Origin of the sequence: Mesorhizobium sp. M0478 (genome assembly GCF_040321305.1) — a bacterium.
Lineage (GTDB): Bacteria > Pseudomonadota > Alphaproteobacteria > Rhizobiales > Rhizobiaceae > Mesorhizobium.
The window spans coordinates 1-57,671 of sequence record NZ_JAMYRH010000017.1 but is presented as its reverse complement, the minus strand read 5'-3'; the positions used below and the strand labels follow the sequence as shown (position 1 = coordinate 57,671).

44 protein-coding genes and 4 pseudogenes (1 of these 48 running past the window's edge) are annotated in these 57,671 nt (G+C 60.8%); 34 read left to right on the top strand and 14 right to left on the bottom strand.

Going from position 1 to position 57,671, the window contains the following annotated elements:
- On the top strand, positions 1 to 476 hold the 3' portion of the coding sequence (queE, locus tag NKI64_RS28665; protein ID WP_023708064.1) for a 7-carboxy-7-deazaguanine synthase QueE. The gene continues 259 nt to the left of window position 1, outside the view; the window shows 476 of its 735 coding nt (coding positions 260–735); its start codon lies off the left edge, out of view; it ends in the stop codon at positions 474 to 476.
- A 236-nt stretch (positions 477 to 712) separates the two neighbouring features.
- Here queE and hemN read toward each other — a convergent pair whose 3' ends face one another.
- Positions 713 to 2,062: an oxygen-independent coproporphyrinogen III oxidase gene (gene hemN / locus NKI64_RS28660; RefSeq protein WP_352671548.1), complete on the bottom strand. Its 1,350-nt coding sequence runs from the start codon at positions 2,060 to 2,062 to the stop codon at positions 713 to 715.
- A gap of 152 nt (positions 2,063 to 2,214) precedes the next feature.
- Between hemN and NKI64_RS28655 the strand changes: the two genes are divergently transcribed.
- The 13 genes from NKI64_RS28655 to NKI64_RS28595 all read left to right on the top strand — a co-directional run bounded on the left by NKI64_RS28655 (position 2,215) and on the right by NKI64_RS28595 (position 16,381).
- Positions 2,215 to 2,961 carry a Crp/Fnr family transcriptional regulator gene (locus NKI64_RS28655; protein WP_031204915.1) on the top strand — a complete coding sequence of 249 codons (747 nt, stop codon included), beginning with the start codon at positions 2,215 to 2,217 and terminating at the stop codon, positions 2,959 to 2,961.
- A gap of 553 nt (positions 2,962 to 3,514) precedes the next feature.
- Positions 3,515 to 5,125, top strand: a complete 1,611-nt coding sequence (gene ccoN / locus NKI64_RS28650) for a cytochrome-c oxidase, cbb3-type subunit I (RefSeq protein WP_352671511.1) — start codon at positions 3,515 to 3,517, stop codon at positions 5,123 to 5,125.
- A gap of 11 nt (positions 5,126 to 5,136) precedes the next feature.
- Complete coding sequence (gene ccoO / locus NKI64_RS28645) at positions 5,137 to 5,868, top strand: cytochrome-c oxidase, cbb3-type subunit II (protein ID WP_352671508.1); 732 nt, start codon at positions 5,137 to 5,139, stop codon at positions 5,866 to 5,868.
- A gap of 11 nt (positions 5,869 to 5,879) precedes the next feature.
- Positions 5,880 to 6,029 (top strand): CcoQ/FixQ family Cbb3-type cytochrome c oxidase assembly chaperone, encoded by a 150-nt coding sequence (locus tag NKI64_RS28640; protein WP_023690689.1) that lies wholly within the window; start codon positions 5,880 to 5,882, stop codon positions 6,027 to 6,029.
- Between the two features lie 2 nt (positions 6,030 to 6,031).
- Entirely contained in the window at positions 6,032 to 6,895 is an 864-nt protein-coding gene (gene ccoP / locus NKI64_RS28635) for a cytochrome-c oxidase, cbb3-type subunit III (RefSeq protein ID WP_352671505.1), read from the top strand.
- Positions 6,896 to 7,023: 128 nt separating this feature from the next.
- Positions 7,024 to 8,583: a cytochrome c oxidase accessory protein CcoG gene (gene ccoG, locus NKI64_RS28630; RefSeq protein ID WP_352671502.1), complete on the top strand. Its 1,560-nt coding sequence runs from the start codon at positions 7,024 to 7,026 to the stop codon at positions 8,581 to 8,583.
- The gene (locus tag NKI64_RS28625; protein WP_023685548.1) at positions 8,580 to 9,077 is read left to right on the top strand and encodes a FixH family protein; all 498 of its coding nucleotides are present in this window, start codon (positions 8,580 to 8,582) and stop codon (positions 9,075 to 9,077) included. Before ccoG ends, NKI64_RS28625 begins: the two co-directional genes overlap by 4 nt.
- Positions 9,074 to 11,362, top strand: coding sequence for a cation-translocating P-type ATPase (locus NKI64_RS28620; protein ID WP_352671498.1), 2,289 nt, complete (start codon positions 9,074 to 9,076; stop codon positions 11,360 to 11,362). Before NKI64_RS28625 ends, NKI64_RS28620 begins: the two co-directional genes overlap by 4 nt.
- Positions 11,359 to 11,529 carry a cbb3-type cytochrome oxidase assembly protein CcoS gene (ccoS, locus tag NKI64_RS28615; RefSeq protein WP_023818738.1) on the top strand — a complete coding sequence of 57 codons (171 nt, stop codon included), beginning with the start codon at positions 11,359 to 11,361 and terminating at the stop codon, positions 11,527 to 11,529. Before NKI64_RS28620 ends, ccoS (NKI64_RS28615) begins: the two co-directional genes overlap by 4 nt.
- Before the next feature lie 66 nt (positions 11,530 to 11,595).
- Complete coding sequence (locus NKI64_RS28610) at positions 11,596 to 12,363, top strand: CBS domain-containing protein (protein WP_352671496.1); 768 nt, start codon at positions 11,596 to 11,598, stop codon at positions 12,361 to 12,363.
- A gap of 84 nt (positions 12,364 to 12,447) precedes the next feature.
- On the top strand, positions 12,448 to 12,579 hold the full coding sequence (ccoS, locus tag NKI64_RS28605; RefSeq protein ID WP_081732297.1) for a cbb3-type cytochrome oxidase assembly protein CcoS: 132 nt from the start codon (positions 12,448 to 12,450) through the stop codon (positions 12,577 to 12,579).
- Between the two features lie 416 nt (positions 12,580 to 12,995).
- Positions 12,996 to 14,177 carry a 5-demethoxyubiquinol-8 5-hydroxylase UbiM gene (ubiM, locus tag NKI64_RS28600; RefSeq protein WP_023746201.1) on the top strand — a complete coding sequence of 394 codons (1,182 nt, stop codon included), beginning with the start codon at positions 12,996 to 12,998 and terminating at the stop codon, positions 14,175 to 14,177.
- Positions 14,178 to 14,470: 293 nt separating this feature from the next.
- A complete protein-coding gene (locus NKI64_RS28595; protein ID WP_023746202.1) occupies positions 14,471 to 16,381 on the top strand; it encodes a putative bifunctional diguanylate cyclase/phosphodiesterase in 1,911 nt (636 codons plus the stop codon).
- 94 nt (positions 16,382 to 16,475) lie between these two features.
- Here the strand turns inward: NKI64_RS28595 and NKI64_RS28590 are convergent, their stop codons facing one another.
- Positions 16,476 to 16,757, bottom strand: coding sequence for a DNA -binding domain-containing protein (locus tag NKI64_RS28590; protein ID WP_081731646.1), 282 nt, complete (start codon positions 16,755 to 16,757; stop codon positions 16,476 to 16,478).
- A gap of 104 nt (positions 16,758 to 16,861) precedes the next feature.
- Here NKI64_RS28590 and NKI64_RS28585 point away from each other — a divergent pair, with 104 nt between their 5' ends.
- From NKI64_RS28585 to NKI64_RS28530, 11 genes and pseudogenes are all read left to right on the top strand, one after another.
- Complete coding sequence (locus NKI64_RS28585; protein ID WP_023708050.1) at positions 16,862 to 17,095, top strand: helix-turn-helix domain-containing protein; 234 nt, start codon at positions 16,862 to 16,864, stop codon at positions 17,093 to 17,095.
- 539 nt (positions 17,096 to 17,634) lie between these two features.
- Positions 17,635 to 18,597, top strand: a complete 963-nt coding sequence (locus tag NKI64_RS28580) for an ArdC family protein (RefSeq protein ID WP_023697813.1) — start codon at positions 17,635 to 17,637, stop codon at positions 18,595 to 18,597.
- Positions 18,598 to 18,844: 247 nt separating this feature from the next.
- Positions 18,845 to 19,265, top strand: a pseudogene (locus tag NKI64_RS28575) (DUF2958 domain-containing protein).
- A 211-nt stretch (positions 19,266 to 19,476) separates the two neighbouring features.
- On the top strand, positions 19,477 to 20,304 hold the full coding sequence (locus tag NKI64_RS28570; RefSeq protein ID WP_023697816.1) for a hypothetical protein: 828 nt from the start codon (positions 19,477 to 19,479) through the stop codon (positions 20,302 to 20,304).
- On the top strand, positions 20,211 to 21,413 hold the full coding sequence (locus tag NKI64_RS28565; protein WP_245265627.1) for a hypothetical protein: 1,203 nt from the start codon (positions 20,211 to 20,213) through the stop codon (positions 21,411 to 21,413). Before NKI64_RS28570 ends, NKI64_RS28565 begins: the two co-directional genes overlap by 94 nt.
- On the top strand, positions 21,410 to 21,733 hold the full coding sequence (locus tag NKI64_RS28560; RefSeq protein WP_023672372.1) for a DUF736 domain-containing protein: 324 nt from the start codon (positions 21,410 to 21,412) through the stop codon (positions 21,731 to 21,733). The genes NKI64_RS28565 and NKI64_RS28560 overlap by 4 nt, the downstream gene beginning before the upstream one ends.
- Positions 21,734 to 21,904: 171 nt before the next feature.
- Positions 21,905 to 22,171, top strand: a complete 267-nt coding sequence (locus tag NKI64_RS28555; protein WP_023697818.1) for a helix-turn-helix transcriptional regulator — start codon at positions 21,905 to 21,907, stop codon at positions 22,169 to 22,171.
- The gene (locus NKI64_RS28550; RefSeq protein ID WP_023697819.1) at positions 22,171 to 22,719 is read left to right on the top strand and encodes a S26 family signal peptidase; all 549 of its coding nucleotides are present in this window, start codon (positions 22,171 to 22,173) and stop codon (positions 22,717 to 22,719) included. Before NKI64_RS28555 ends, NKI64_RS28550 begins: the two co-directional genes overlap by 1 nt.
- Positions 22,707 to 23,393, top strand: a complete 687-nt coding sequence (locus NKI64_RS28545; RefSeq protein ID WP_023704126.1) for a lytic transglycosylase domain-containing protein — start codon at positions 22,707 to 22,709, stop codon at positions 23,391 to 23,393. The genes NKI64_RS28550 and NKI64_RS28545 overlap by 13 nt, the downstream gene beginning before the upstream one ends.
- 186 nt (positions 23,394 to 23,579) lie before the next feature.
- Positions 23,580 to 25,547, top strand: a complete 1,968-nt coding sequence (rlxS, locus tag NKI64_RS28540; protein WP_023697821.1) for a relaxase/mobilization nuclease RlxS — start codon at positions 23,580 to 23,582, stop codon at positions 25,545 to 25,547.
- Between the two features lie 1,289 nt (positions 25,548 to 26,836).
- Positions 26,837 to 27,226 (top strand): annotated as a pseudogene (locus tag NKI64_RS28530) (nodulation factor fucose acetyltransferase NolL); the annotation flags it as partial.
- Positions 27,227 to 27,634: 408 nt separating this feature from the next.
- Here the strand turns inward: NKI64_RS28530 and NKI64_RS28525 are convergent.
- Positions 27,635 to 29,281 carry an MFS transporter gene (locus NKI64_RS28525; protein WP_023704122.1) on the bottom strand — a complete coding sequence of 549 codons (1,647 nt, stop codon included), beginning with the start codon at positions 29,279 to 29,281 and terminating at the stop codon, positions 27,635 to 27,637.
- Positions 29,282 to 29,829: 548 nt separating this feature from the next.
- Positions 29,830 to 30,975 carry a trans-sulfuration enzyme family protein gene (locus NKI64_RS28520; protein ID WP_023685532.1) on the bottom strand — a complete coding sequence of 382 codons (1,146 nt, stop codon included), beginning with the start codon at positions 30,973 to 30,975 and terminating at the stop codon, positions 29,830 to 29,832.
- Between the two features lie 88 nt (positions 30,976 to 31,063).
- Here NKI64_RS28520 and NKI64_RS28515 point away from each other — a divergent pair, with 88 nt between their 5' ends.
- Complete coding sequence (locus tag NKI64_RS28515) at positions 31,064 to 31,708, top strand: helix-turn-helix domain-containing protein (RefSeq protein WP_032934626.1); 645 nt, start codon at positions 31,064 to 31,066, stop codon at positions 31,706 to 31,708.
- Between the two features lie 49 nt (positions 31,709 to 31,757).
- A complete protein-coding gene (locus NKI64_RS28510) occupies positions 31,758 to 32,396 on the top strand; it encodes an FMN-binding negative transcriptional regulator (RefSeq protein ID WP_023672382.1) in 639 nt (212 codons plus the stop codon).
- 644 nt (positions 32,397 to 33,040) lie between these two features.
- Here NKI64_RS28510 and NKI64_RS28505 read toward each other — a convergent pair.
- The 5 genes from NKI64_RS28505 to NKI64_RS28485 all read right to left on the bottom strand — a co-directional run bounded on the left by NKI64_RS28505 (position 33,041) and on the right by NKI64_RS28485 (position 42,267).
- Positions 33,041 to 35,104 carry a carbamoyltransferase family protein gene (locus tag NKI64_RS28505; protein ID WP_023697826.1) on the bottom strand — a complete coding sequence of 688 codons (2,064 nt, stop codon included), beginning with the start codon at positions 35,102 to 35,104 and terminating at the stop codon, positions 33,041 to 33,043.
- A gap of 1,139 nt (positions 35,105 to 36,243) precedes the next feature.
- Positions 36,244 to 38,454 (bottom strand): xanthine dehydrogenase family protein molybdopterin-binding subunit, encoded by a 2,211-nt coding sequence (locus tag NKI64_RS28500; protein WP_352671489.1) that lies wholly within the window; start codon positions 38,452 to 38,454, stop codon positions 36,244 to 36,246.
- Positions 38,455 to 38,457: 3 nt separating this feature from the next.
- Entirely contained in the window at positions 38,458 to 38,916 is a 459-nt protein-coding gene (locus NKI64_RS28495) for a (2Fe-2S)-binding protein (protein WP_023689394.1), read from the bottom strand.
- 1,163 nt (positions 38,917 to 40,079) lie between these two features.
- Complete coding sequence (locus NKI64_RS28490) at positions 40,080 to 40,982, bottom strand: dihydrodipicolinate synthase family protein (protein ID WP_023685525.1); 903 nt, start codon at positions 40,980 to 40,982, stop codon at positions 40,080 to 40,082.
- Positions 40,983 to 41,034: 52 nt separating this feature from the next.
- Positions 41,035 to 42,267 (bottom strand): trans-sulfuration enzyme family protein, encoded by a 1,233-nt coding sequence (locus tag NKI64_RS28485; protein WP_023697828.1) that lies wholly within the window; start codon positions 42,265 to 42,267, stop codon positions 41,035 to 41,037.
- 74 nt (positions 42,268 to 42,341) lie between these two features.
- Between NKI64_RS28485 and pdxR the strand changes: the two genes are divergently transcribed.
- From pdxR to NKI64_RS28465, 4 genes are all read left to right on the top strand, one after another.
- Complete coding sequence (pdxR, locus tag NKI64_RS28480; protein WP_023697829.1) at positions 42,342 to 43,847, top strand: MocR-like pyridoxine biosynthesis transcription factor PdxR; 1,506 nt, start codon at positions 42,342 to 42,344, stop codon at positions 43,845 to 43,847.
- Between the two features lie 158 nt (positions 43,848 to 44,005).
- On the top strand, positions 44,006 to 44,497 hold the full coding sequence (locus NKI64_RS28475; RefSeq protein WP_023704114.1) for an MOSC domain-containing protein: 492 nt from the start codon (positions 44,006 to 44,008) through the stop codon (positions 44,495 to 44,497).
- Positions 44,498 to 44,503: 6 nt separating this feature from the next.
- Positions 44,504 to 45,454, top strand: coding sequence for a PDR/VanB family oxidoreductase (locus NKI64_RS28470; RefSeq protein WP_023697831.1), 951 nt, complete (start codon positions 44,504 to 44,506; stop codon positions 45,452 to 45,454).
- A gap of 51 nt (positions 45,455 to 45,505) precedes the next feature.
- A complete protein-coding gene (locus NKI64_RS28465; protein WP_023697832.1) occupies positions 45,506 to 47,902 on the top strand; it encodes a transketolase in 2,397 nt (798 codons plus the stop codon).
- A gap of 169 nt (positions 47,903 to 48,071) precedes the next feature.
- Here NKI64_RS28465 and NKI64_RS28460 read toward each other — a convergent pair whose 3' ends face one another.
- From NKI64_RS28460 to gmd, 3 genes are all read right to left on the bottom strand, one after another.
- A complete protein-coding gene (locus NKI64_RS28460; RefSeq protein WP_352671485.1) occupies positions 48,072 to 49,493 on the bottom strand; it encodes a phosphomannomutase in 1,422 nt (473 codons plus the stop codon).
- Between the two features lie 350 nt (positions 49,494 to 49,843).
- Complete coding sequence (gene fcl, locus NKI64_RS28455; RefSeq protein ID WP_023697834.1) at positions 49,844 to 50,788, bottom strand: GDP-L-fucose synthase; 945 nt, start codon at positions 50,786 to 50,788, stop codon at positions 49,844 to 49,846.
- Positions 50,788 to 51,858, bottom strand: a complete 1,071-nt coding sequence (gene gmd, locus NKI64_RS28450; protein ID WP_023672397.1) for a GDP-mannose 4,6-dehydratase — start codon at positions 51,856 to 51,858, stop codon at positions 50,788 to 50,790. Before gmd ends, fcl begins: the two co-directional genes overlap by 1 nt.
- Before the next feature lie 997 nt (positions 51,859 to 52,855).
- On the opposite strand from gmd, the gene NKI64_RS28445 reads away from it, so the two are divergent.
- Both NKI64_RS28445 and NKI64_RS28440 read left to right on the top strand, forming a co-directional pair.
- Positions 52,856 to 53,842 (top strand): nodulation protein NodZ, encoded by a 987-nt coding sequence (locus tag NKI64_RS28445; RefSeq protein ID WP_031355618.1) that lies wholly within the window; start codon positions 52,856 to 52,858, stop codon positions 53,840 to 53,842.
- A 240-nt stretch (positions 53,843 to 54,082) separates the two neighbouring features.
- Complete coding sequence (locus NKI64_RS28440; protein ID WP_023697836.1) at positions 54,083 to 55,498, top strand: mannose-1-phosphate guanylyltransferase/mannose-6-phosphate isomerase; 1,416 nt, start codon at positions 54,083 to 54,085, stop codon at positions 55,496 to 55,498.
- A 315-nt stretch (positions 55,499 to 55,813) separates the two neighbouring features.
- Here NKI64_RS28440 and NKI64_RS28435 read toward each other — a convergent pair whose 3' ends face one another.
- Positions 55,814 to 56,845 (bottom strand): ThiF family adenylyltransferase, encoded by a 1,032-nt coding sequence (locus NKI64_RS28435; protein ID WP_352671544.1) that lies wholly within the window; start codon positions 56,843 to 56,845, stop codon positions 55,814 to 55,816.
- Positions 56,819 to 57,255: pseudogene (locus tag NKI64_RS28430) on the bottom strand (E2 ligase fold family C protein); the annotation flags it as partial. The gene NKI64_RS28435 and the pseudogene NKI64_RS28430, both read right to left, overlap by 27 nt.
- 84 nt (positions 57,256 to 57,339) lie before the next feature.
- On the opposite strand from NKI64_RS28430, the pseudogene NKI64_RS28425 reads away from it, so the two are divergent.
- Positions 57,340 to 57,671, top strand: a pseudogene (locus NKI64_RS28425) (transposase); the annotation flags it as partial.

The window sequence follows — 57,671 nt, the reverse complement described above, 5'->3', positions numbered from 1 at the left end:
ATCCGGCCATCCAGCCGCTCGGCGCGCTCATCGACCGGGGCCATGGTGACGGTTACCGTTTTGCGCTGGAAACCCAAGGGTCGCTTGCCAGGGACTGGTTTGCGCAGCTTGACGTGCTGATCCTCAGCCCAAAGCCGCCGTCAAGCCGAATGACGACAGATTGGGCCGCTGTCGAGGCGTGCCTCCAGGCGGCACAAGGCAAGCCCCAAGTCGTGCTCAAGCTCATTGTTTTCGACGAAAGGGACTACACCTACGCGAAAGACGCCGCTGCGCAATTTCCGCAACTTCCGATCTATCTGCAGCCCGGCAATCACACGCCGCCACACCCCACAAATGATGACGCGCCTGTCGACCTTGACGGAATATTGAAGCGCATGGAGTGGCTGGTTGACAGCGTGACCCGCGACAGATGGTTCGAGGCCCGCGTGCTGCCGCAGCTGCACGTTGTGCTCTGGGGTAACAAGAGAGCCGTCTAGCCCAGGCCCTTTCCACTGGAACTGCGCCGGCAGAATTCGGGTGAACGGGTGGTTCAGGTCGAAGGGAGCTGTCGCCGACAACCATGATCCGACAGGCAGGGCTCGAGCGGACGATATCGTCGCTGCGCCAAGACGCGTCTGGTCCGCTCAGAATCTTGTCTCGATAGACGGTCGCCGATGAACAAACGTACCGCGGTCCATGATCGACTGAGAGGCATGACCGTTCCTCTGAGTGCTCAGACTGCCGCCGAGTGCCTGGCCGTTCCAGCTTCGAAATATTTGTCGAACCTGGCCGCGATGCTTCGGACGAAAGGGCGACTTTCAGCCGGCACAACGAATCTGTCGCCATCAAGTTCAAGCAATCGAACCGGATCGTGGAGGGCCATGGAACTTGACTGAAGGAGGAGCCTCTGGCCGGCCTCGCCGAAGCGTTCCACCAGATCGATGGCCGAGAAGGCGAAGTCGCACATCAAACGTTCGATGATCCAGCCGCGAACGCGGTCGTCGTTGGAAAGTGCGATACCCCGAACAGCGGCCAGCCCGCCGTCATCAACCATGCGTCTATATTCGCTAGTTGAAGGCATGTTCTGCGCATAGCCTTGCCGAAACTGGCTAATGGATGACGGGCCGAGCCCGATCAAGATTTCGCAGCAATCGTCCGTGTAGCCCTGAAAGTTCCGGTGCAAAGTCCCGGTGTGTGCCGCAATCGCCAGCGCATCGCCTGGTTTGGCGAAATGGTCGAGCCCGATTGCCTCGTATCCATTGTCTACAATCGCCTGTGCAGCCAGTTGCGACTGGGCAAAGCGCTCCGCGGGACCCGGCAACCAGGCCTCGTCGATCATCGTCTGATGTTTCTTGAACCACGGTACATGCGCGTAGCCAAACAGTGCGATCCGATCCGGTTCCAGGGTCAGTGCCTGCGTGACCGTAGAAGCGACGCTTTCCCTGGTCTGGTGCGGCAGACCATAGAGCAGGTCCAGATTGACGGATTCGACGCCGCGCGAACGAACGCCGTCGACGACCGTCTTGGTCTGCAGGAAGCTCTGCTCGCGGTCGATCGCCTTTTGCACCTTCGGATCGAAATCCTGAACGCCGAGGCTCGCACGGGTCATGCCGATTTCGGCAAGCGCATCGAGGCGGGCATCGTCCATATCGTTGGGTTCGATTTCAACGCTGATCGTGGCGCCGGGAAGAAAGCCGAAGCTGTTGCGCAGGGCGGTTCCCAGCGCCACCATATCTTCGGGCTTGAGCATGGTCGGCGAACCACCGCCGAAATGGACGGCACGCACACGACCTTTGCCTCCAACAAGACCGGCGACGGTAGCGATCTCGGCATGCAGTGAGCGGAGATAGATCGTCACCGGTTCGTAATGGCGTGTCTGCTTGGTATGGCAGGCACAAAACCAGCAAAGCTTGTCGCAGTATGGGATGTGCAGATAGAGCGAGATTTCGTCGCCCTCATCGAGCCGCTGTAGCCAGCCACGACAAACGGTAGCGTCAACGCTTGCATTGAAATGCGGCGCGGTCGGGTAGCTCGTGTAGCGCGGGACGTTCTCGCCAAATCTGGCAACTAGCTTTTGTCGCATGTCGTGGTCCACCGTGTTTGCCTCGCCCGAACTGTGGATGCTTGGATGAGCCTAAGCCCTGATTTCGATCAACCTTCAGCACGGACAAACTGCCGCAAGGATTTTTCTACCGTGGATGCTATCCTGCGCGCACGGAGCGGTAGAGCGATCGAATGACATTACGGCAGGATATTCACAGTTCCGGCATCCCCGTTCTTTGCCTGTCTTGCGAGGCACGGCGCCGCGGTGTCTGTGGCGCGCTAGAGCCAGACCATTTGGCTCAGCTCGCCAAGACGTCGTCGCGGCACAAAATCGAGCCGGGGGTCGAACTGATCGGCGACGCCGAGGCGGTCGACTGTTATTCGAACGTGCTTTCAGGCGTGGTGAAGCTCACGAAGAGCCTGTCAGATGGACGCCAACAGATTGTCGGCCTGCAGTTCGCCCCGGATTTTCTGGGTCGGCCCTTCAAGATGAAAAGTGCGATTAATGCGGAAGCGGCAACAGCTGTCTCGCTATGCTCGTTTCCCAGAGCGGCCATCGAACGGATGATGAAGCAGTCACCCGAATTTGTGCATCGCCTGCTCAAGCAGGCGCTGAACGAACTTGACGAGGCACGCGAATGGATGGTGACTCTGGGGCGCAAGACCGCACCAGAGAAGGTGGCGAGCTTTCTCCTCATGATTGCCCGGAACATCGACTCCAATGTTGACCCGACGGCTAGCTCGACGTGCTTCGAGCTGCCGATGACGCGTGCCGACATTTCTGATTTCCTTGGAATCACAAACGAGACCGTGAGCCGTCAGCTGACCAGCCTGAGAATGGACGGCGTGATTCGGATCGAGAACAACCGCCGCGTCACCGTGGACAGCATGAGCCGGCTGGAACGGCGCTGCGGCGGCCGAGGCGCTACAGCCGTTTGAATGACGCAGAGCTGCATGGCCCCCGTCACTTACTTCATTCGGGGCAGGGCATGCTCGCGTTGGGCTCAGAAGAAGTCGCGTAGCGACAGCCCGTTCTCCATCCGATCGTATGCGCCAGTTGCCTTTCGGCTCGTCGGCGAAGCATCCACACTTGGCCGAAGTCAATACGCCTCATCCGCAGGGGAAAATCGCCGTCTCCCCAAGCCATGAATGTCACGACGGCAGCGTAACGCTGGCGCTCGCTGTTCCAAGGCATTGAACGCGGGGTTCGGTAAGGCGTCGACCTGCTTTCCAGCGTCGCAGAAGGTGCGCTCCCCCACACGCCCGCGGTCGCCTCCGCACCCGGGGCCCGACCGGGGACGCCAGGCCCCATCCATAAACGGGCGGCCGTTGGTGCGCTTCCACATTCGATCGTCGCAGTCTGATCGCACCGAACTCGATGCTGCTCGAGCAAAATGGTGCGGCTCTGACATGGATCAGGGCGAGCAGGCGACGGCTGCGCAATAAGGCACCGCGGTTTGGCATCCGCCGGAATTGGAAATCGGGGCTTGCGATGAAATTCGGCAAAGAAATCGTGCTTCTAAGCCTGTTCGCATTCGCGGCTTTGGTGGCGGCTGGCGCTGGGGTGGATGAACCCTTTCGCCAGCATATGTGGGTCTTGTTCTTCGCCTTGGCTGGCTTCACTGCGATCCTACTGCGTAACACTGAGTTCAAGCCTGCCGCTCCGATCGACCCGTCCGCTTACATGGACGGGCCAATCCGCTACGGCGCCATCGCCACCATGTTCTGGGGTGTGGTTGGCATGGTGGTCGGGGTGGTCATCGCGCTGCAGCTTGCCTATCCCGATCTCAACATCCAGCCCTGGTTCAACTTCGGCCGCTTGCGGCCTCTGCACACCTCGGGCGTCGTCTTCGCCTTCGGCGGCAATGCGTTGCTTTGCACGTCTCTCTATGTCGTCCAACGCACATGCCGCGCTCGGCTGTTCGGTGGCGATCTCGCCTGGTTCGTGTTCTGGGGCTACCAGCTCTTCATCGTCATGGCCGCGACAGGTTATCTGCTCGGCATCACCGAGAGCCGCGAATATGCGGAACCCGAATGGTATGTCGACATCTGGCTGACCATCGTCTGGGTCGGCTACCTGATCCTGTTTCTGGGCACCATCCTGAAGCGCAAGGAACCGCACATCTACGTCGCCAACTGGTTCTATCTTTCCTTCATCGTGACCATCGCGATGCTGCATGTGATCAACAACCTGTCGATGCCGGCCTCCTTTCTCGGCTCCAAGAGCTATTCCGCATTTTCCGGAGTCCAGGACGCCCTGACGCAGTGGTGGTACGGCCACAATGCCGTCGGGTTCTTCCTCACCGCCGGCTTCCTCGGCATGATGTACTATTTCGTGCCCAAGCAGGCCAACCGGCCGGTCTATTCCTACCGCCTGTCGATCGTCCATTTCTGGGCAATCATCTTCCTCTACATCTGGGCCGGGCCGCATCACCTGCACTACACCGCTTTGCCCGATTGGGCGCAGACGCTCGGCATGGTGTTCTCGATCATGCTGTGGATGCCGTCATGGGGCGGCATGATCAACGGCCTGATGACGCTGTCGGGCGCCTGGGACAAGCTGCGCACCGATCCCATCATCCGCATGATGGTGATGGCCATCGCCTTCTACGGCATGTCGACCTTCGAAGGCCCGATGATGTCGATCAAGACGGTCAATTCTCTGTCGCATTATACCGACTGGACCATTGGCCACGTTCACTCCGGCGCGCTCGGCTGGGTCGGCATGATCTCGTTTGGCGCAATCTACTTCATGGTGCCGAGACTCTGGAACCGTGAACGGCTCTATTCGCTCAGGCTCGTTACCTGGCACTTCTGGCTGGCGACGCTTGGCATCGTTGTCTACGCCGCTGTCATGTGGGTGTCCGGCATCATGCAGGGCCTGATGTGGCGCGAATACGACGAGCAGGGCTTCCTGGTCTACTCCTTCGCCGAAACCGTGGCCGCTATGCACCCTTATTACATCATGCGCGCCATCGGTGGGGCCATGTACCTCTCCGGCACCCTGATCATGGCCTGGAACATCGCCATGACCATCCTCGGCTACCGGCGCGAGCAGGATCCGATGCCGCGCTCCACCCCCGCCCTCCAGCTTGCGCGATGATGAGACAGAAAATGAGGTTGATGAACAGACACGCGGTCATCGAGAAGAACGCTACACTTCTCCTCCTCGGGTCGCTGCTGGTCGTGACAATCGGCGGCATCGTCGAGATCGCGCCGCTCTTCTATCTCGACAACACGATCGAGAAGGTGGAGGGCATGCGGCCTTACTCGCCGCTCGAACTTGCTGGTCGAAACATCTATGTCCGCGAGGGCTGCTACCTCTGCCACAGCCAGATGATCCGCCCGTTCCGCGACGAGGTCGAGCGCTACGGCCACTACAGCCTGGCGGCCGAGTCGATATACGACCACCCCTTCCAGTGGGGATCGAAGCGCACCGGACCGGATCTCGCCCGCGTTGGCGACCGGTATTCCAACCTGTGGCACGTGGATCACCTGACAGATCCACGGTCCGTGGTACCGGAATCGATCATGCCGAGCTATGCCTTCCTTAAGGACAAGCCGATCGCGGTGAAGGACTTCTCGACGCATCTGGTCGCCAACAGGCGCGTCGGCGTCCCTTACTCCGACGACATGATCGCCAACGCCAATGCCGATTTGATGGCGCAGGCTGATCCCAACGCCGACACATCCGGCCTCGAGGCCCGCTACCCCAAGGCCAAGATCGGCGACTTCGACGGCAACCCGCAGCAAGTCACCGAAATGGACGCGCTGGTTTCTTATCTCCAGATGCTGGGCACGCTGGTCGATTTCAAGAACTACGGTGAGACCGCCGGCTACCGCTGAGGACAATGGCCATGACGTACAATTTCATGCGGGAGTTTGCCGACAGCTGGGGCCTACTTGCCATGGCTCTTTTCTTCATCGGATCTGTTGCCTTTGCAGTTCGTCCCGGAAGCCGCAGGCAAGCCGGCGAAGCAGCTCAAATTCCTCTGAAGGAGGACTGATCATGAGCAGCGATCACATCGACGAGGTTTCCGGCATCTCAACCACCGGTCATGAGTGGGACGGCATTCGGGAGCTCAACAACCCGCTTCCGCGCTGGTGGGTCTGGACGTTCTACATCACCATAGTCTGGGCGATCGGGTACACGATCGCCTATCCGGCATGGCCTCTGCTGCACACGGCAACCAAGGGGGTGCTCGGCTACTCCAGCCGCAACGATGTCGGGAACGAGTTGTCCGCGGCTGAAGCGGCCAAGGGCAAATATGTCGCCGCGATAGAAGCGAAAAGTGTTTCGGAGATCGCGGCGGACGACACGCTGCGCGAATTCGCCGTCGCCGCCGGCGGTGCCGCGTTCAAGCTCAATTGCGTGCAGTGCCATGGTTCCGGCGCCCAGGGCTCCAAGGGCTTCCCCAACCTTAACGACGACGACTGGCTGTGGGGCGGCAAGGCGGACCAGATTCAGCAGACGATCACCCATGGCATTCGCTTCGCCTCCGATCCGGATACGCGCCTGTCGGAAATGCCCGCCTTTGCCGACATCATCACCGCCGACCAGATCAAACAGGTCAGCGCCTACGTCGCCAGTCTGTCGGGGGCCGTCGTCAATCAAGCATTGGTCGCGCCGGGCGCAAAGGTCTTTGCCGAAAACTGCGTGGCCTGTCACGGCGACAATGCAAAAGGCAACAAGGAACTCGGCGCTCCAGATCTGACCGACGCCATCTGGCTCTACGGGTCAGGCGAAGCGGCCATCGCCGCCCAGGTCACCGCGCCGAAACAGGGCGTGATGCCGGCCTGGGGCGCGCGCCTCGGCGAGACCAAGGTCAAGGAACTGGCGGTCTACATCCATTCGCTTGGCGGCGGAGAATAGCAAAGCAGCCTATTCTCGTCCTCCCCCTCCCGCCAAGCGACGAGGCCCGGCGCAAGCCGGGCCTCGGCATCATCCAGAACCGATGAGTCGGCTTCCGGCGAAATCGTCGCTGGTGACTGGAGCTTCTCGTGCTCGATAACACGCAAATAGAAAGGATCGAACCCACGCCGGTCAACTCCGCCAAGGTGCGTCAGCCAATGTATGCCGCGCGCAGGAAGATCTTCCCGAAGCGGGCCTCGGGCAGCTTTCGCCGATTTAAATGGATCGTGATGGCGATCACGCTGGGCATCTACTATCTGACGCCATGGCTGCGCTGGGATCGGGGTCCGTTTGCCCCCGACCAGGCGGTGCTGCTTGATGTCGCCAACCGGCGCTTCTATTTCTTCTTCATCGAGATATGGCCCCAGGAATTCTACTATGTCGCCGGCCTTCTGGTCATGGCCGGCGTCGGTCTTTTCCTGATCACGTCGACTGTTGGCCGTGCCTGGTGTGGCTACACATGCCCACAGACCGTATGGGTCGATCTGTTCCTGGTCGTCGAGCGCGCGATCGAGGGCGACCGCAACGCACGCATCAAGCTCGATGCCGGTCCCTGGACCACTCGTAAGCTTGTGCTGCGGGCATCGAAACACGTCATCTGGCTGGTCATAGCCGCAGCGACTGGTGGCGCATGGATCTTCTATTTCGCCGATGCGCCGACGCTGCTCGGCGAACTCTCCACCGGCACGGCAGCGCCTGTCGCCTACATCACCGTCGCGGTCCTGACGGCGACGACCTACACGTTTGGCGGGCTGATGCGCGAACAGGTCTGCACCTATATGTGCCCATGGCCGCGCATCCAGGCAGCCATGCTCGACGAGAGCTCGCTCACCGTCACCTACAATGACTGGCGCGGCGAACCGCGCACGCGTCACGCCAAGAAGGTTCTTGCCGCAGGGCATCCCGTCGGCGATTGCGTCGACTGCAATGCCTGTGTCGCCGTCTGTCCGATGGGGATCGACATACGCGACGGTCAGCAACTCGAATGCATCACCTGCGCGCTCTGCATCGATGCCTGTGACGGCGTCATGGACAAGCTCGGCAAAGCGCGAGGACTGATCTCCTACGCGACGCTCTCCGACTACAACGCCAACATGATGCTGGCTACCGCAGGCGGCGCCAGCTCGGTCGATCCATCACTGGTCAGGACGGATGACGGCGTGTTTTCGGACAGGGTGGCGCATTTCCATATCCACAAGATCTTTCGGCCACGAACCTATGTCTACATGGCCATGTGGTCGCTGATCGGGCTGGGCCTGCTCTTTTCGCTGCTGACGCGCGACCGGCTCGAAATCAATGTCCTGCACGACCGCAACCCGCAATTCGTGACGCTCTCGGACGGCTCGATCCGCAATGGCTATACCGTCAAGCTCTTGAACATGATCCCCGAACCGAGAACGATTATCGTCACCCTCGGGGGTTTGCCAGGCGCGGAGATGAGCATCGTTGGCGTCGATCTCCCCGCCGATCGCTCCTTTGCAGTACAGGTCGAACCCGACCGGCTGAAGATGTTGAAGGTTTTCGTGCGCCTGCCCGCCGACCAGATTCATGGCCAGGCGCAGACCTTCACATTCCGGGTCGAAGACAAGGTCAGCTTCGAGTCCAATGAATACACCGCCACTTTCAACGCGCCGGAGATCGCCAGATGAACGCCACCACGCGAAAACCCCGCGAGTTCACCGGCAGGCACATGTTGGCCACCGTCCTTGCCTTTTTCGGCGTGGTCATCGCGGTCAATCTGACGATGGCGACGCTTGCCAACACAAGCTGGACCGGCCTTGTCGTCGAAAATACCTATGTGGCGAGCCAGCAATTCAACAAGAAGGCCGAGGAAGGCCGTGCGCAGGCAGCGCTTGGCTGGACCGGCCAGTTGACCATCGCATGGGGCGAAGTCCGCTATCGCATCATCGACGCCGCGGGCAAACCGGTTTCCCTGCATGGCGTGAAGGTGCTGTTTCGCCATCCGGCTTACGAGAAAGAGGATGAGTCCGTCACGCTCGCCCTGGTCTCTGGCCAGGAGTTTGCAGCACAACACGTGCCAAGGGATGGTGTCTGGATCATCGAAATAGACGCCGATGCCGGCCTGGCAAAACCTTATCGCGACGTGCGCAGGGTCATGATTTCCCAAGGGGTGCTGAAATGAGCTGCTGCGCGCCGGGCGCTGAAATGGCGCTGGATCTGGTCAGCCCCGCTTCGGTCCTGCCGTCAAGCCAGGAGGTCAGGCTGGCGAGCCGGTCGCTGGGCGATGACCTTCATCAGACCGACCTGTCGGTACCGACGGTTCACTGCGGCGCCTGCATCCAGATGATCGAGACCGCGTTGGGAAAGCTCAATCACGTCCAGGCCGCCCGCGTCAACCTTTCAACGAAGCGGGTCTCGGTCCAGTGGCGCGGCGATGAGGTTCCACCATTGGTCGCAGTGCTCGGGCGCCTGGGCTACCAGGCACATCTGTTCGAAGCCGACACCGATGCGAAGGACAGGACGTTATCGGAGCTCATCCGCGCCGTCGCCGTTGCCGGCTTTGCGGCGGGCAACATCATGCTGCTCTCGGTATCGGTCTGGTCCGGCGCCGAAGGCGCCACGCGCGATTTGTTCCACTGGGTCTCGGCGCTCATCGCCATTCCCGCCCTCGCCTTTGCCGGCGGGATCTTCTTCAAATCGGCGTGGACTGCGCTGCGCCACGGCCGCATGAACATGGACGTGCCGATCGCCGTCGGCGTGTCGCTGGCCTACGCCATGAGCCTCTATGAGACGATCACCCATGGCGACCACGCCTATTTCGACGCGTCGGTATCGCTGCTGTTCTTCCTGTTGATCGGCCGCACGCTCGATCACGTGATGCGCGAACGCGCGCGGACCGCGGTAAAGAACCTGTCACAGTTGGCTGCGCGTGGCGCCATGGTGCTGCGCGGCGATGGCGCACGGGACTATTTGCCGGTTGGCGAAATCGAACCAGGGATGCAACTGCTCATTGCAGCCGGCGAGAGAATCCCCGTCGACAGCACGATCGTTCATGGAGCGTCGGATCTTGACTGCTCACTGGTCACTGGCGAGAGCACGCCGCGAAACGTCGCGCCAGGGGAGATTGTGCAGGCCGGTGTCCTCAACCTCACCGGTCCGCTGACGATTGAGGCGACAGCGGCCGCCAAGGATTCGTTCCTGGCGGAAATGGTTCGGTTGATAGAGGCCGCCGAAGGTGGTCGCGCCCGGTATCGCCGTATCGCCGACCGCGTGTCGGCACTCTACGCGCCCGTGGTTCATCTCACCGCCTTGGCAACCTTCCTGGGCTGGATGGCGGTGACTGGCGACTGGCACCGGGCGATGACGATCGCAATCGCTGTTCTCATCATCACATGCCCGTGCGCGCTTGGCCTCGCCGTTCCAATCGTTCAGGTGGTGGCCGCGCGGCGCCTGTTCGAAAACGGCATCATGGTCAAGGACGGCTCGGCAATGGAGCGCCTGGCGACGATCAATACAGCCGTGTTCGACAAGACCGGGACGCTCACGCTTGGGAAGCCACGGCTCGTCAACGCAGCTTCGATTGATCCCGCCATGCTGGCAATCGCTGCCGACTTGGCCGCGCATTCGCGTCATCCATATTCAAAGGCCATTGCCAGCTTTTCCGTCAGCAGCAGCCAGCACAAATTCGACGCGGTGACCGAGCACCCGGGTTCCGGGATCGAAGCCACAGCCGCCGGTAGCATCTGGCGGCTGGGTAGACGCGGATGGGCTGGCTGGAAGGCTCGAACCGGCGGCGAAGGCAGACATGGCTACGGCGGAACAGTCCTGACGAAAAACGGCATGATTGTCACATCCTTCGTTTTCGAGGATGCGCTGCGCCTCGACACCAGGGCAGCGATCGATCAACTACGCAACGCTGGTATGTGCGTGGAAATGCTGTCGGGCGATACCGCGAAAGGCTGCGCCGAGGTTGCGGACGTGCTTGGTGTCGACGACTTCGTTCCCTGCCTGCTGCCGTCCGGCAAGGTTGAACGCATCGAGAGCCTGGCGAGAGACGGGCACAAGGTTCTGATGGTTGGCGACGGCCTCAATGACACGCCGGCGCTGAGCGCCGCGCATGTCTCGATCGCACCCGCCACCGCCGCCGACATTGGCCGCAATGCAGCCGACTTCGTTTTTCTGCGCGAAAGCCTCTTGGCGATCCCGCTGGCGCTGGACGTGTCGCGCAAGGCGGGAAGCCTGATCCGACAGAACATAACAATTGCAATCGTTTACAATGCTGTGGCCGTGCCGATCGCCATTCTGGGCCATGTTACGCCTCTCATCGCGGCGGTCGCGATGTCTGCCTCGTCATTGCTTGTGATTGGAAACGCAATGCGTCTGCAAGGCTTCGCAACGGGTGCGTCGTCCGAAACTGCGCGGCAGGACAGGCCCGCGCGGGCCGGCACCTTGGCCCGATCCTCATGACGACGCTCGCCTATCTCATTCCGGTGGCGTTGTTCCTTGGCGCACTCGGCCTGTCCGGCTTCCTGTGGGCGTTGAGAAGCGGCCAATACGATGATCTCGATGGCGCTGCGGAGCGCATTCTAATCGACCGCGACGACGGCGCGGAGAATCCTCCTTGTTCCAAGTGACTCAGATCAACGCGCCGCGGGTCGGGATGTCCTATCGTCGTCCGACGAAAGATCAGGAGGGTGAGGATGCAAGCCCAATCCATAATGACAAAGCCAGTCATCACGACGGATGCGAACGCGACGATCGCGCAAGCGGTCGAGCTCATGCTTTCAAACAAGGTCAGCTGCCTGCCGGTAGCAGACAGCGACGGCACCCTGATTGGTATTGTAAGCAAAAGCGACTTCTTGCGCCGAGAAGAACTTGGGACCCAGCGTGTGCGTCCGCGCTGGCTGGAGTTTGATCTTGGCCCGGGCACAGTCGCCAATGACTATGCGCGCTCGAACGGACGGATCATCCATCAGGTGATGACCACACCCGTCATCTCGGCGCCTCCTAGCGCCTCGATTGCAGATATTGTCGACCTGATGATGCAACATCGCATCAACAATCTTCCGATTGTCGATCGGGACAGGGTCATCGGCATCATCACGCGAACTGATTTGCTGCTTGTCCTGATCCGCGCCATGCCGAAACAGGGAACCACGCCACCCGATGACGACCTGATCCGCAAGGCTATCCTTGCCGAACTGCAGTCACAAACCTGGAGCGGTGGTGACTTGATCGATGTGAGGGTCAGCGACGGCCTTGTCGAACTGAAGGGGGCGATTGTCGACGAGCGTCAGCGGAAGGCAGCGATCGTTGCGGCTGAGAAGGTTGCCGGCGTCGGGCAAGTCAAGGACGGCCTCCTCCTCAGTACGGATCCGTTCGGTGAAGGTTTCATAGCTGCGGAAAAGGCGGGGACGCGGAGCAGAGTCCCTTTGGTTCTGCTCCCTTCCCACATCACTTGGACATGAGGCTGTCGGCGAGTTCCTTCGGCGTCTAGCGCCCGTCATGGGCGGAGAGCACGCTGTCGGCAGCAAGATGCCCGTCCTGACGGAATGCGATGGCCGCTGCCTGTTTTGGTGGGGCTTGGACCGGCGCTTCCTGTGGATATGAAGAGCGGCCAATACGAAGATCTCGACGGCTCCGCCCAGCGGATCCTTATCGATCGGGAAGAGCCGCGAGGCTGAACCGGTTGGCGGCGCCCAACGACTGTGCGGATGCTGGTCGTCAGTCGACCGAGTCTTTGCTGGATTGCCTCGTCATGATGATATCGGCGCGCGTGCGAAGAACGGATCAGCCACAATACGTTGCCGAACCTTTGGCCAGTAGGGGCCCGCGATTGGGAAGCCGACCATTCAGAATGCCTAGACATGCAAACGTTTTCACGGCAATCGACCACTCGACCGTGAACCCGCCGTTGCCGGGTTATCGAGCCTGGTTGATCCAGATCAGCGTTATCTCTTCGTCGGCGTGGTTTCATTGACCAGGCTTCCAACGGAGAACGCATGTCTATCGACGATGGGGAGATGAGCGGCAAACCGTGGGTGATTGCGATGCTTCAAGAGCGCTTCGTATCGCAGATAGCCGCTATGGCGGCACGCTGATGGCCGGCTCTGTCGACACATTCGACATCATTGTCGTCGGAGCTGGGCCGGTCGGACTTGCCTTCGCAGCATCGCTCGCCCTGAGCCGACTCAAGGTGGCAGTGGTTGAACGGCAGTCGATCGACAGCCTGGCGAATCCGGCTTTCGACGGTCGCGAGATCGCGCTGACGCACGCATCGGTGAGAATCCTTCGCGAGCTCGGCGCCTGGGACGCCATGCCCGCATCTGACAAATCACCGCTTCATGGCGCGCGCGTGCTCAACGGATCGAGCCCTTTCGCCCTGTGCTTCGATACTCGCAGCGGATCTGGGGAACCACTCGGATTTCTGGTCCCAAATTGTCGGATCCGCGATGCCCTGTTCAAAATTGTCTACTTCCAGGATCATGCCCGGCTGCTGTGCGGCAACTCGGTCGTGAATGCAACAACCAGCGACGACGAGGCGGTCATAACGCTTTCTGATGGCAGGCAATTGGCCGCTCGGCTGCTCGTAGCAGCGGATTCGCGTTTGTCCGCGATGCGCGACCTGCTCGGCATTGGCGCCAACATCCATCCGCTTGGCCACTCCATGCTGATTTGCCGAGTGAGGCACGAGCGCTTCCATCACCAGATCGCGGTCGAATGGTTCGACCACCATCAGACCATAGCGATGTTGCCGCTCATGGAAGGCGTGTCGTCGCTGCTTCTGACTTTGCGCTCAATCGAGGCCGATAGACTGTCTGTTCTCGATGACGAATTGTTCCTCATGGAATTGATGAACCGGTGTCGAGGACGCCTCGGGCAGATGACCCTGGCAAGCACCCGCCATGCCTATCCGCTGGTCACGACCTGGGCGCACAAGTTCTCGGCACCGAGTGCGGCACTTATAGGAGACGCTGCCATCGGCATGCACCCGGTGACCGCGCATGGCTTCAACATCGGCCTCAGCGGCCAGAAGCAACTCGCTCATAAAATACTGACAGCATGTCGCGCCCGCCGCGACATTGCCGATCCCGACATGCTCGGCAGATACGAAAGCCGGCTGCGGCTGTCGGCGGCGCCGCTCTATCATGCCACCAACATGCTTGTCGGTCTTTACTCAAGCGAGCACCCGGCGGCACGGCTTGCAAGACATGCTGGGCTCCGCTTTGCCCAACATCTTCCCTTTGTCCGCCATGGCATTTCGGCCATGCTCAGGCGGTGAGTCGCACAGAGCGCTACCGCTCTGGAGCGCTGTCTCGGCGCGGCTTCTTTGTCTTGCTGGCTCGCAGCGTCGCGGGCAAGGCTGCTTCCTGGTGACGTTGCCGATCATGGCATGATTCGGATCAAGGCACGCGCGCGGGCGAAACCTTGATGATTCGGCAATGCTAAGCCAAAGGTGTGACCCGAAGCATGGTGAGCGCACTGGTTACCCTCGCTGGGTAGTTAACCCGTCCTTCAGTGGGCTTGCATAGGTTTGGTCCTCGCGAACAATGACGGAAGCAAGCTGGTCCATTCATGGCACCCCTAAAGAAAGAAGAATCGCTGGAGGCCAAAATCCGTCAGGATCAGCTTGCTGACCTGAGGGCCGGGCTCTTCGTGTCGATGCCGATAAGCGCGATCCTGTCAGGCCTGATTTGCGGGGTGCAGGCCCTTTCTGGCGGCGGCTTTGCCGCTGCAAGCTGGTTCCTGGTCGTCAATGCGCTAAATGCCGCCCGGCTTGCACTCGCCCGTTTTCAGCTAAAGGAAACGGGGCGCCATCAGGATTTGCTTGGCGTTTTGCCGCGCCTTCGCATGTTTGGCGTCCTTGCCCTTCTGGCAGGGTTTGCCTGGTCCTTCCCGGCCGTGCTGACTGTTGGATACACAACACCTCAAGCACCGATGCATCTGGTCATACTGGCGGGCATTTCAGCTGGTGCGGTTACATATGGCAGTTCGTATGCCGCGGCGGCGACCAGCTTCATCACACCTCCACTCCTCATCACGGTGGCGTGCCTTTTGGCGAAAGGCAATTTTGAACGCTACATTCTGGCTTTCACCGTTCTGCTCTTCATGGGCGGCTTGGTCCGAGCTTCGTTTGTTGGGCAGGCGCGCTTCCGCGAAGCAAGCCGCCTGAGACATGAGGCAGAGCGACTTGCGTCGGAAATGGAGCGCAACTCCAGGGAGGACCATTTGACCGCCCTTCTCAACAGGCGGGGCCTTGAACACGCCATCGGTCGGTTCAAGACCGCGGATGGCCCCTTCGTGGCAATGCTGATTGATCTGGACGGCTTTAAATCTGTCAACGACACCTACGGTCACAGGACCGGTGATGAACTGCTTGTCATGATCGCCCGCCGCATAGAGCAGGAAGCACCGGAAGGCTCAACGCTAGCTCGTATCGGCGGCGATGAATTCGTGCTGGTTTTTCCCTCAACGAGAGCTTCGCTTTCTGCCAGTGATCTCGCCTCCAATATCATAGCCAAAATTGCTCGCCCCTATGTCGGGGTCGCGTCCGTGCGCGTCGGGGCATCGATAGGGATATACTTGGCGCAGACGTCGAGCCTGACTGAAATGCTGTTGCGGGCCGATATCGCCCTTTATACGGCCAAGCGCCATGGCAGGAACGAATTTTGCCTGTTCGATGCCGAACTCGACCGGGAACTCCAACGCCGCCAGTCCATCGAACGGGACCTTCATTCGGCGATAAAGACGGGAAGATTGCAACCTTGGTTCCAGCCGATCGTGAAACTCGACACCGAGGCCGTGGTCGGTTTTGAAGCCTTGCTGAGATGGTCCCATCCGACACATGGTGCCATCTCTCCACCCGAAATCATCACAGCCGCACGCGAAACCGGAATGCTTCAGCTGCTGACGCAAACCGTATTCGCCGACTGTTGTGCTTTTATCGACGGCTTGGTGAAAGCTGACTGTCGTAACATTCGTGTGGCGATGAATGTTTCCCCGCGCGAACTGGAAGCCGGCGATATCGACGACATGGTTCTGGATGGTCTGGCCGCAAGAGGCCTGCCTGCGACGATGTTCGAAATCGAGATTACCGAAGAATCGCCGGTGGATCCGGACAGAGTGGATGAAAAGCTCGGACGGCTTTCGCATGCCGGTATTTCCATCGCGCTCGACGACTTCGGCACCGGCTTTTCTACCTTGGCATCTCTCAAGGACCGTCGGATACGCAAGGTGAAAATAGACCAAGGCTTCATTCGCGGCTTGGCCAAGTCCCGAGAGGACCGACTGCTTGTCAAATCCGTCATCGAACTCGGTGACATGCTCGGGATCGAGGTCATGGCCGAGGGCGTCGAAACAGAGGCGGATCGGCAAACCCTGCACAAGCTTGGTTGCCGAACCGCCCAAGGCTTCCTCTTCTCCAAGGCTGTGCCTTTGATGCAAGCACTGGAAATGGCAGTCAAACAGTACGCGAACCAGTTGTGACCGCTCCCGCAGCGCCCGCTGTCGCGGCCGTGCGCTGCCGAATTTGGCTACAGAGACTTGCCTACTCGAAACACGTGGCATTGGGCGCTGTGCATCAGCCGGCGAACAGTTCCTTGTAGCCGGTCGTCACCATCCAGTTCGCACGGTCGATATGGCTGCGAAGAGCTTTGCGGGCGCGAACCGGGTCAATGGACGGGTCGATGCCGAGGATGCGCTCGGCCATCTCCTTTTCGCTGGCATTCTCGGCGCAGGCATCCAGGATCCGCAGGTAGATCGTGAAATGCTCCCTGTCGTAGCTCGTGAGGTTCTCCGACCAGGGGACTTCATCGCTCAAACTTGAGCTTCGAGTCTCATCTGTTCCCATTGGTCCATTCATGCCTGCGAACCTCGCCTGTGAGCGCAGGCAGTATATCCCAAAATGGGATAATCCGAAACCGGGATTAGTCGCTGATCCGGTCTTTACCCGACCGGTTCGCCTCCATGCCCAAATCCCTTCGATCGCCCCGCCACCAGCGGTTCCTGGCCCGGCTGGTTTTGCTGCGCAAGGCCAAAGGCCTGACCCAGAAGCAGCTGGCTGACAAGCTTGGTCGTCCCCAATCCTTCGTGGCCAAGTACGAGGGCGCAGAGCGGCGTCTCGATGTCATCGAGTTTCTCGACATAACTGCGGCCCTTGACGCTGATCCGTGCGAGATTCTCTCCAGCCTCCGGTCCTAGCGGGCGCGCCGCATCTATCATGATCACGGACAGGAATATTGAGTGGGACAACGCCTCAATTTGTTGAAAGGCGAGCGCTGGTTTTCGGAGGAAGCCGCGCGCACGGCGCCGATGCCTTTTGGTTCTCGACGTAACTGCGGCGCCTGACCATGTGCGAAAAAACTTGGCGGGCGCCCGCGCGCCTGACGACGCGCACCAGGTGCTCGTGAACCGAGCCCGCTTTTCTTCGGCAAGCTCAGGCGGTCTCGGCCATTCGGCTTCGCCCCTTGGCGTGGGCAGCCCTTCGGGCTGTGACGGCCGCCGCCCTTGCGGGCGGCGCGGTTTGTCTGTTGGCCTTTCCCGGTGGCGCGGGGCGGGCGGCACTCCCTTCTAGACCCGCCGCGGCAGCCCGCAACCCTTCGCGTGCCGCTCAGGGTCCTCCTCTTCGTTCCGGTCCTTCGGATGCGGTCCGCCTACCACGGCGGGCCTTTCCGGTCGCGACTCGCCGCCCACCCCGCTTCCGGGGAAAGGCGCGGCGATTGGCGAGCGGAGGATAACACATGCGTGCAAACAGCAAGCGTACCACCAGCGGAGAGGCTGGCGCAGGCAAGGGCAGGCGCCCAGGCGCAAGCCTCTATCAGGAGATCACCGACCGCATCATTGCCGAGCTGGAGCGCGGCACCGTGCCATGGGTCAAGCCATGGGGCAGCGCAAAAGCAGGCCTCGGCCTGCCGAGGAATGCGTCCACGGGGCGCACCTATTCCGGCATCAATATCCTCATCCTGTGGGGCGCCGTCATCGAGCGCAGCTATCCCAGCCAGAATTGGCTGACCTTCCGGCAGGCGCTTGCCCTGGGCGGCAATGTCAGGAAGGGCGAGCGCGGCACGACGATCGTGCATGCCGACCGCTTTGTCCCAAAGAACGAGAAGGAGCGCGCACGCCACGAGGGCGATGCACCACAGGCCGTGCCTTTTCTGAAGCGCTTTACCGTCTTCAATGTCGCGCAATGCGACAATCTTCCGGAACACCTCCATGCCCCTGCCGAGCCGCTGCCACAGTGCGAGATCGTGCCGCAGGCCGAGACGCTCATTCTCGCCAGCGGTGCGGATTTCAGGGTCGGCGGCGATCGCGCTTTCTACATGCCGTGCAGCGACCACATTCAGGTGCCGCCGCAGCCAGCGTTCCATCAGCAGATCGACTATTACCGGACCTGCTTTCACGAGCTAGGCCACTGGACCGGCCACCCGACGCGGCTTGCTCGCGACCTCTCCGGCTCGTTCGGCTCCAAGGCCTACGCGCGTGAAGAATTGGTCGCCGAAATCACTGCCGCCTTCGTCTGCAGCAATCTCGGCATCGAGCCGACCGTGCGTCACGCCGATTACATCGGCTCATGGCTGAAGGTGCTGCGCGAGGACAACCGCGCTATATTCCGTGCCGCCAGCCTAGCTTCGAAGGCCGCTGATTTCCTGTTTGGCCTTCCGGCCGATGCGGAAGGCGAGGCGCAAGAAGGGATTGCGGCATGACGATGCGCGATCCTCAACTGACCGCGACCGAGCCGACGCCGCAAAGGAGCAGACGCTCATTCCCGGCGTCCAGCCGATCACCACGCGGGCAAACCCTCCTGATGGACGCGCCGATGTGTCCGCGCGCGGCGCAAAGCTGCTCAAGGTCGGTCTCTAATGGGGAGGCGGATCAGAGGAAGGTCCGGTGAACCTTTCTCCCGCCGGACGCAAGAAGTCAACGCGACCCGTTCTGACAAGGAGTCTTTCCATGATCCTGATCACCAATCCACAGCGCGCACGACTGCTCGCCCATGGCGCCGCCGGCGCCGACATCGACCATTTTCCCGTTGTGAAACTGTTTGATCCGACAGGTGCCCCGACCTCGCTTCTGAGCGAACTCGACGCCGATGGCGACACGCTGTTCGGTCTTTGCGATCTCGGCTTCGGCTTCCCCGAACTTGGCAGCGTCAGTCTGGCCGAGCTTGCATCCGTAAAAGGGCCGCTTGGCCTCGGCATAGAGCGCGACCTGCATTTCCAGGCGCGCTTTCCGATCTCCGTCCATGCCGAAGCCGCCCGCATTTTGCGGCCACGTCACCGAGGCCGAGCGACTGTTGCGGCAGGCAGCAGACGCCCTATCAAAGCCCCATTCCGAGCTTCCGCCCGACACGGCGGAACAGCAGCGCCGATAGGCGCAAAAACCGTCCCGCCGCGTCGGCCTTCGGCCTCCGCGGCGGGGACAACCCGGCAGGCGGCGCTATTTCGCCGCGAAATCGCTTGCCGACGAGCGCGGTGAAGGCGATCCCTTGCCCTGCGCCATCATAGAGGACGGTGACGACGCCGATGCGCTCGAAGCTTCCTGATCGAAAACCTCGCCCGCCTCGATCCTGACGAAGTATGGCAATGGGAGACGTTTCGCGGCTTGTCAGGCAAGGCCGCACCGTTCTCGACATCGCTGTGACCTTCGGCATCACTGATCTCAAGGTCAAACGCATTCTGGCGCTTGGCGACCTCTTGCCCAAAATCCGCGAAGCCTATCGGCGCGAGGAGATCGACACCGAGCCGGTGCGCCATCTCACAATGTCTTCCAAGGCGCAGCAGAAGGACTGGCTGGCACTCTGTGCCGATCCCGATCAATACGCGCCGCGTGGCTATCAATTGAAGCAATGGCTGTTCGGCGGCCAGTCGATTTCCACCAAGGTGGCACTGTTTGCCATCGAGGAGTATCCCGGCCTGATCACCTCGGACCTGTTCGGCGAGGACAGCTATTTCGCCGATGCCGACCTGTTCTGGCAAAAGCAGAACGAAGCGATTGCCACCAAACGCGACACCTATCTCAACGAGGGCTGGAGCGAGGTTGTGCGCTGGAACCGGGCCAGTATTTCCACGCATGGGACCACGAGAAGACCCCGAAGAAGAAGGGCGGCAAGATCGTCATCACTGTCTCGCATCGCGGCGAGGTCGAGTGTCACGAGGGCTGGCTGTCACGCAAGGAAGCCCGCCGCGCCCGCGAGGGCGGCGAGCAAGAAGAAACAGCCGCCAAGCTGCCGCGCCCCGAAGTCACCGGCCCGATGCACAACTATATCGATCTGCATCGCCATGCCGCCGTGCGCGCGGCCATGCTCGACCATCCCGCCGTGGCGCTGCGCCTCGTGGTGGCGCACGCCATCACCGGTTCGGGCCTGTGGCAGGTGCGGCCTGAGCCGCAGCGCGCAGCCAACGAGACGGTGACTGCCAGCCTTGCCGGCTGCAAGGCTGAAGCCGCATTCGGCAAAAAGCGGCGCGAGGTATTGGCCCTGCTCGGATCACCGGATGAGGATAGCTTGGTCGCCGGCGGCAATGGCGACGCCGTTGCTATCGCCGGCGTGTTCGCGCGCCTCTTGGCGCTCTGCGACGACGATGTCATGCGCGTTCTCACCCTTGTCATGGCCGAGACGCTTGCAGCCGGCAGCGCCGTCGTCGAGGCGCTCGGCAACCACCTGAACGTCGACATGGGCATATGGTGGCAACCGGACGATGCCTTCTTCGACCTCTTGCGCGACAAGGAAATCGCCAATTCGATGCTGGCCGACGTCGGCGGCAAGCTGGTCGCGGACGGCAATGTCGCCGAGAAGGTCAAGACGCAAAAGAACATCATCCGCGACTTCCTGGCGGGCGAGAATGGCCGCCCCTGGGTCGAGACCTGGCTGCCGCGCTGGATGAAATTCCCGGCCGAAAGCTACACCAGCCGCAGCGGCTCCGCACCGCCGATCAGTGGACACAAGTGCAGCCGCTGTTCGTGCGCGAATAGTCGATCAGGGCCCGAGCGGCGGTTCTCTCGATTACCGCCGCTCAGGTCGCGCGCGCCGCTACGGGCCACGCCGGCTGCCGATTGGGCGTCTTGTCGAGCCAGTGCCGCGCGCGAGAAATTCCGACGCCAGTTCGCCCCATTTCGGCAGCCCCGCACCGCGCCGGGTTGCTTGCTGAGGCGCCAAAGGCCCATGGGGCCAATTGTCCGATCCGGTTGCCGACAGAGCCCGCGCAGCCGGCGCTCTGCATTGCGGCCGGCTTCTTGTGTCACCGATCGCGCCACCTGTCTCCATTGTGTCTCGGGGACCATTCCCTGCGGCTGGCTTGTCGACCTATGGGCGGATCAGGCCCGCCCGAAACCCTCGCCGGCAGCTTTTTTCCCCGCCGCCTGCGGCGGCTTCCTCGCGCCGCTTCGCTTCAAAAAAGCTGCCCGCGCGGGTCCTCCGCTATCGCTGCGGCCGTCCCGGTTCCGGCGGTCCGGACGCGCCCATCACGGTCCGCCATCGCAGGGGAATGGTCCCTTGCGAGCACCAAGAGGAGACTGGAAATGACCGCGATCGGATACGTCACCAAACAGGAAAACGGCGGCTACAAGGGCCAGCTCAAGACGCTCAGCGTCCGCGCCGACATCGATATCGTGCCCAATCAGGCAAAGAGCGCCGACACCCATCCCGACTTCCGGGTGCTGACGCAAGGGGTCGAAGTGGGTGCGGGCTGGATCCGCACCGGCGAGACCTCCGGCAAGGACTATGTGAGCCTGTCGATTGCCGCCCCCGAGTTTGGCCCCCGCAAGCTCTACGCCAATCTCGGCCGCGCCGCCGGCCAGGATGACGACGACACTTACGCCATCATCTGGAACCCGGTCGACTAACCGGCCGATCCGGAAAGCCCCGCGCCGCCACCGGCGCGGGGTCCTCTCTCAGGACCCGTGAGGCCGCCGAAGGGGGCGGCGAAAACTCGCCCCCCACTCTTCGCCCGTCCCCAAAACGATCTCGCTCGCCGATCCTCGCCTTCGCTTGTCCGTAGCGAAACGAGGATCATCATGGACGACGAAAACGAACGCGCAGCCCGCGCCAAGAAGGGCAGTCCGTTTCTCAATACCGCGCAGGCGGCCTTCTATATCGGGCTGTCCCAGCGCACGCTGGAGAAGATGCGCCTCAAAGGCGGCGGCCCGCAATTCCGCAAGCACGGCCGCTATGTCCGCTATCACATCGACGAACTCGACGATTGGTCGAAGGGGCACGCGCAGGAGACCGGGCCCGAGGACGGCGGGCACGATTCCGGCTCGGCCGGCGAGGGAGGCCGCTGATGAGCCGGCGTCCCACCATCCATCTGATCGGCAGCCATCTGCGGCGCATTCGGGCGCGCAAGACGATCGCCATGGCCACGATGGGCCTTGCCCTGATCGGCTTCGCCGCCTTCGGCAAACCATCGCCCTGGCTGGTCTGGAACGCCTCGGCGAGTGCGCCGGTCGGCCTCTATCGCGTCGCGTCCGGATCGCCGGCTCTTGGTGATCTCGTACTCGTCCGCCCGCCAAAACCGGTCGTCTATCTGGCCGCCGAACGCTTCTATCTGCCCAGCAACGTGCCGCTGGTCAAGCACCTTGCCGCGCTGGCTGGCGAGCATGTCTGCGCCTTCGGCGACGCCATCATCATCGGCGGCGAGATTGTCGCGCGCCGGCTTGCAACCGACACGCAGCACCGTCCGCTGCCTTGGTGGAATGCCTGCCGAAAGCTCGCCGCTGCCGAGGTTTTCCTACTCGGCAGCGACAAAAATCGCTCGTTCGACAGCCGCTATTTCGGGCCGGTGCCGACCGAAAATATCATCGGGAGGCTCGTGCCGCTATGGACCGAGTGACCCTCCTGATGCTGGGCATGGTGTCTCTCGCACCATGCTCCTGTTCCGCGGCGACCAACACGAAGCCGGTCGTCATCTCCCATAGTCCGCAGCTTGCAAGATGGCAGCCCTTCGTAGCCGAAGCAAGCCGGCGTTTCAGCATTCCACAGACTTGGATTTATGCCGTCATGGATGCCGAAAGCCGGGGGCAGACAAGGCTCAATGGACGGCCGGTCACGTCGAGCGCCGGTGCCATTGGCCTGATGCAGGTGATGCCAGGCACCTACGAGGAGTTGCGCGCAGAGCTTGGCCTGGGAGCCGCCCCGCACGACCCTCGCGACAACATTCTGGCAGGCACTGCCTATCTGCGCGCCATGTATGACCGCTTCGGATTTCCAGGCCTGTTTGCAGCCTATAACGCCGGGCCGGAGCGCTACGAACAGCATTTGCAGCGTGGGCGGCCACTGCCCAGCGAGACGGTTTCGTATCTGGAAGAGGTCAAGGCGGCGGGCATTTCGGCCGCCGATATGGACGCGCTCACCGACAAATCCCGTTCCAAAAGCGCGCCGGGAATCCCTTCCGGGCAGTCGCTGTTTTTCCTCCGAAACGGTGTTTCCGTGACCGGCCCGAATGGCCACCTCCTGGTGCCGCTCGGATCGGAGCGAGCAAGGTCAGGCCGGCCGGATCGCAGGTGAGGGCAGCGGCTACCGCGGTTCGGGCGGGGGGCAGGGAGGCAGGTCCGCGGAAGGCAAGATAAAGGCATCGCCTCCTGAGGCGGCGAAGTGTTTGTCTGCACATCGTTTTCCCGGGAGGTTGCCTGCGGGTCCAGGAGGGTCTGGCGCGCAAGCCTCTGATTTTGCTGCTGGTTCATCGGAGGCCGCATGCAGGATGACGAATTCACGCCGAGGCTCGGCAAAATTGGCTCGCGCGGCTCGAAGGCGGTCAAACGCTACGCTGGCCAGGTCCAGGCCGCGGTCAACCGAGCAGGCGGCAGGAGCGGACGCGGCAGCCGCTTCATCGGAAGCCGGGTGGGGCGCGGCGGGGCTGCTGCCGCCGTTCTTAGAGCACGCGACCGCCACGCGGCGTTTCGGCAGCGGCGCGCAGTCGTCAAGGCACGCATCGTCAAGCTGGCCGGCAAGGGAGTCGACGGAGCTCGTGCGCACCTCCGCTACCTCCAGCGCGACGGCGTCACCCGGGAAGGCGAGCGTGGCGAGCTCTACGCTGCCGACAAAGACCACGCGGACGGCAGGGCCTTTCTCGATCGCGCGAACGGTGACCGTCATCAGTTCCGCTTCATCGTCGCCCCTGAAGACGGTATCGAGTATGATGACCTGAAGCTGCTCACCCGGCGCCTCATGGCGCAAATGGAAGAAGACCTCGGCACCAGGCTAGACTGGGTGGCCGTCGACCATTTCAACACCGGCCATCCTCACACCCACATCATCGTGCGCGGCAGGGACGATCACGGCGAAAACCTCGTCATCGCGCGGGACTACATCTCCTCTGGCCTGCGCGAGCGCGCAGCCGAACTGGTTAGCCTCGACCTTGGCCCGCGCACCGACCGCGAGATCGAGCAGCGCTTGCGCCAGGAGATGGAGCAGGAACGCTTCACCAGCATCGACCGGCAGCTGATGCGCATGCGCGACGAGGGGCATGTCTCACCAGCCAGCCGAGACACCTTTCGCCAGACGCTGCACCAGGGCCGCCTGCGCAAGCTCGAGCGGATGGGCCTCGCCGAGGAGATGCCTTCGGGTCGCTGGCGCCTGGAGGATGATCTCGAAGCCACGCTACGCCGCATCGGCGAGCGCGGCGACATTGTCAAGACCATCCATCGCGAGCTGACCGGCAAGGGGCTCGTCCGCAGTGCCGCCGACTATCTTATCCACGATCGATCCGACGGGTCGGCCCAAACCGTGGTCGGACGTGTCGTCGGGCGCGGGCTGGCCGACGAAATCACTGACCGCCATTACCTCGTCGTCGACGGCGTGGACGGCAAAAGCCACTATTTTGATATCGGCAAAGGCGAGGCCACCCAACCGACACAAGAAGGCTGCATAGTGCGGATCAGGCCGAGGGACACCGGGCCAAGAAAAGTCGACCGCACAATTGCCGGCATCGCCACGGTCAACGACGGGCGCTACAGCATCGATATCCATCTCAAGCATGACCCCTCGGCCACCGAACGCTTTGCCGAAACGCACGTGCGGCGACTGGAGGCGATCCGCCGTGCGACCGGTGGCGTCGAGCGCGAGCCGGACGGCACATGGACAGTCGCGCCCGACCATCTCAACCGCGTCGCGGATTACGAGCGTCAACGAGCGAGGGCCCAGCCTGTTGTCGTCGACAAGCTCTCATCAATGCCGCTGGAGAGCCAAGTAGGCTTTGACGGCGCCACCTGGATCGACCAGGAGCTGGTATCAGCCCACCCTGAGTCCTTGCGCGACTCTGGCTTCGGTCGAGAAGTACGTCAGGTCCAGGCCCGCCGACAGCAGTGGCTGATCGCGCAAGGTCTTGCCCATGATGCGCAGGATCGGGTCATCTATCGCGCCAACATGCTTTCAATGCTGCGCCAACGAGAGCTGAACCGTGTTGCCAGTCAGCTCTCGGACGAACTCGGGCTCTCGTATTCTGAAGCGCAGCATGGCAATCCAATAGACGGTACGCTGCGCCGCTGCGTCGAGCTCGCCGGCGGAAAATACGCTGTCATCGAGAAATCGCGCGAGTTCACGCTGGTGCCCTGGCGGCCGGTGCTTGAGCATCATATCGGCAAGGAGGTGTCTGGCGTGGTGCGCGCCGAGGGGATTTCCTGGACGATCGGACGGCAGAGGAGCGGGCCTGGCGTTTCGTGAACTGGCTACAATTTATTTGTTCACGTTGAAACAGGTACTCAGCCCAGACGGAGTTCCTCCGCCTGCTGCTTGCTCGCAGCATTCATTTGGCGGAGAGTCAGTGTTCTGCATTTTGTAGTTCGCTCTGTCAAAAAGCGCTGGGAATATGCATCATGTTCTGCGTTGACACGGAAGCCGGGCCGACAGGTGCCGCCCTGTGGTTGCGGATCGGCTCCCGATGGCTGCCAGCTAGAAAGGTGGGCTGACTCGTGATAGCGCAAGGGGCTATGGCGGCCGCGGTACGGCGAAGCGAGCTCTGGCATCGAGGATGAAGCCGCACTTCCCGATCTTATTCTACTCGCAGGACCGGCAGACGCGGCGGTCGCCCCTGCGGGTGCTGTTGGCCCTGGCGTGAACTGGCAGTCCGTCCCGCGGGGACTTTGTAACGGAGAAAAGTCGCTGCGATGGCCCGGGTGACGATGCGGTCAGCGACCATGCCAGACGAGATCGGCAGCTTTCTGCCGCGGCACGGCGCCGGAGCCATCAGGCCGCCGCGACATCGGGTCTGGCGCACCTTCGGATGTTGGCTGGCCGCGGTTTACTTCGAGCAGCGCCGGGTGGGTCATGCGGTGCCGCTACTGGGCACCGAGGCAGCTTTGGGCATGAGACCCGTTCAATCGCGCCGGCCACGTCGGTCATCGCGACATCTGGAGTCGAGGCCAGGTCAGACCGGGAGAAAAACCTGCTCGTCGCGCGGGAGCCCCGGGTTGCGCCGTCGATCCTTCCGCCCAACTCAGCGCCGCGCGACCAGCAATAGCCCCTTGCCCCGAAACTGACGCCAAGCCGACGGACCCGCTCTGCGCATACCGATGCCGTCCGCGCCGTCGTCGGCGGAAACCAGCGAGCCGTGGACCTCACACAATCTGAGCCGCTGGTGACGATGTGCATCGCCTACTTCCATCCGCACTCCTATCGACGAACTCGCCCGCTGCCCGCGGTGATGCGAACCCGTGGATGAATATTTCGCCGAAGCCGCAGTGGGGGCTCAGCCTCGACGATTTTTTTGCCTTGCCCCGGCGGGCGGCGCAACCGAGCATCGAGACAAAAAACGGGAAAGGGAGGGCACCAGCCCGTTAGAGCCGTGGCCATGATGATGTGGGGACGATCTCCTGGAAGAAATGTGGAGATCGACGCTCTCCTGACGCGCTCATCGAAGATTTTAGGCCGCGCCGACGTGGCTGCTTGAGCGATAACACTCACTCCGGAGGCCCCAGTGCGGCTCCTTGGCCAAGCTGCTCGGCACGCCGTGAGTGTGCTTTCTTGTTTGGGGAAGGGAGACTTACGTCTACAACAATCTCGTTTCGATCTACGACGGAGAGTCGGCGAGACAAGTGTTGCTGATGTTCATTGGCTCCGTAGCAACTTCTGCAGTCACAATTTATGTTCCTATGCTGGAGAGTTGGCCATTCAACTCGCGTAGCTCGCTTTGTTGCGGTGGAGCTTGGTCAGAGCACACTGCTGCTTTACCTGCTTCAGGGCGCCGTGTTTCGCTTCATGGATCTAATAGGGTTCGGAGAGCTTTGGGATCTCCCGAGCAGAATCGGGTTCGCCACTTTGCTTGGTGCCGCGATCGTTGTCTCCGCTTGACAATTCGCAGGATTGCGCGTGACCACGGATGGTTGTCGCGCGGCTACGCTTAATATGTGACGACGCTTGCGCCTTGTAGGCAATTGTTGCGGCCGCCCACGGCCGACATGAACGTGCTTGGCCGCACGTTTTCTAAGTGAGGCGGAAAGAGGCGCGCGACCCCTCTCCCCAGCAACCCGCCTTGCGGATTCCTCCTCTGCCCGCTTCGCAGACGGGGATACCCTCCGCCCCCTTGCTATTCGTTGCCCGCCGCTATGCAAAGGACGGGCGACCTGAATCCGTGCTCAAGCCGATCTGGCGGCAGAGGGGGGGCGGGCTGAACATGGGACCCGTGATTGACATAATTGCCGCGCGAATTCTCATGCTCGCCTAACCGGCCGGAACGATTTGCAATCCGGGCAGGCTCGACAAATCAAGGAGTAGCTCGTTCCGTGTCCAAGCCCAGACAAGTCTTGGTTATCTCACGGGCGCGATACAAAAGGCACAGGCTGGACTTGGCTGCCGGGGGCGGGGCTTGTCGACCGCTCGATTGAAAGTGAGATGCGAGGCGGAGAATCACCCATGTGCAGAGCGGCAAGGCGCTCGCCTACCTCCCTGTCATTCACCGTCAGCCGATGGTTTAGACGAAGATAGTCCGTCCATGTCGGCGTGCGGAATGTCTCGGTCCAAAGCGTCGACTTCTGAAGGTCGCGCTGGAGGGTCCAGTCCCGCGCACCGGCGCGGCTCTGAACGCGCCGCCTTTCGCGCATGCAGCTCAGAAATTCATCGATACTCTCCTCGGGTATCGAGTACTCCACCTTGATCACGATCGGACCGCTCCTGGGTTTCAAAGGGAGGGCCAGTTCTGGTGGCCTGAAGTCGACGGCCGCTTGATCCGATTCCTCCCATAGCCGCACTGGCAATAGCTTTCCCACAGCCGCGACCAGCAACAGTGCCGCGGCAGCACCTTCCAAAGCCCACGTCAGCGAATAGTACTGCGCGACAGCACCCCAGATCCAGCTGCCCGCTGCCATGCCGCCGTAGGTCAGGGCGTAATAGATGGACAGGGTCCGACCAACGACCCACCTTGGGCTTGCCAACTGCACACACACGTCGGTTCCGGTCCAGGTGACAACCCAGCCAGCGCCACCGATTGCAAGCGCGATCGCCGCCACAGCCACCGACGATGTGAGGGCCATCAAAAGGCAACACGTTGCGCAAGCAACGGATGCGAGCGTGATCAATCGGTTCTGGGACGTAATGCGTCTCAAGTAGCTGCTGCCAATGCCGGCTATGAAGGCGCCTGTGCCGAAGCCAGCCAATAGCACCCCGTAAACAATTGGCCCTCCCGCCAGCTGGTCGCGAACCAGGAGGGGGAGCAGAGCAAGGATCGAGATGCTTGACAGCCCGAATAGGGTTGCACGCACAATCGCCACTCTGATCTCTGAGGATATTGCCGTGAATCGCATGCCATCATGAATGGCCGTAGTCATCCGCTCGCGCGGAAGAGGCGAAAAGCGAACTTGCCACTTTGAGCGCAGAACAGCGCTCAACGGGACCAAGTCACTCAGCGCAGCGAGGGCGAAAGCCGTAAGGGGGCCTAGCAAAGCTAAGATTACACCGCCCAGCGCCGGTCCTATGCTCCGAACCACGTTGTAGCCCACCGACATCAGCGTCACTGCGGCGGGTATGTCGCGCTTTTCCAGGATATCGCCTACCGACGCGTGCCATGCTGGATCGTTCAAGGCAAAGCCGCATCCGGCCAAGAAACTCAGTCCCAGGATCAGCCATGGACTAACAAAGCCCAGTCCCACAGCGAGTGCCAGCGCCGTGGATGCCAGTGCGATAAGGCAGTGTCCGGCAAGCATCACGCCGCGGCGGCTGAAGCTGTCTGCAATGGCTCCAGCAAGGATCGACAAGAAGAACGCGGGCAGTGTCGATGCAGCCTGTACGAGCGCAACCATTAGATCGGAGGCTGAAATCGTCGCCATGAGCCAGCTTATAGCCACGCTCTGCACCAGCCAGCCAAGGCTGGATATCTGCGTGGCTGTCCAGATAGAACGAAAGACCGGGTTGTGAAGAGGGATCAGTGTGTTTGCCGCAAAGCGCGGAGGATCTTGACGCCGCATCACTTCTCTCCTCCACTGGGTGTCGTTCGTCCGCTCATTTGCTTACAGCGGTGCGCTCTGTGCACAGACTGCGTCACAACGAAGTTCCGAAATCGCGCTCGCAACAAGGACAATGTGACATCCATGGTGCTGATGCGCCTTGAGGTACCAACCTGGCCGTTAGCTGATGGGTCCCGCAGCCCGCTGGGTGCGGTCAGTTCTGCCCTGCGACTCTTGGCTTTGGACGGTGCTAGCGCCCCGATGGCCGGCTTGTCAAACTGCCGTAGTGCCAGCACATCCATCCCATCTGTTGACCGCGATCTCCGACGAGGTCGAGCAGCAGTAGGTCAACGGCAAATCTGGGTATTTCCGCTATCCGGTCGAGCGCGTGGCCATCGTCCGGAAACCCGAAGACGTTCATCACCCAGGCGACCACCACGCCCGAGACAATGCGACACGGCGGTAGCGGTTCACCAGAGGACGTGCGTTCTACTCAGCAGGAACATTGTTCTGCCGATCGTCGGCTGCGCCAGCCGTCACGTAAAGCGGCGCCAGAGTTCTTGCACCCGTCATTGGACTCCCGCTTTGCAGGTTTCGCCTAGGGCCTGCATCAGGTCATCTATAATGTCCTGAGGATGTTCAAGCCCTACAGAAATTCGCAGCAATCCGCCTGGCGCTTTGGACTTCGCACCTTCAACGGATGCGCGATGCTCTATCAGAGAATGCGTCCCGCCAAGGCTTGTCGCCCGGACAACAATCTTCAGGCGGCCGGCCACGGCCATTGCAGCATCGGCTCCGCCCTCGACGATAAAGGATAGCATCGCTCCGTAATGGCTCATTTGCCGCGTAGCAAGATCGTGTCCCGGATCAGTTTGCAAACCAGGAAAGAGCACTTTTTCGACGCGCGGATGAGACGCCAGGGCCTCGGCCACTTTCTGGGCGCCTTCGCAATGGGCGCGCATGCGGACCGGCAATGTCTGCAGGCCCCGCAACGCCAGCCAACAGTCGAAGGGCGCTGCGACGCTGCCCTTGTGTTTCTGGACCATCCGCAATGGGCGACCGAGGGGTGACGCGTTTGGGACAATGACGACACCGGCCATCAAATCCGAGTGGCCGCCAATGTACTTTGTCGCCGAGTGCATCACCGCGTCTGCCCCGATTTCGAGTGGCAGTTGAAGCACTGGGGTGGCCCACGTATTGTCCACCACCGCCAAGGCGTCTGCCTCGTGCGCGATTGCGCAGATGGCCGCAATGTCGACAACGCGGATCATCGGGTTTGACGGCGTCTCGACCCAGACGAGGCCAGTCCGCTTCGATGTCACCGCGGCGCGCAAAGCGTCCAAATCGCGCATGTCGACGGGGGCAAAGTCGAAGCGAGACCCAATGTCGGTCTCTTCGATCAGCGAACGAATGCCGAAATACATGTCATCCGGCAGAACGATCCGACCCGCCGACGGATGGCTCTCGAAAACTGCAGCGATTGCGGCCATGCCCGAAGCGAAGGCGATGCCGTCTCCCCCTCCCTCAAGCGTCGCCATGGCCGCCTCGAACGCATTGCGTGTCGGATTTCCATCCCTTGTGTATTCGAAGCCGGACGGAAATGACCCGTTGGCGCCTCGTTCGAACGTCGTGCTGGTGTGCAGCGGCATGGATACGGCCCCCGTGGACGCGTCGACACCTCGGCCGCAGTGGATCGCCTTCGTCTCAAAACGCATCGGTTATTCCTTCCTAACGGGCAGTTGCAATTTCGTGCCGGTCATTATACTGACCGCAATACGTGAGCCGAGGACCCAAGTCAATATAATGACCAATGTTACGGAAGCGTTTGATGCCGAGCAAGCGCTTGGGCAAGCGATAGCAGCCCGGATCCGAGACTTGAGGCGTGACCAAAGCCTGACCCTGGATCGCCTGGCTAAACTAAGTGGCCTATCGAAGGGAACCGTGGTCGCGCTGGAGCAGGGTAGGGCGAACCCCAGTATCGGCATACTGTGTCGGCTGGCGGCGGCGTTTTCGCTCTCGGTGGCCGATTTGTTGAACGAGCACCCTTCCACGGTGCGCTTTCCCATCGAGCGGACAGAGACCAGGAGGCTTTGGACGAGCGCCAAGGGAAGCTCTGCGCAACTGCATTCGTCGACCTCGGGACGCACGATGTTCGAACTGTGGAGCTGGGTCATGATGCCGGGCGATGTGTTTTCCGCGGACGCTCATAGTCCGGATACGCGCGAGCTGATCTCGGTCAGTCAGGGTGCCCTGAGCGTTGTGGTAGGTACCCACGTGGAAATTTTAAGCGAAGGCGAGAGTGCGCGGCTTGTCACTGACCAACCTCACTCATATGCGGCGGCATCTGATGTGCCCGCCCACTTCACGATGGCGGTGCTTGAGCGTGGTGGACACCGAAATCCGGGGCACTCGTCGACGGCAGCGAAGATTCAGGGGCACGTTCCGTAAGGCCCCGCCGATTACTAACAACCGCACATTCGCGACAGGAGATAAACCGTTGTACGTTCCGCCTCATTTTGCCGTCCCTGATCAGAACGCCCTGTTTGACCTTATCGAGAGACACCCGCTGGGTATCCTCGTCACCCAAAGCAAAGGCACGCTGGACGCGAACCACCTCCCTTTCGAGCTTGACCGCTCGAAGGGAGACAAGGGCGTTCTCAATTGCCATGTCGCTCGCAAGAACCCAGTCTGGGAGGAAGTCGCCAATGGCGATGAGGTTCTCGTAATCTTCCGTGAGGCCGACGCTTACATCTCGCCGAACTGGTATCCGAGCAAGCATGAATTCCACAAGCAGGTGCCGACCTGGAACTATCTCGTCGTCCATGCCCACGGACGCATCACTGTCCGGGATGATGAGCGGTATGTGCGCCGCAACGTGGCGAAGCTCACTCACATGCAAGAAGCCTCGCAGCCGGTCCCATGGAAGATGGGCGACGCGCCGAAGGACTTCATCGACACGATGGTCAGGGCAATCGTCGCCTTGGAGATCGAGATCACCGGCCTGGTTGGAAAATCAAAACTCAGCCAGAACAAAGAGTTGCGCGACATTCAGAACCCTGGCGAAATGCTGCGTGCCCAAGGGGCCATTGCGATGGGAGAAGCGATGCTCGCGGCTGCGGCGGTCAAATCCCAATAGCATGTGTCTTGTCCCGACAAAGCCGCTGGTGCCGGCTTCCCGACGGGTCACCTAGTCCGCCTTGACGCACGGCAATAGCGTTTGACGGCCTGAAGCGACGCTGTGGTCACCCTTGTGATGCTTTTCCACGCGCCTGGTCAGGCGACAGGATTGCTCCGTCGTGAGGACAGGCGGGAGTTTGCAGGTTGCGGTGGGCGGGTTCGTTTCCGGCGCCTGCGCCCCGTCGTATGTCGCGAGTTGAGGAATGCGATCGAGGGCGATGTGCAGGATGCGCTGCGGGAACGTCGTCGGCTGGCACAGACGGACTTCCGATTTCACCTCGACCACCCGCGCAGCGGTTTTGAATGAGGCGCAAACGCACGCGTGTCGAATTGGGCGATTTCCCTTGGGCGCCGAGCTCGACCATGCGCGATGATGCGCTCGACGCAGCTCCAGCTGGCGGCGCCTTCAACGAACTCCTTGAACCTGCAGACCTTGCCCGAAAGCACTTGCTCTTACGGGAGATGATTGGCTTTGTCGCCGAAGCGACTGATGGAGATGTTGGTGGGCGCCGCCGCGTAGGCGACGACCCCGTAATCACAGCGGGAGCTCGCAGGCGGGGTCGACAAACACCCTTGATTGGCCGAGCTTGAGGTGCATCTCTATCAGGCTGATTGCTTATTGGGCTGGTCCAGCGTTTGATCGGACCCATGATCCATCCGACCAGCTTGTGAGGGATGCAACCGAACCAGGCGCTGCTCCCACAGTCTTCGCAGGCCCTCCATTAGAGCTGCATGCCTGGCCTGATCCGGCTCAATCATATTGAGGTGATCTCGCAACACGGCTTCGCCATCGATCCGCATCAGTAGATTAAACAAGTCGTTTGAAATTCGCACACTGTCAATGCTGGAGTGGTTCGGAATAATCTCGCAGACAGTCTCCTGATGATCTCGCGCTGTGTAAGCACGGGTTTGATGGAGGGAGACTGAGGGAGGCAATGAAATCGCAAGCGCAGTCCAATCCTGCAGCGTTGCAGCCCGTTTTTTTACCAGGAAGGGCCCGACCACAAGTCCATCCAGCTCTGTCGTCAAAAATGTGGCAATCGCGTCTGCAACCGTATCCACGATCGGTTCAGCATTGTTGTTAAAGGACGTATTGAGCAGAATTGGAGTGCCTGTCCGCTTCTTGAAGGCATTGATGACCTCCCAGTAAGCTGGGTTGGCATCGCGCGATACTGTTTGCAGCCGAGCCGTACCGTCGACGTGCGTAATGGCACCCAACAAGGCGCGCTTTGAGTCACGCACGCGAACGACGAAATTCATGAATGGAAATTCGTGCTTACCGTCCGGGAGGTCGAAAAATTCGCTCGCATCCTCTTCCAGCACAGATGGTGCGAAAGGCCTATAGCCTTCGCGCTTCTTGACCATGGCATTGATCCGGTCCTTGTTTGCAGCGGGCCGAGGGTCGGCAAGAATGCTGCGGTTGCCCAGCGCACGTGGCCCAAACTCCGAACGACCCTGCACCCAGCCGATCACGGCGCCGTTGGTGATCCAGTGGGCTGCACTGCTCGCTACGTCATAAGAGCGTTCAACCTCGAGATGTCCGGACCATGCATTCAGTTCCTGTTCCACGGCGCGGTCGCTCCCGAGATCAGGACCCCAATAGACCTCCTGCAGTCGCTCACGCGGCGCGGGGCGGCCCATCTCGTTAGAGACTATCAGCGCAGCTCCCAATGCGCAGCCAGCGTCGTGAGACGCGGGTTGCACGAAGATGTCTTCGAAAAGCCCTGAATACAGCAGCTTGCCGTTCATCGTGCAGTTGTGGGCTACCCCTCCCGCCAGACACAACCGCTTCATGCCGGTGGCCTCTCGGTGGTGCCGGAGAATGTGGAACACGATCCGCTCAAGCGCTTCCTGCAGTGACGCACTCACATCTCGATGCTGCTGGGTGAAAGGCATTCCCTTTCGCCTGATCTCGATGTTGCGGAGCAACGCCGGACCGATGCGGTCGAGGTGAACACGGTAGCCACCGTTGGCGGAGAGCTCGTACAACTGCTCGAAGAGCTCGCGATAGGGAGCGGGGTCGCCATAGGGCGCGAGTCCCATTACCTTATACTCGTCGAACATGCCGTAGCCGAGACAGCGGATCGTCTCGAGATAAAACAGCCCAAGAGAATTGTCCTCCGGGAAAGCCTCGATTTGCGTAATTTCTGTGCCAGACCCTACCGCCACAAGGCCCGACAGGAAATCACCACAGCCATCAATCGCTAGAATGAGACTTTGTTCGAAGCCCGACATTGCAAAGGCGCTCACGGCGTGCGCCTGATGATGACCTACGAATGAAATACGCGAACTGTCCAACTTAGTGCCGAACTCACGCGCTAACAGGTTCTGCACCAACATTTTAGCATCCAACGGAGTGGAGAGAATGTCCGGTTGGGAAGCGGACATACCTTCAAGCATGGCGTTGGCATAGGGCTCGCTGGCGTAGACCGCGACACGATCAATGTCGCTGAGCTGAACCCCGGCCGTCGAGAGACAGTATTGAATCGAACCACTTGGCAGCTTGTTCGAGTGCTTGATTCGATTGAGGCGTTCCTCTTCTACGGCGGCTATCACCTTTCCGTCTCGGACGAGCACCGCGGCGCCATCGTGCATAAAGGCGTTCGGACGCTCGAATCGGTTTTCATGGACTTGGTCAAGTCCGCCGCTGATTCCTAGGCACAGCATTTCTTTCTCCAAATAGTAACGGGAAGCCAAGTTGGCTTACCTCGACTGTTTCCAACTAAATAGGCGTGTTGTCGCCTGCAGCTGCGACCGCCCGTCAGGCATCAGCGGCATCGAAGAAAGCCTCATAAACGATCAATGAGATGCTTCGACTGTGACGCCTACAGTGCCATCACGCCGAGAGCTTGGCTGGATCATCCAATCCTGAGCGGCTGCTGACATGTATCCGGCGATGTCGTTTTCATCGGCAGAACCAACTTGCGATGCCGCCTGTTCTTGGGAAGGGCGGCCGTCGACGAATAACAGTACCGCCCCCGTGAACTGGCCCGATTTCATTCTCCGAAGCGACCATGGTCGCACCGCCCGACATTGTCGGCCAGTTGCAACTCACTTTCTCGGCACGACCTCCACTGCACGTCAGGGCGCATCGAAGATTTTCTCCTTTGGATTATACCTAAGGCAGCTTTCGTCACGCGTTAGAGCAGCGTGTGATTGGTGCGTGAGGCTCTTTTTTGTCCATGCACGATTCCGGAAGAGTGATGAAATCGATTGTTTTGATCAAAGTCATCCACGCTATGAATAACAGCCGCAGCACATGCGTTTTCAAAGCGCTTCAGGCTTCCCGGATGGCTACTCCGATGTGAAGCGCATGGCATTCCAAGCGCTCTGTCAACCAAACGATGAGTATCGGCGTCGACCCTCATTGCCTTCGTCTTCGCGACTCCGTGACAGCGGCTGGCATTGTGTTTGTAGGGCATCGGGCGAAGATCATGTCGATCGGCCATCTCGCCTGCCTATTGACAAACCCTTGAACAATGATCCACGCACCAGCGCGATTGTGATCACGGGCGCCTCTGAGCTCTGGAGGTTCGGTTTTCTGAGGGTTCCTGGGTCTCCGAAGCGATGGAGGTAGCTAGCCTTCCTGGTGCTATACGGTTGTGCTCTTCATGGAGTGGACGCATTTGCGTCTCGAAAGCGGTTCTTCAGTGGAACCGGCGCCAAGGCCCGTCTGTGGTCGTTCAGAACACGGGGTGCCGTCTCCAAACCGGATATTGGAGCGGGCAGCCGCCGGAATTTGACCCATGGAAATGAGCGCCTGTCAGGAGGCGTTCGAAAACGGCGCGATCTTCATCGCGGCTGTTTCATGGTGTCATTCCTGACATGTTCTTTATAATCGGCAGCTTGCGGATAGTCTTGCCCGTCGCCGCCCGTAGCGCGTTGGCGACGGCCGGGCCGATCGGCGGCACACCTGGCTCACCAACTCCCGTGGGCGGCTCCTCGGACGGCACAATGTGCACCTCGACTCGCGGCATCTGCTCGATCCTGAGCGGTGTATAGGTATCGTAGTTCTCTTGGTCTACGACACCGCCCTTCAGGGTCAGCTCCTCCTGGAGGATCGCACCTAGCCCGAATCCGATACCGCCCTCCATCTGAGCGCGAATCTGGTCAGGATTTATCGCGGTGCCGCAATCTACCGCGCAGACGACGCGGTCGACCTTGAAACCATTTTCATCGTTGAGGGTGATCTCCACCACATCGGCGACATAGGTCGAGAGGCTTTCATGCAGGGCCACGCCGCGGAAACGGCCTTCCGGCAGAGGCTTGTCCCAGCCTGCCTTCTCAGCAGCCACTTTAAGCACGGCGGCATGCCGTGGATGGTGACCGAGCATTGACAAGCGGAAGTCGACCGGATCACGGTTCGCAGCGGCGGCGAGCTCATCGATCAGGGTTTCCACCGCGTAAGCGGTGTGGGTGGAGCCTACCGAACGCCACCACAGCACCGGGATGTTCACGTCCGTGGTGGTCAGCTCGACCTTCAGGTTCGGGATCGCATAGGGCAGGTTGGTGGCGCCCTCTACGGAGGTTGGATCGATGCCGTTCTTGATCATCGCCGCAGAGGTCGAACCGCCCAAGACCGATTGACCCACGATGTGGTCATGGAGAGCGACGACATTGCCTTTCTTGTCAAGCCCCGCCTTGACTGCGTGCACATAGGCCGGCCGGTACCGCCCACCCCGCATGTCATTCTCGCGGGTCCACTGCACCTTCACTGTCTTGCCGCGTCCCAGTGCACGCGCTGTGGAAACAGCTTCGATAATGACATCTGCATCCAAGACCGCGCGGCGGCCGAAACTGCCGCCGGTCTTCATCACGTGCAGCCTCACCTTGTCCGGCGTGGTGCCGCCTACCTGAGCGGCAGCCGCCTGATAAAGGTCGGGCATCTGGTGTCCGCCCCAGACATCGATGGTGCCGTCTTCGTTGATTCGGGCGGCCGCGTTGAGTGGCTCGATCGAAGCATGGACAAGATAGGGGAATTCGTAGTGCCCCTCGATGATTTTCTCAGCACTGGCGAACGCTGCGGGAGTGTTACCGTCGTCGCGCGCGGTGGCCGCGCCCAGATCGTCTGCTGCCTTGTTGTATTCGGCCATGATCTCGGCCGTGCCGCGCTCTTCGGCCTTCTCCTCGTTCCAGGTCACCTCCACGAGGTCGCGGCCCTTCAGCGCCGTCCAGGTGTCCCTGCCAACCACGGCAAGGCCTCGCGGCGTCTGGACGACATCGACAATGCCGTCGAGTGCCTTGGCCTTGGTTGCGTCGAAGCGCTCGATCTCGGCGCCGAACTTCGGCGGATGGATCATAACGGCCGTCTGGAGTCCCTCCATCATGAGGTCGATCGTGTAGGTCTGCGCGCCGTTGGTCTTGCCGGCGGAATCGTAGCGCTTGAGGCTGTCCGATCCGATCTGGGCCCACTTGTCGCGCGGCTTTAGCGGCACGTCGTCGGGAACCGGCATTCCCGCTGCGGCTTCAGCCAGGTCACCGTAGCGCGCCTGCATCCCTGAGGCGTGCGACACGACCCCGGAAGCGACTTTGATCTCGCCGGCTGGCACGTCCCACCGCTGCGCCGCGGCCGCCACCAGCAAGGCCCGTGCGGCAGCACCCGCCTTGCGGTAGCGTTCCCACGACGAGCCCATCGACGTGGAGCCACCAGTTGCCTGTGCGGCCCCGCCCCAGGCGAGATTGCCGTAGAACGCGGTATTGCCATATCCGCCGACCACGTCCACCTGCGCCCAGTCGCCGTCGAGCTCTTCCATAACCAGGGTGGCGATGCCGAAATAGGAGCCTTGTCCCATCTCGAACTGCGAGGAGTGGATGATGATTCGGTTCTCCTTTGTGATCTCGACATAGGTCTGGAAGGGGTTCGCCGGAACCTTTGCAGGGGTCGTTTGTGCGATGTCGGGCGCGGCCAGCACTGGCCGGTAGCCCACTGCGAGGCCGCCGGTGGTAACGCCCGCGCCGACGAGGAACCAGCGGCGCGTGGGCCGCACGGCAGTATGCTTCGAGAGAAACTGCGACATGCCTCAAGTCTCCAGCCGGTTGGCGGTCTCGTGGATGGCCGCGCGGATGCGATGATAGGTGGCGCAGCGGCAGAGGTTGCCGCTCATCGCCGAATCAATATCATCGTCCGTCGGCTTAGGCGTTTCTGTAAGGAGGGCCACGGCCGACATGATCTGGCCAGACTGGCAATAGCCGCATTGAGGTACGTCGAACTCGGCCCACACGGCCTGGACCGTTTCGCCTATCTTGCCCGACACACCCTCAATGGTGGTGATCGAGGCTCCTTCGATGTCGCCGACTGCGGTCTGGCACGAGCGCGTCGGCATGCCGTTAACGTGAACCGTGCAAGCGCCGCACTGGGCAAGCCCGCAACCGAATTTCGTTCCCGTGAGTCCGATGACGTCACGGACCGCCCAGAGCAGCGGCATCTCTGGATCGACGTCGAGTGTTCGCGCCTCGCCATTGAGGGTAAAAGCGACCATTGCTTGCTCTCCTTGTCCTGAGCTGGCTATCTCGTTGAGCCTCCGCCCGCCTGGCAACCGAGCTCTTGTTGCTGAGGCCTATCGACCACACCGTAGGAACGCGCAGCTCAAGCAACAAGCCGCTAGGTTGGCGAGTTACGAGATCGTGAAGTGGGTCGTGTCGAAAGGCTGGAGGCAACTGAATGTCATTTTTTGGGCGGACAGGCCGCTTTAGGCTGGGTTACACGAGACTGGACATTCGGGTCGTCGCGAACATCGACCGCTGGTCGGCCGCGTCCGGCAGGGCCCTGATTGGCTACACGAAATGAAATGGGACTATTATCGATGGGGGCCTACCTCGACCCGCAACCTCCACGACTGGACCCTCAGGTTTCCGGCTATCGTCCCGGGCGGTGGCCGAGCTCGGCGCCTCGGACGCGATAATAGGCGGTGAGGCGTTCGTCGTTGACCAGAAGGCTTGTCGCGCATTCCCAGTCTTCAGCGGGCTCTTGGCCGCGGCGGGAGACGTCAGGACCATGCTTGCCGGCTTCGACCTGCTCAAGATCGACGGCGAGGGTCTTCGCGATCGGCCACTCGTCGATCGGCGCAAAGCGCTAGTTAACCTGCTGAGACGCCGCCAAACGGCATCGTTCTGAGCGACGAGATCAGCGGCGGCAGCGACATTCTCCCGCAAGTCTCCCAGTTCGGCCTCGATGGGCATCGTCTCCAAGCTGCGTGTCAGTCCATATCGATCCGGCCGGCGCCAAGAATCGGTGAGACAAAATGCGTGCTGAGTGATGAGTTCATCGTCATCGGCTGCGAACCCGGCAACAGTTACGGCGGTCGGGAAGCGTGCTCTGGCGAATGTCGAGGACGGAAATCTGGTGTTCGCCGGCGGCATTGGCACCGGCTTCAATGCGCGCACCGGGCCGGAAGTAAAGCGCCGGCTCGATGCCATTCCAATGGATAAACCACCGATTCCTAGTTTGAAGGCGAACGGTGCGGCATGGGCGGAGTGCCCTGCGCAGTCTGTACCTCCGCAGTCGATTGTCGAGTTCGAAGGGGGTGTGATTGGCGTCGAGACCGCTCCAGCCATGGCTATCAGCACGCCGAGTGCGTTGTTTTCGATCAGTTCTCGAAATGAGCGGGTAAATACCTTTCACTTGCCGAACGGGGTTTGCTGTTCACCGGCTGGCATCCGATGGCAAACCTTTCAACGCGGCGGCGATCTGGCGCTTCGCTGCTGGGGGCAGAGGCAGGATGGGACGCGGGGGTTCGGCACTGCAAACGTCGAGCAATTCAGCGAGTGCATAGACGACGCGAAGGCTCGAGAACTCCTTGAAGAGGCTCCAGATCGGGACCAGCGCGGCATTGATCCGTCGCGCTTCGGCCGCATCGCCCTGTTGCGCCGCTGTGACGATCGTCATGCAGACCTCGGGCAGGATGCCCGCGAGGACGCTGTACCATGTGTCGGCGCCGGCGATCATGGCCTCGGCGGCGTTCCAGTCGCCGCTGTAACCAATCGAGAACCCTTCCGGCAGTGTGCGCCTCTGGGCGGTCAGGTGGTTCTTGATCGCATCGCTTTTGTCTGTCGGATTCTTGATGGCGACAATCCCAGCCACCTTTGCCAGGCGGCTGACAAGGGGTGGACTGAAATGGAAATGCGTCGTTCCTGGATTGTCGTAGACGACGATCGGCAGGCCACTTTCGCGCGCCACAGTGGAGAAATGATCGAACACCTCGTCATCAGTAAGCGGGGTGTAGGAGGCGGCGGCAAGCAAACCCGCAGCTGCTCCAAGGGCCTTGGCGTCTTGCGCGAGCCCCACGGCTTCATCGGTGCGCAGCGCGCCCACACCCACCACGACCGGCATTTGCCCCGCCGTTTGGTCCAAGGTCTCGGAGAGCGCCCGCCGCCGTTGCTCGCGCGACAGATAGATGTATGTGCCGGTGCTGCCGAGAAGACCGATGGAATCGACCTGAGCAATGCCAAGCCGAGCAATCAGCCTGCGCAGGGCAACGCTATCGACGCGGCCGTCACGATTGGTCGGGGTGATGGGGAACGCGGAAAGACCGCTCAGGAATGCCATGGCAAGGCTCCAGATCTATGTGTGAGCGCAGAGGTGGCCGCACGCCAGGTCATTACAAGACGTCCAAAGCCCGCCGCAGATCGGCGATCAGGTCATCAGCGTCTTCAAGCCCCACCGAGAGACGCATGAGATCCTCGCCGACTCCATCGGCCAAATGGGCATCCTTGCGGATCGGCTGCCGAGCACGGGTGAGGCTTGCTGGATGATAGATGAGGCTGTCGGCATCGCCGAGGCTGACGGCGCGAATGATCAGGTTGAGCCGGTCCATCATCCGGCGCGCTCCTTCGTATCCAGCGTGGAGGCCAAAGGCCAACATGCCCGATCCGTTGGACATCTGTTTTCGCGCCGTCACCTGATCAGGGTGCGAGTCGAGGAACGGATAACTCACAAATGCCACCGCCGGGTGCGCTTCCAGCGCCCGAGCCACCGCAAGGGCTGTGGCGCTGTGCCGTTCCATACGCAGCGTCAGCGTCTTGAGACCGCGCAGGATTAGGAAAGCTGACATGGGCGAGAGCGCTGCGCCGGTGATGTAGCGCAGGCCCGTTTCATGCAGCGTACGGAGCGTCTGGGCGTCGCCGAGAAGCGCCCCGCCAAGGGCATCGCCATGACCATTGATGTACTTGGTCATCGAATGGAGCACGATGTCCGCCCCGTGCTCAAGCGGTCGCTGGAGCGCGGGCGAGGCGAAGGTGCTGTCGACTGCAACCCTTACACCGCGCGCGTGAGCGCGCTCGGCAATTGCCGCTATGTCGAGGATGCGGCTCAGCGGATTCACCGGCGTCTCGAAGAAAACCAGCCGCGTCCGCTCGGTGATCGCAGCATCGAGATTGTGAGGATTTGACAGATCGACCGCGACGACCTTGATGCCGAAGCGGGGGACCGCCTGTTCGACCATGGCAAGCGTGTTCGCATAAAGCGTCTTGTGGACGATGAGTTCATCGCCCTGGGACAGGAGCGACAGGATCAGAGTGCCGAAGGCCGCCATCCCCGAGGCAACAACCAGCCCTGCCTCGGCTCCTTCCAGATTCGCGAGCCGCTGCTCGAGGATCTCGGTCGTGGGATTGTATTCGCGCGCATAGAGCCTTCCACCTAGGGCGGCGGCGGCATCGTTTGCTGCCACGCTTTCGAACCCATAGGTTGACGTCAGGAACACTGGCGGCTGGACGGCATTGGAAAAGCCGGCCGGATCGTAGCCATGATGGATCGCCCGGGTGGCAAATCCGGGGCTGGTGCGGTTGAGCGACCCCGTGGGAGCATCGGTTTCGGATTGATGGGAGCTGGTCATTCGGCCTCTGCGATCTCTCTTGGGGTTCCGAAAGATTGACGGCAACCTGGCCAATGTGAAATATCCAGTTGGCGATGAAAGAGATGGTCCAGTCTTCAAGTGCCGGGTCTGCAGCGCGCTCGCATGCGATGGGTGCACGCCAGATATACGAAGCCCTTCGCGAGCAAATCCTCGGCGGCGTCTACGAAACCGGCAGTCAGTTGCCATCCTCCCGGGCCCTGGCAAATGACCTCGGCGTTTCGCGAACCACGGTGACGGTCGCCTATGAACAACTGGCTGCGGAGGGTTTCATCGAAGTCCGTCAAGGCGCACGACCTCGCGTTGCGTCTTCGTTGATGGGCCATGGGACGGGGCGCACTCACGCGCAACGGGTCGGCCCAATCCACCTGTCCGCATATGGCGAGCGGCTGCGCGCGACGTCACCCTGGCCAGATTATCTGCCGACTGGGCTGAAGGTCGAGTTCCGCTATGGCGACCTCGCGCCGTCGGATTTCCCTTCATTGGTCTGGAAACGCGCGATGAACGAGGCGATGGGGCAGCGCCCGCTGCGTCTTGCCTATGACGATCCTCGCGGCTCGCGCCGGCTTCGCCAGGCGCTTCAGGGCTATCTCTGGCGCGCCCGGACCCTGAGCTGCGACCTCGACCAGATCATAGTTGTGAACGGTTCGCAGCAGGGCCTTGATCTGTGCGCGCGCCTGCTTCTCGATCCCGCCGACCGTTTCGTCATCGAGGATCCGTGCTACAGGATGGCGCGTCAGGTCTTTGCCAGTACGGGTGCCTCACCCATCCCGGTCATCGTCGACGAAGACGGGATGAGGACCGAGTTGCTAGCGGGGATCGGAGCACGACTGGCTTATGTGACGCCATCGCATCAGTTTCCGCTGGGCGGCGTCATGCCGATCGCGCGCCGCCATCAGCTTCTGAAATGGGCGCGGCACAACAACGCCTATGTGATCGAGGACGACTACGACAGCGAATATCGCTACGACATCAATCCGGTCCCTCCGCTGCACAGTCTCGAGGACCACGGGGCTGTCATCTACCTCGGCACGATCTCCAAAACGCTCTCGCCGATGCTGCGCATCGGCTACCTCGTCGTCCCGCCCGAATTGCAGGAGGTCTTCGCAACCGCCAAACAATTCGCAGACCGGCATTCGCCGGTCGCTGAACAGGAAGCGCTGGCATCGTTGATCGAGAGCGGCGGCTACGAAAGCCATGTGCGCCGTGTGCGCAGGCTGAACGGCGAGCGTCGGGAAACGTTGTTGGGTGCCTTGCAGCACAGCTTCGGGGATCGCATCACTGTCCAGGGAGCAGATGCGGGACTGCACGTCGCGGTTTGGTTCAATGACCTGCCACGATCGCGGGAAACGGCCTTGGTCGAATCCGCCCGCGACGCTGGCCTGGGGCTACACCTGATCTCGCCGCTCTACGAACGGCCATCGGACGAAGGCCGCACCGATCGCGTCGGACTTGTCATGGGCTATGCCGCCTTGAGCATTCGGCAGATCGGGAAGGGCGTTGAGGTCCTGCGAGAGGTTGTCAAGCAGGTGCAAGACGCGATGCCGGCGCGGAACAACTGAGCCGGGGCGACGCCGAAAGCTGGCGCTGAAAACGGTCCGAGGGCCCCCCGTATTTCTTTCCAAACAGCCAACTGGACCGGGAAAATGCCATGCAACTGGCGCTGTTGATCAGGCCAGTTTTGCAGCAGGTTTCCACGGACGAATTTCCGAGAGCGATGATGACCTGGCGAGGAAAGCTGCTTCACGTCCATATCGCGCCTGCCGCCTCCTATGAAATGGAGGAGCTGGCGCAGGCGCAGCTTATTGCCGGCCAAGGCGTTGTCGGAGACCGCTACTACCTGGGGACGGGGACCTATTCCGCGCGTCCTGACGTTCGCGAAGTGACGCTGATCGAAGCTGAAGTCTTGGACGCCATCGCCCAGGGCGAACCCAGAATTCCGGGCTTCAAGGCCAAGCTCGCACCCGAAGATCACCGGCGCAATCTGACGACACGAGGCGTTCCGCTTAGCCATCTTGTCGGCAAACGCTTCCGGGTCGGGGAAACGATTCTCAGGGCCGCCCGGATGAATGTGCCGTGCAAGTATATCGAGGAGTTGCTCGGGCTTCCGGGTCTCTACGAGGGGCTTCTGAACCGCTCCGGCCTGAACTGCACAATCGAGGTCGGGGGCGTGATCCGCCCCGGTGATCTGATCTTGCCCATCGACGAGTGAAACGCCATGGCCTCGCCGCGCATCATCATGAAGCTGACCGTGACCGCCGCCCGCAAGGAGCCGGGCGACGTGCTGGTCATCGACCTGAAACACCCACGCAAACCTGTGCTGCCGGCGTTCGAAGCGGGTTCTCACGTCGACGTCCATCTGCCTGAAGGGAAGGTGCGTCAGTATTCACTTTGCGGCGACCCGACCGAGCTTGGCCGCTACACCATCGCGGTGAAGCGCGAGAATGACGGCCGTGGCGGCTCGGCGTGGATCCACGAAACCATTGCCGTCGGCTCCACACTGCCTGTCTCCGCGCCACGCAACCATTTTGCGCTCAAGCCAGGCGAGGGGCCGACTTTGCTGCTGGCAGGGGGAATCGGGATCACCCCGATTCTGGCCATGGCGCGCGCGCTCACCCGGCAGGCCAAGCCCTTCGAGTTGCACTATTTCACCCGCAGCCGGGCGCTCACGCCACTCTTGGCGGCGATCGGGAGCGATCTTCCTGGCGGCAATGTGCGGATCCATTTCGACGACGAGCCTCAGACCCGGCAGAACATCGCCGCGCTGCTGGCGAACCGTTCGGACGACGCGCAGACATACTACTGCGGACCGCCTGGCTTCATGGCGGTTGTGGGGCGCGCGGCTCAACACTGGCCCGAGGGTACTGTTCATTTCGAAACTTTCCAGCCTCCCGAGTTTGATGGCGCGCCACCGGAACCGTTCGTCATAGAACTGGCTGAGGGCAGGGTGGTTGAGGTTTCGGCTGAGACCACGGCACTGGCCGCCTTGCGTGCGGCCGGTGTGCCGTTGATGGCCTCGTGTGAGAACGGGGTGTGCGGGACCTGCGAATGCGCAATGCTGGCGGGACAGCCGATCCATCGGGATGCCGTCCTGTCCAAGGAGGCACGCGGCCACCGCTTCATCCCCTGTGTGTCGCGCGCGACAGGTGTGTTGAAACTCGATCTTTGACCATTTGGGCGGGGGTCCTGTGAGACCGGCAGCTGATTTGCGGGAAACTGAATGACGAGGAAACTGGAATATCTGAACGAGATCGAGCGCTGCGTCTCCTGGCTCGCAGCCTGGACGATCCACCACGCCAACCACGTCCGCGAGGGCGATGAGATCAAGGTCGGGGGGCATCAGGCCTCGTCCGCGTCGCTGAGTACCATCATGACCGCGCTCTACGGTTCGGTCCTGCGCCCGCAGGATCGGGTGGCGGTCAAACCCCATGCGGCGCCGATCTTCCATGCACTTCAGTATCTGGCGGGCAACCAGACCCCCGAAAAGCTCATGAACTTCCGCGGCTACAAGGGCGCGCAGAGCTACCCTTCGCGGACGAAGGATGTCGACGATGTCGACTTCTCGACCGGGTCGGTGGGTCTCGGCGTTGCTCAGACGCTGTTCTCGTCGCTGGTGCAGGACTACGTCTCGGGTCACGGCTGGATGAAGGAGCGTGCCGAGGGCCGAATGGTCAGCCTGATCGGCGACGCCGAGATGGACGAGGGCAACATCTACGAGGCCCTGATCGAAGGCTGGAAGCACGGGCTCAGGAACTGCTGGTGGGTGGTCGACTACAATCGCCAGTCGCTCGACGCCGTGATCCGGGAGGGCCTCTGGCAGCGTTTCGAGCAGATTTTTCGCAACTTCGGCTGGGACGTGATGGTCCTGCGCCACGGCGCTCTGCAAGAGGCTGCCTTTGCCGAGCCGGGGGGCGAGAAGCTGCTCGAGTGGATAGAGCGCTGTCCGAACCAGCTCTATTCGGCGCTGACCTTCCAAGGGGGTGCTGCCTGGCGCAAGCGGCTGCTCGACGAGATCGGAGACCAAGGGCCGGTCACCACTCTGATCGAACGCCGCTCCGACGACGAGTTGCAGGCGTTGATGACGAACCTTGGCGGGCATGACATGCCGAGCCTCCTCGAAGCCTTCGAGGCGGCGTCCAGGCATGACCGTCCCGTCTGCTTCATCTGTTACACCATCAAGGGCTACGGTCTGCCGCTTGCCGGACACAAGGACAACCACGCGGGGCAGATGACGCCCACGCAGATGGAAGACTACCGCCTGCAAATGGGCGTAAAGCGGGGTGAGGAGTGGGACAAATGGGCGGCCGCCACCTTGCCGGAAGCGGAACTTGACGCCTTCTTCGCAAAGGCGCCGTTCTTCAGTGAGGGGCGTAGGAGGCTGTCTGCGCCGTCGGTGCCGGTGCCTGAAACCCTTCCGTCACCGGGGCAGCCCGGCAAGCCGCTCTCGACCCAGATGGGGTTCGGCCAGATCCTGAACGACATCGCACGCGAGCGCAGTCTGCTTGCCGACCGCATTGTCACCACCTCGCCCGATGTGACGGTCTCGACCAATCTCGGTGGCTGGGTCAACCGGCGCGGCCTTTTCGCCCGGGAGAGCATGGCGGACACCTTCAAGGCCGAACGCATTCCGTCGACCTTTACCTGGGAATTTGGGCCGAAGGGGCAGCACCTCGAGCTCGGGATCGCCGAGTCGAACCTGATGATCATGCTCGGGGCACTCGGTCTCTCGCACTCGATCAATGGCGTGCGCCTGCTGCCGATCGGGACAGTCTATGATCCCTTCATCTACCGATCGGCCGACCAGCTAAACTACGCCTGCTATCAGGATGCGCGCTTCATGCTGGTCGCAACGCCCTCGGGCGTGACGCTAGCGCCCGAGGGCGGAGCACACCAGTCGATCGGCACCCCATTGATCGGCATGGCGCAGGATGGGCTTTGCGCCTTCGAACCGGCCTTCGTCGACGAACTGTCCGTGATCATGCGCTTTGCCTTCGATTACATGCAACGTAATGGCGAGGGGGATCCGGATGAGATGACGTGGCTGCGTGATCAGACCGGAGGATCGGTCTATCTTCGCCTGTCAACCCGGCCGCTCGAGCAGCCGCTGCGCGACATGAACCCGGCGCTCGCGCGGGACATCGTCAATGGCGCCTATTGGCTGCGTCCGCCTGGGCCCAACGCGAGTGTCGTCATTGCTTATCAAGGCGTCGTCGCGTCGGAGGCGATTGCCGCGACGGGTCTTCTGGCGGAGGACCGGCGCGATGTCGGGCTGCTCGCGATCACCTCCGCGGACCGGCTTAATGCGGGCTGGCAGGCGGCGGAACGTGCCCGGCAGCGTGGCGCGATTGGCGCCCTGAGTCATATCGAGCGGCTGCTCGCGCCGCTATCGCGTGACTGCGGCATTGTCACCGTGATCGACGGCCACCCGGCGACGCTCGCGTGGCTCGGTGGGGTTAACGGGCATCGCGTGAAGGCGCTCGGGGTCGAGCAGTTCGGCCAGACGGGGACTATTGCGGACCTATACCGTCATCACGGCCTGGACACCAACGCCATCGTACATGCGGCGCAGGCGGTCAGTGCGGGACCGGCTGTTCGCTACCGCAAGGCGCTGCCTTGACCATGAGCGACCGGATGCTCCGTGGCTGGTACGGATCGGCTGTTTCCACGGGCGTTCCGGTTCGCTTCAAAGCGGACAGGGCCGGGACACTGTGGACGTTCTGATCGCGCTTGAGTAGCTTGTGCGACCCCCAGGGTCACCTGGGAATACGCAGGGATGCGGCTTTTATTTAGCCTTGCGCCCAATTACGAATTCGATCCAATCCAGTCCGGAGCAAAAGCTCCGCATCCTCCCGATTTTCGGCTTCGACGTAGCACCGCATTTCCGGGGCATTTCCGGATGGACGCAAATGCAAGACACGCTTATCCGCGAGAGTGATACGAAGTCCGTCAACATCGCTAACCTTGCTTACCACTCCAATCGACCCGACGAAGGCGGCGATGTTAGTTTCCGCTGTACGAAGGTATGTCATGAGGGGAGTGCTGCTTTCGACGGAAAAATTTTCCAAGCGATCCGCCGCCGCCGCCGGCAATTGAAAGGAACTGCCAATCTCCGACAGTGGCTGCCCACTTGTATTAACAAGGGAAAGTGCCGCGAGGATGGGGAGAAAACTGTCGCGTGTAGGTAGCGCCGGCAGTTTAGTTCCGTTCGGGTCAAAGTCCGTGCCTGTCAATAAACCACCGTTTGCTTCGAAACCAACCACGCGCTCGTGACCCGACGCAACCAAATCGAGCATGGCAGCAATAACAAATGGCGATCCAACCTTGGTACGCACGACTTTAAAAGAACCTGCGGTCTCGATACCAGAGTTTGATGTGACCGGCGTGACGACTGCCTTCGCTTGCAGGAAGTTCGCCGAAATCAGGCCTAACAAATCACCGCGAAGGGGGTCTCCGTGGTCGTCAGCTACCAGTGGGCGGTCACCATCGCCATCTGCCGAGACGACCGCATCAAGCCGATGCTCTTTGGCCCAGAGCTTGAACTGTTGAGCAGTCTCGTCAGAGACCGCTTCAGTGTCGACAGGAATGAAACCTTCCGAACGTCCCAGGGTTACGACCGTCGCACAGTGACATGAGAGAATGTCAACCAAGAGATCGCGCGCGACTGTGCTGTGCTGATATACGCCCACCGTTAAGCCCTTTAGAGCATTATTCTCCATAAGCTTTCGATTGCGCGCCATGAAAAAAGCCTTGCATTCGGCCTCCCGGTGCTGCCGACGTGCAACAGCACCTTCAAGGACGTATCCGCGCTTCTCCAACTGCAAGGCGATGCGCGTTATCTCCCGCTCATCACCTTTGTCGATCTCACCGTCGGGTCGATAGAATTTTATTCCATTACGGTCGGCCGGAATGTGCGAGCCTGTGATCATCAAACAACCACTCTTACGCGCCTGAGCATACAGTGCCAGGGCAGGGGTGGGGACTGCGCCGCAATCGACTACGATGAAGCCGAGCGCCGACAGTGCCGCCGCACAGACGGCGGCGATGGCCGGACTCGAGGCGCGAAAGTCGCGCCCTATGAGTATCTCGTCGCCAATTCTGGCCAGGCCGGATTCCAGCAGGAATGTCGCGAATGCCGTTGCATATAGGGCAGAGGCGGCCCCTGCCAATTCTGTCGCTAGGCCCCGTAATCCACTTGTTCCGAATTTCATACCAAATCCGACGTTGCTAACTGGTTTTTAAAGGTGACATGCTCAAACCTTAGCTCGTCCGGAATGCCCATCGACAGATTCCTCGGACGAGAACAAGAAGTACATTCCGTTAGCGTAGACGCGTTCGGTTCTGTACGGTTACCCTTGTGAGGATTGGCGCGGTCGGCGTCGTCGTGGGCAGCGCACCGTGACCTTCATGGCGACGAGGTTGGAGCGGATGGGCTTGAGATCCGGCAGGGCTCCTCGCGGCTGGCTCACATGAGCGCTCGCCATCGAGTGATTGTCTCAGTCCACATTAGCTCTGGGTCCCGAAAGCGCGTACAGGCCTGAGGCGCAGCAAATCCTTTTATTTATCGCCGTTCGGTGTAGCTCCCGTTCAGAAATGCATGATAGGCACTCTCGATGCCTTCCATGAGAGTGATCTTTGCTGCCCATCCCAAAGTGCGCAGCTTGTCGACGCTCATCAGCTTTCGCGGTGTACCGTCAGGTCTAGAGTGATCATGCGCAATCTCCCCAGTAAATCCGACTACACGGCAGATCACTCTTGTCAGCTCTAGGATCGTGATGTCCTGTCCGCAGCCGAGATTGACGTGCTCATGGTCAGAGTAGTTCTTCAGAAGGAAGACTAATGCGTCGGCGCAGTCGTCGACGTGCATGAATTCCCGACGTGGTGTGCCCGTGCCCCAGATGGTGATTTGCTTATCACTTATGAGCTTAGCTTCATGCGCTTTCCGGATCAGCGCTGGGACGACGTGGCCTGACTGCAAGTCATAATTGTCGCCTGGCCCGTAGAGATTCGTCGGCATAGCGGAGATGTAATCGCGGCCATATTGCTCGCGATAGGCTTGAGCCATTTTGATGCCGGTGATCTTGGCGACGGCGTAGCATTCGTTGGTGCGCTCTAGTGGCCCGGTCAAAAGCGCGCTTTCAGGAATGGGCTGTGGTGCCATCTTCGGATAGATGCAAGACGAGCCGAGGAAGAGGACGCGGTCGACATTGTTTTCGTGGGCTGCCGCGAAGATATTGGCCTCGATCATCAGATTGTCGTAAAGAAAGTCGACCGGATAGGTGGCGTTCGCGAGAATGCCGCCTACCTTTGCCGCCGCCATGACGATAGCGTCCGGTTTCATCACTGCCACGAAGTTTTCAACTTCGGTCTGTCGCTTAAGATCTAGCTCTCCCCGAGGGGCGGCCACAACTTTGCAGTCTTCGGACGCGAGGCGGCGTACAACAGCGCTGCCCACCATACCTTTATGGCCAGCGACCCACACGGTTTTTCCGTTCAGATCATACATTACGCTTCCTTCATGACTACAGATGTCTGCATGACCTTCAGGTCTTCGCGGACCATTTCCGCAGCAAGGTCGCGCACGGATATCTCATGCACCCAGCCGAGCTTCTCCTTCGCCTTGGTAGCGTCACCCAGGAGAAGATCGACTTCCGTGGGGCGGAAGTAGCGTGGGTCCACTTGGACTAGGCATCTGCCGCTCGCTAGATCATAGCCCTTTTCGTCGACACCCTTGCCACGCCATTCGATCTCGACGCCGACATCTTCGAAAGCCCACTCGACGAATTGGCGGACAGGAGTCGTTTTGCCCGTAGCCAGCACGTAATCATCCGGTTGATCCTGCTGCATCATCATCCACATACCTCGCACGTACTCACGCGCATGGCCCCAATCGCGTTGAGCATCGAGATTGCCGAGATAAAGCTTGTCCTGCTTGCCCAGGTAAATAGCAGCGGCAGCGCGGGTGATCTTGCGCGTCACAAAAGTTTCGCCACGAAGGGGGCTTTCGTGATTAAAAAGAATGCCGTTGGAGGCGTGCATACCATAGCCCTCGCGATAATTGACGACCATCCAGTAGGCGTAGAGCTTGGCGGCGGCGTAAGGGCTGCGCGGATAAAAGGGCGTCGTTTCGTTCTGCGGTACGGACTGCACGAGGCCGTATAGCTCTGACGTCGAGGCTTGATAGAAGCGGGTCTTGTCCGTCAGACCGAGGAGGCGAATCGCCTCAAGAAGTCGCAATGTACCGATACCGTCCGCGTTTGCTGTGTACTCAGGTGTTTCGAACGACACCTGGACATGGCTCTGAGCAGCCAAGTTGTAAATTTCGTCTGGCTGAGATTCCTGAACCACGCGGATGAGGTTAGTCGAATCAGTGAGATCACCGTAATGCAAGATTAAGCGCGGATCGGATTCGTGCGGGTCTTGGTAGAGGTCTTCGATACGACCGGTGTTGAAGGAAGAGGAACGTCGCTTAATCCCATGAACGATGTAGTCTTTTTTGAGAAGAAGACGGGCAAGATAGGCACCATCCTGTCCAGTTATGCCCGTAATAAGAGCAACTTTCCTGCTATCACCCATTCTATTCCTGCTCTATTAAAGTTTAAAGTTTCGGCTCCGGCTCGCCACGCCGACACAATGTGCGGCCCGCCCGGTGCCCTATGGAGCACTTCGACAAGGTGCGGCGCGAAGATCGTCATTGACGGTCCGCCAGCCGAGCACACCTGCTCTGCTTAGAGTCACGAGCAAAAATAGAGTCGCGCCGCTAACCTGTCGGACTCGTACATGCGGTCTGAGTGCCGCTCAGCTCACGCCCTGAGCGACATGTACTCCCAGCACCTTGCAGCTGATTTGCTCTTCTATTAGCGAGTGAGGACGCCTTTCTTTCTTGCTTCAGCGTCTTCTAATGGGAATTGTTTGGATCCGTGAAATCGATTGTTTGGATAAAGTGCATCCACAGAATGGATGGTCTGAGCGAGCAGCGGGGGCGCATCGCCGGCCCGGAGTCGTAGCGCGAGCTTCCGTTCGGGGCGAGGACAAAGTTCGTGGCCGCGAGCCGTCACCACAGCATCCGGCACAGGTCGTGCAGAACTTTGGGAGCCGACTGCGGATTCTGTCGATCAGCTGGTTCCAGGCGCGTCGAGCCGTCGACCTCATCTCGCCCGGTACCGGTTGCTGTATGCAGCCTTGCACCCTTGGCGTACGGCGTCGACGGAATGATTCGCTTCGGCAGGCAGTGTCGTAGCGTTTCCGGCTCTTTCGGCTCTATTGACCGGGCCCGCGTCAGCCGAGCCCCTTCATCATGGCATCCAACACATGGATGGCCGGCATCCACTCAATAGATTTTACATATGCGGCGGAGGCCCAGTAGAGAAGGCTGAACCGGAAGCGAGGGCAACCCCAAGCGAGGGCATCGGCTTCAAGCTTTGCGAGCGTCACGGGATTAGTGGGCAGTGCTGAGTGAGCTCTTCTGCCCTATGGCCCGGCCTCTGCCAAGGGCCCGGCGTCAGGGTCTACTAGTGTCGACTAAGGATTCCAAACCGGATGCAACCTCCTCTCCGAAACGAGATTTCCGAAAATGCATGTTAGTGGATTGGAAAAGCGCCGGTTCGTCGTCTCTCGGAGGCGTACGGGGTTCGGTGATTGTCTGTGGTCGTTGGCGGCCGCTTGGCGCTACGCGCAGCGGTCGGGACGAACTCTAGCCATCGACTGGCGGGGGGCCTGCTACCTCGACCAACCCTTCACAAATGCGTTTCCGGTGTTCTTCCAGCCGATCAATGACATCGCTGGGGTGCCGGCTATTTCCGACGACCGGATCAACGACGTTTCCTTCCCTGGTCCATTCTTCCCGGAGTGGTGGAACAGGCCGGCGATCGAGTGCCTTTACCGGCCAGATGAGCAGATTTTCCAAGAGCGCGATGAGTTGGGCGAGCTCTTTCAGGCCGAACACGATGTCGAAGCGAACACAGTAGTGTGTGACGCTTGTCTGATGTGGCGGTGCGATGAGGATGCAGAGCGGCAGGTGTTCCAGAGTGTCCAGCCTCGGCCAGAAATTCAAGCCCGCATAGATGCCATTTATCAGGAATGTTTTGAGGGGCACAGCATCATCGGGATTCATGTTCGGCACGGTAACGGTGAAGACATCATGGAGCATGCGCCCTACTGGGCCGATCCGGAGCTCGCCGTTGGGCAAGTGTGCGCTGCAATTGACAAGGCTAAGGCGTTACCGCACCCCAGGCCTGTGCGGCTGTTCTTATGCACGGACAGCGCGCGGATACTGGATCTTCTGTCGGCCAGGTTTCCCGATCTGCTCACTGTCCCGAAGCACTTCGGATCCAATCAAGGTGGCCCCTTACACACTGCAGCACTCGGGATTGACGGCGGAATTTCCGCCCTCGTTGAGATGTATCTTCTCGGGCGCTGCGATACCGTAATTCGGTTTCCCCCGACGAGCGCCTTTACACGATATGCACGTCTATTCGCACCACGGGTAATTGAATTCGATCTGAAAGAGCCAAGTCGTTTGACTTTGATAGAAGGCAGCCAAGTCTCTGATCTCAGTTAAGACCCGCGACCTGCGCAATTCGGCAGACGCAACCAACAGGCATAGTTGAATGCGCATTTCTCACCGACGCCAGTGGAGGCGTCGTACATTACCGATAGCGTCGTCATCTGACGCCGCCTGCAACGCACCAGAACTTCGCTGTTACGCCGGGGCCGCAGACAAGCCAGAGCGACGGCGATCGTGACGCTGACGCTCGAAACAACGCGGGCGATCACTCCAGAGACGAAATTGAGGTTGGTTATGAAAGTCATTCCCGTGATCATCAGCGGCGGAGCCGGATCGCGGCTATGGCCCGCCTCAAGGCAATCGCACCCCAAACCTTTCCTCAAAGTGGCGGATGGATATTCTCTCATTCAGCAGACTGTGCTGCGCGCCGCTTCGATAGAAGGTGTCGTGGAACTCGTCGCTGTGACATCCGGGGAACACCTCTTCCTGACCAAGGACGAATTTGACGAACTGGATTCCGTGGTCCTGCCACGCACGTTTCTGCTCGAGCCCGAAGCTCGGGATACGGCCGCCGCCGTGGCTGCAGCCGCGATCCATGCGAGGGCAACGCAAGGCCCTGACGCGATCCTGTGCGTTTTCCCGGCCGATCACCTGATTAGCAACCTGCCAGCGTTTCTAGACGTCATGGGCCTGGCCATGGAACATGCGAAGCTCGGGCGGATCGCCACATTGGGCATCACCCCAACCAGACCGGACACGGCATTCGGCTACATCGAAGCAGATGGTGAGAACGTCGTCCGTTTCGTTGAAAAACCGGATCTGGATACAGCCAAAGCCTATGTCGCGTCTCAACGCTTCTTCTGGAACGCCGGTATCTTTTGCTTCAGTGCGCAAACCATGCTTGACGAGATGGTTTTGCATTGTCCCGAGGTGCTCCAGGCCGTCGCCGACAGCTACCAGAACGCCCGCGCCAGTCAATGCCAAGGCTTTGCCAAAATCGAACTCGCGCCTGAGCATTTCGGCTCCGCGCCGCGAATCTCGCTCGACCACGCTGTCATGGAGAAGACTAACAGACTTGCCGTGATTCCCTGCCACATGGATTGGAACGACATCGGATCTTGGAACGCAATGGCCGATTTAATCGCCCCCGACGAAAGCGGGAACAGGATACACGGCGATGTGCACATGGTCGACACGACCGGCACCTATGTGAGCTCCGACAAGCGCGTCATCGGCACGGTGGGCGTAAGCGATCTGGTGATCGTTGATTCCCCGGACGCTTTGCTTGTCACATCCCGCGACCGCGTTCAGGACGTTAAGAAGCTCTTCGAGAGCCTCAAGGCTTCGGGACATGAAGCCCATCTGGTCCATAGCACGGTACACCGGCCCTGGGGTACCTTTACGGTTCTGGAGGAAGGCGAGCGCTTCAAGATCAAACGCATCGAGGTGAAGCCCGGTCGCCAGTTGAGCCTGCAGATGCACTATCATCGTTCGGAGCACTGGGTCGTGGTCAGCGGCTCCGCCAAGATCGTCAATGGCGAGCAGGAGTTGTTCCTAGGGACAAACGAATCTACTTACATCCCCTGCGGCCATAAGCATCGGCTCGAGAACCCAGGCAGAATTGACCTGGTGATCATTGAAGTGCAGAGCGGTGATTATCTCGCCGAAGATGATATCGTTCGCTTCGACGACGAATATGGTCGAACGTAGATAGCAGTACAAAAACCTTAAACGACGAGCCGTCGCTCAAGGATCTCTGTCGTGGGTTCTGGGCCTGACATTGGCAAGCAGCGGGCCGAGCGTGTCATGTTATCCGCCCCGCACTCTCATGAGGCACTCGATCGTGGTCGAAAACATCGGTGAGCGCTTGACAGCGCGCCGTCCGCGGCAACGAAGACTTCAGATCTTTCTTAGCCGGACCAGTTGCTCAGCTGTTCAACGGCACAGCCGTATTTCAGCCTGTAGGCGGCAACGAAATCCTCATCGCTGCAGATGCAGCGGCCGCTGGAATCTTTGGCTTTCGGATCATGGAGGTGAGAACCAAGGGGGGCGCAGTAGATTCACGCGAGTGCTGGTCGTCGGACTCATCGGAAAACCCGCACTATGCTTGACCAGGTCTGCGGCAAGCATGATCCCGGCAAGCGCTGATTGAAAGGCCATCGGAACCACAGTTCGAACGAGACGACTTCCTTCGCTAAGCTGGAACACCAGACCGCCGCAGATAGCCTGCTGATAAAAAGAACGGAGGGGCTGGCCAACAAACGCGGCGAGCGGCTCAAACGGCACAGCCATCGCCGTAGCCACCCGAGCTACGAACTCATTGGGGACTCCGGTATTGGTCTGCAGGAGCGTTTTTACCTCATCGTGTGCTTCCGGCATTCCGAGTTCCTCCGCGACCAGTTGGTGTTCGTCCTTGGATTTGCCGGTCGGCATGTACATGCAGCAAAGGCAAGCCTGGCCGTCATCGAAACCATGCCGCGAGATGCCTAGATCTTGCTCCTGAGTCCAGGCGTTCGCGATCCATCGAGGCAGAGCACCTTGGACAGCTAGACGGTCGGCGGCGGTGTCAAGCGCCGCACCCACTCGGTCGAATACCCAGTCGCCCCGGCGCGCAACATATTCTGCCCACTTCATAGGGTGCGCCTCGACTTCAAGGGCGGTGGCCCGAAGGGCGTTGGTTGCGAGGGCCGCCTTAGAGAGGCCGACCTCCGCCTGACCTGCCAACACGTAGCGCTGCAGGTTTGAGAGTTCGATAGCTTCGTGATCAACTACATGCAGGCGCCCCGACAGACCGGATTGCCTCGCCAGCGCCCAGAGCGAGCCATGGCCTATCGCGCCGAGCCCAACGAGGTGCGTTTCGCCAAGGTCGACAGGGAAGTTTAAGGGGCTGGAATCGCCGGCGTTGCTCTTGTTGTAGGTGCATAAAGAGAGGTCGATGTTCTCGTCCAGCTCGGCGCCGGTCAGCTGGGAAGCAAAGATGGTTCGAAAGACGTTGGCCGCGGCGAAGCAGCTTGCGGCGCCAGCTCCATAGGGCAGCAAGCTCGAGCCAGAGCTCACCGGGTCCGTACGCGACAGCTTTGCCGCCCAACCCTGGGATCCCATGAAAAACATTGGGCACCGAAGTGATGGGTGCACCGCGCCTGCAGCTACACAGACCGTCGCATACTTGCCGGAACGCCGGATGCTGATTTTGGATTGATCGACTTTGCCAAGCGCTCGAGCGCTTGGGCTTGAGAGCTCGCGGCCATATCCAGGGGGAGTATGGCCAGAACCGGATACAGTCTGGCAAGCAACCTGACCGTAAGGTCAAGCGTCGCCTGGCCCTCTGCACACGAAGCGGCTTGGCTGTCGAAGGCCACAGCCACAACCTGCTTTCCGAGGGCTGCTTTGAAGTCGCATAGATGAAAGTCGGCCAGCACCTGAGAAGCTGCCGTGGCGGCGCGGTCAATGAAGTTAGCGAGTGCCATCGTTCAACCCGTTATCGTGATCATCCGCCTTAGTGCCGCGGATGGGAACTCATCCCAGTTCGCCTTCGCGTCAAGTCGATTGGCGGCGACCGCGCGGGCTATTACGGCCGCACCCTTGTGACGCGCGTCGGCAAGCTCGAGCTGCGGGTTCCGCAAGACCGTGCCGGGCGCTTCTCCACCGAGCTGTTCGAGCGCTACCAGCGTTCCGAGCGGGCCTTGGTGGCGACGCCTGGCCGAGATGTTCGTGCAGGGCGTGTCGACCCGCAAGGTGAAGGCGATCACGGAAGAACTGTGCGGCCATGCCTTCTCGGCTTCGTCGATCTCGGCCATCAACAAGCGGCTGGACGAGAGCCTCGCTGCCTTTGCCAGGCGCCCCCTTCAAGAGCCGTTTCCTTACCTCATCCTCGATGCGCGCT

Bases quoted from the DNA above. Each gene is read 5' to 3' on its own strand.
- NKI64_RS28610 (WP_352671496.1), top strand. From the start codon at position 11,596: ATGCAAGCCCAATCCATAATGACAAAGCCAGTCATCACGACGGATGCG.
- pdxR (WP_023697829.1), top strand. From the start codon at position 42,342: ATGAAAGAGATGGTCCAGTCTTCAAGTGCCGGGTCTGCAGCGCGCTCG.
- NKI64_RS28490 (WP_023685525.1), bottom strand. From the start codon at position 40,982: ATGGCATTCCTGAGCGGTCTTTCCGCGTTCCCCATCACCCCGACCAAT.
- ccoS (WP_023818738.1), top strand. From the start codon at position 11,359: ATGACGACGCTCGCCTATCTCATTCCGGTGGCGTTGTTCCTTGGCGCA.
- fcl (WP_023697834.1), bottom strand. From the start codon at position 50,788: ATGTATGATCTGAACGGAAAAACCGTGTGGGTCGCTGGCCATAAAGGT.
- NKI64_RS28595 (WP_023746202.1), top strand. From the start codon at position 14,471: ATGGCACCCCTAAAGAAAGAAGAATCGCTGGAGGCCAAAATCCGTCAG.
- NKI64_RS28525 (WP_023704122.1), bottom strand. From the start codon at position 29,281: ATGCGGCGTCAAGATCCTCCGCGCTTTGCGGCAAACACACTGATCCCT.
- NKI64_RS28460 (WP_352671485.1), bottom strand. From the start codon at position 49,493: ATGAAATTCGGAACAAGTGGATTACGGGGCCTAGCGACAGAATTGGCA.
- NKI64_RS28585 (WP_023708050.1), top strand. From the start codon at position 16,862: ATGCCCAAATCCCTTCGATCGCCCCGCCACCAGCGGTTCCTGGCCCGG.
- NKI64_RS28500 (WP_352671489.1), bottom strand. From the start codon at position 38,454: ATGTCGCAGTTTCTCTCGAAGCATACTGCCGTGCGGCCCACGCGCCGC.
- NKI64_RS28505 (WP_023697826.1), bottom strand. From the start codon at position 35,104: ATGCTGTGCCTAGGAATCAGCGGCGGACTTGACCAAGTCCATGAAAAC.
- NKI64_RS28560 (WP_023672372.1), top strand. From the start codon at position 21,410: ATGACCGCGATCGGATACGTCACCAAACAGGAAAACGGCGGCTACAAG.
- NKI64_RS28440 (WP_023697836.1), top strand. From the start codon at position 54,083: ATGAAAGTCATTCCCGTGATCATCAGCGGCGGAGCCGGATCGCGGCTA.
- NKI64_RS28465 (WP_023697832.1), top strand. From the start codon at position 45,506: ATGACGAGGAAACTGGAATATCTGAACGAGATCGAGCGCTGCGTCTCC.
- ccoS (WP_081732297.1), top strand. From the start codon at position 12,448: ATGCGATGGCCGCTGCCTGTTTTGGTGGGGCTTGGACCGGCGCTTCCT.
- NKI64_RS28655 (WP_031204915.1), top strand. From the start codon at position 2,215: ATGACATTACGGCAGGATATTCACAGTTCCGGCATCCCCGTTCTTTGC.
- ccoP (WP_352671505.1), top strand. From the start codon at position 6,032: ATGAGCAGCGATCACATCGACGAGGTTTCCGGCATCTCAACCACCGGT.
- ccoN (WP_352671511.1), top strand. From the start codon at position 3,515: ATGAAATTCGGCAAAGAAATCGTGCTTCTAAGCCTGTTCGCATTCGCG.
- NKI64_RS28545 (WP_023704126.1), top strand. From the start codon at position 22,707: ATGGACCGAGTGACCCTCCTGATGCTGGGCATGGTGTCTCTCGCACCA.
- gmd (WP_023672397.1), bottom strand. From the start codon at position 51,858: ATGGGTGATAGCAGGAAAGTTGCTCTTATTACGGGCATAACTGGACAG.
- ubiM (WP_023746201.1), top strand. From the start codon at position 12,996: ATGGCCGGCTCTGTCGACACATTCGACATCATTGTCGTCGGAGCTGGG.
- NKI64_RS28625 (WP_023685548.1), top strand. From the start codon at position 8,580: ATGAACGCCACCACGCGAAAACCCCGCGAGTTCACCGGCAGGCACATG.
- NKI64_RS28640 (WP_023690689.1), top strand. From the start codon at position 5,880: ATGACGTACAATTTCATGCGGGAGTTTGCCGACAGCTGGGGCCTACTT.
- NKI64_RS28555 (WP_023697818.1), top strand. From the start codon at position 21,905: ATGGACGACGAAAACGAACGCGCAGCCCGCGCCAAGAAGGGCAGTCCG.
- NKI64_RS28620 (WP_352671498.1), top strand. From the start codon at position 9,074: ATGAGCTGCTGCGCGCCGGGCGCTGAAATGGCGCTGGATCTGGTCAGC.
- rlxS (WP_023697821.1), top strand. From the start codon at position 23,580: ATGCAGGATGACGAATTCACGCCGAGGCTCGGCAAAATTGGCTCGCGC.
- NKI64_RS28485 (WP_023697828.1), bottom strand. From the start codon at position 42,267: ATGACCAGCTCCCATCAATCCGAAACCGATGCTCCCACGGGGTCGCTC.
- NKI64_RS28520 (WP_023685532.1), bottom strand. From the start codon at position 30,975: ATGCGTTTTGAGACGAAGGCGATCCACTGCGGCCGAGGTGTCGACGCG.
- NKI64_RS28570 (WP_023697816.1), top strand. From the start codon at position 19,477: ATGGGAGACGTTTCGCGGCTTGTCAGGCAAGGCCGCACCGTTCTCGAC.
- NKI64_RS28445 (WP_031355618.1), top strand. From the start codon at position 52,856: ATGCATGTTAGTGGATTGGAAAAGCGCCGGTTCGTCGTCTCTCGGAGG.
- NKI64_RS28590 (WP_081731646.1), bottom strand. From the start codon at position 16,757: ATGAATGGACCAATGGGAACAGATGAGACTCGAAGCTCAAGTTTGAGC.
- NKI64_RS28515 (WP_032934626.1), top strand. From the start codon at position 31,064: ATGACCAATGTTACGGAAGCGTTTGATGCCGAGCAAGCGCTTGGGCAA.
- ccoO (WP_352671508.1), top strand. From the start codon at position 5,137: ATGAGGTTGATGAACAGACACGCGGTCATCGAGAAGAACGCTACACTT.
- NKI64_RS28495 (WP_023689394.1), bottom strand. From the start codon at position 38,916: ATGGTCGCTTTTACCCTCAATGGCGAGGCGCGAACACTCGACGTCGAT.
- NKI64_RS28470 (WP_023697831.1), top strand. From the start codon at position 44,504: ATGGCCTCGCCGCGCATCATCATGAAGCTGACCGTGACCGCCGCCCGC.
- NKI64_RS28550 (WP_023697819.1), top strand. From the start codon at position 22,171: ATGAGCCGGCGTCCCACCATCCATCTGATCGGCAGCCATCTGCGGCGC.
- NKI64_RS28475 (WP_023704114.1), top strand. From the start codon at position 44,006: ATGACCTGGCGAGGAAAGCTGCTTCACGTCCATATCGCGCCTGCCGCC.
- hemN (WP_352671548.1), bottom strand. From the start codon at position 2,062: ATGCGACAAAAGCTAGTTGCCAGATTTGGCGAGAACGTCCCGCGCTAC.
- NKI64_RS28580 (WP_023697813.1), top strand. From the start codon at position 17,635: ATGCGTGCAAACAGCAAGCGTACCACCAGCGGAGAGGCTGGCGCAGGC.